Raw genomic sequence first — 56,879 nt, forward strand, 5'->3', positions numbered from 1 at the left:
GAACTCAGAAGTGAAACGCCGTAGCGCCGATGGTAGTGTGGGGTCTCCCCATGCGAGAGTAGGGAACTGCCAGGCATCCAAACGCGATAACCCTGACCTCACGGTCAGGGTTTTTTGCGTTTTAAGCCTGAAAAACGCGCTGCAAAGATCATTATTCAGCGCGTCGCGTCTTTTATGCCTTGCTCAGCCACTCTGCAATAAAATCGGTAATCTCTTCCGGACGATTCAGGTTCAGCAAAGGCACCTCTACTTCCAGGTGACTATCGCTGGCAACAGCAATAACGTGATCATCCAGCAAGGGCGAAACATCTTCTTTTACGCCTGCGCGCCACAGGATGATTTTCGGCACCGGCTCATCTTTAAATCCTTCAACCAGCACGACATCCACCAAAGCCGGGTCCATATGGCTGACCAGATAATGCAAATCGAGCGCAGCGCTCTGCGGCGTCTCGCACATTAGCGCCCAGCGCTGCGAGCTGGCGACAATAACCTGATTGGCGCCCGCTTTTCGCAGCAGGTAGCTGTCTTTACCCGGCGTATCGATCTCCATCTGATGATGCGTATGTTTTATCAGCCCAGGCCGGATGCCTCTCGCTTTCAGCTGCGGGATCATCTGCTGCAACAGCGTGGTTTTTCCGGTTCCGCTCCAGGCGGCAATAGCCAGTAAGGGCAGCGTCATTCAGCGTTCTCCTGGAGATCTTCAGGCGTATTGACGTTGCGAAAAGGGGCTTCATTCTGACTTACCTGCACCGCATGTCCACCCTGCTCACGTAAAAACTGCATCAGACGTCGCTCCCCGCGCTGCAGGTAATCAGCCAGCGGCTCAGCCAGGCTACGGTGCAATAACGCCAGCGCAGGGTGATCGCGCTCGGCCGAACGCGCCCAGACTGCTGGCGCCTTTTCTCTCTGTCGCCATAGCTGATCTACGTAATCTACGGGCACAAATGGCGTATCGCAGGAACAGAAGGCGACCCATTCCGTTTCTGCGGCGAGGAGGCTGCTCAGCATGCCTGCAAGCGGCCCTGGATAATCGGGCAGGGTATCAGGGATGACCGTACAGCCGCTCATCTGATACCGATCAAGGTTACGATTGGCGCTTATCATGACAATGTCAACTTGCGGCCTGAGCCGTTGAAGAACATGCTGATAAAGCGGGATGCCGTTAAACAGCACCAAACCTTTATCCTGACCGCCCATGCGACGCCCTTGTCCGCCGGCCAGAATAACGCCGGTTAATGCTGTCATGCCGATACCCCTGTTTAAAGGCTTATAACAAACCTGTTATGAGGAAAAATAGATGAAATATCATCGCCTGAATGAACTGCTTGAGCTGTTACGGCCTGCATGGCAGCAGGAACCCGATCTTAACCTTATGCAATTTTTACAAAAACTGGCGCAGGAGTCTGGTTTCAGTGGCCCATTAAGTGAATTAACCGATGACATATTGATTTACCATCTGAAAATGCGTGACGCAGACAAGTATGCGGAAATTCCGGGCCGACAAAAAGATTATGAAACGGATTTTAAAACCGCGCTGCTGCGCGCTCGCGGTGTGATTAAGGACGACAACTAATGCTATGCTTGCCGGCTCCTTGCAAAGACAGTAACGGGTAACATCATGGATGCCGCTTTTAACTTCCAGACGCTTAATCCTGACGCCATCCTTGATGCGCTGTGGGAGACAGGTCTTAGGGTTGAGTCTGGTTTAACGCCGCTCAACAGCTATGAAAATCGGGTTTATCAGTTCAGTGATGAAGACCGGCATCGCTACGTCGTGAAGTTTTACCGCCCGCAGCGCTGGAGCGCGGCACAAATTGAAGAAGAACATCGTTTCACGCACGATCTGCAAACTGACGAAGTGCCGGTTGCCGCACCCCTTGTTCTGCAGGGAAAAACGCTTCACACCCATGCCGGCTTCTTGTTCACCGTTTTTCCCAGCCTTGGCGGTCGTCAGTATGAAACGGACAATGATGAGCATCTGGAGTGGGTAGGCCGTTTTCTGGGGCGCATACATCAGACCGGACGCAAACAACGCTTTGAGCAGCGTCCTACTATGGATTTAGAGGAGTACCTGCATCAGCCGCGCGCTGAGCTGGCGAGCAACGCTCTGGTGCCCGCCTCTCTGAAGGTCGCTCTGTTACAGGCTGTCGATAAGCTTGGCGTCGCCTTGCAGCAGCGCTGGCATCACAGCTGGCAGCCGCTGCGTCTGCATGGCGATTGTCATCCGGGCAATATCCTGTGGCGCGACGGGCCGTTATTCGTCGATCTCGACGATGCGCGTAACGGGCCGGCAGTGCAGGATCTCTGGATGTTGATCAACGGCGATCGTCAGGAGCAGCGTATCCAGTGGGATATTTTGCTGGAGGCTTATACTGAATTCAGTGATTTTGATATTAATGAATTGTCACTGATTGAGCCTTTACGCGCTATGCGCATGGTTTATTATCTGGCCTGGGTTGCGCGCCGCTGGCAGGATCCAGCTTTCCCCCGTGCTTTTCCATGGATGACGGACGAGGATTTCTGGCGCAGACAGATTTCGCAATTTACCGAGCAGGAGAAGTTGTTGCAGGAACCGCCGCTACAGCTGACCCCGCAATTTTAAATAGAGAAGTCAGGAGAATTTTTCACAATGAAGAAAATATGGTTTGCACTGGTTGGTTTAGTGCTGGCGTTCAGCGCTTCTGCTGCCCAGTTTACCGATGGCCAGCAATACGTCAGCCTGCCGAAGCCTGTTGCTGGCGAACCGCAGGTGATGGAGTTCTTCTCCTTCTTTTGCCCGCACTGCTATCAGTTCGAGCGTATTTATCACATCAGCGATGCCGTGAAAAAGAATCTGCCCGCTGATACTAAAGTCGTTAAATATCACGTCGACTTCCTGGGCGGCGATTTCGGTCCGGTAGTCACCCACGCATGGGCGGTTGCGATGGCGCTGGGCGTCGAGGATAAAGTGACTGCGCCTATCTTCGATGGCATTCAGAAAACCCAAACCATCAGTGATGCAGATAGCCTGAAGGCGGCCTTTATTAACGCGGCAGGTATCTCTTCTCAGGAATATGATGCTGCCTGGAACAGCTTTGCCGTAAAAGCGCTGGTTGCGCAGCAGGAAAAAGCGGCGTCAGATGTCGATCTGCGTGGCGTACCGGCAATGTTCGTTAACGGTAAATATATGGTCAATAATGGCGGTCTCGACACCAGCTCTATGGATAACTTTGTCGCAGAATATGCCAACGTCGTGAAGTTCCTGGTCAGCCAGAAATAACCCGCGTACTTTACGTCTGAAAACGCCGACATTGTCGGCGTTTTTTTATGGCCGAAATTATTTAGCAAAATAGTCCATTCGCACCCTTCTAAATTTAATATCCACATAAGCCACTACCTGTGTAGAAAGGCTTACCCTGTCACGGTAATAAAATAATACATTGATTTTTCTGCAATTAATAAATATTGGCGGCATTTTATACCGCAGAGCCTAAAGCGTTATGATTTTTGCGCACAAAGTTATCCACAGAAAGATCCTTGCGATCCGCGCCGTAAAACCGTGAAAAAATCGTGGCGTAGACGCCCTGCGTTCAACATTCTGCTCAAGCTGTGGCATCCTTATAGTCCAATCCATGGCAACGAAGATTACACAGACTTATGGCGCAAATTGCAGAAAACCCCCTGATTCTGGTTGATGGCTCATCCTACCTTTACCGCGCTTACCATGCGTTTCCGCCGCTCACTAACAGCGCAGGAGAGCCTACCGGCGCGATGTATGGTGTGCTCAACATGCTGAAAAGTCTGCTGACGCAATACAATCCAAGCCACGTTGCCGTGGTATTTGATGCCAAAGGCAAAACTTTCAGGGATGAGTTATTCGAACACTACAAGTCACATCGCCCGCCAATGCCGGACGATCTGCGCGCGCAAACGGCGCCTTTGCACGAGATGGTAAAAGCGATGGGCTTGCCGCTGCTGGCGGTAAGCGGCGTTGAGGCGGACGACGTGATCGGTACGCTGGCGCTGCAGGCGGAGAAAGAGGGCCGCCCTGTGCTTATCAGCACCGGCGATAAGGATATGGCGCAGCTGGTCACGCCGAACATTACCTTAATCAATACCATGACCAACACCATTCTCGGCCCTGAAGAGGTAGAGCAGAAATATGGCGTGCCGCCAGCGCTGATCATCGATTTCCTGGCGATGATGGGCGACAGCTCGGATAACATTCCTGGCGTACCGGGCGTTGGGGAAAAAACCGCGCAGGCGCTGCTGCAGGGGTTAGGTGGCATGCGCTCTATTTACGATAACCTTGATAAGGTCGCCGAGCTCTCTTTCCGCGGCGCGAAAACCATGGCGGCGAAGCTGGAGCAGAACCGCGAAGTGGCATTCCTCTCTTATCAGCTTGCCACCATCAAAACCGACGTCGAGCTGGAGCTTACCTGCAGCGAACTGACGGTTGCCGAACCGGACGTCGCGGCTCTGCAGGAGCTGTTCGGTCGTTACGAGTTCAAACGCTGGCTGGCCGATCTGCAGGATGGCAAATGGCTACAGGGGAAAAAGAGCAATCTGAAAGCCCAGCAGGCGCTACCTGACGAAGGATCCGCGAAGCCAGAGGCGACCAGCGTGCTCGCTTCAGACGGCTACGTTACTATTCTCGATCAGGCGACCTTCGATGCCTGGCTGGAGAAGCTGAAACAGAGCGATCTCTTCGCGTTTGATCTGGAAACCGACTCGCTCGATACGCTCAGCGCCAATATCGTCGGTATCGCGCTGGCCGTCGCGCCGGGAGAGGCCGCCTATTTGCCGGTCGGCCACGATTATCTTGATGCACCGGATCAGCTGGATCGCCTTGAGGTGCTGGCGCAGCTCAAACCGATTCTGGAAGATAGCAAAGCCCTGAAAGTAGGCCAGAACCTGAAGTACGATCGCGGCGTCCTGAAAAATTACGACATCGAACTGGGCGGCATTAAGTTCGATACCATGCTGGAATCCTACATTCTTAACAGCGTGGTGGGTAAGCACGATATGGACAGCCTGTCGGCCCGCTGGCTGAATCATAAGACCGTGACTTTTGAAGAGATTGCCGGCAAGGGCAAAAACCAGCTGACTTTCAATCAAATCGCGCTGGAACAGGCGGCGCACTACGCGGCGGAAGATGCTGACGTCACGCTCCAGCTGCACCTGAAAATGTGGGCGGAGCTGGAGAAAGAGGCGGGTCCGAGGAAAATTTTCGAAGAGATTGAAATGCCGCTGGTGACGGTGATTTCACGCGTCGAGCGTAACGGCGTGCTGATCGATCAGGGCATTCTGGCGCAGCACTCAAAAGAGCTGACGCACAGGCTGGCGGAGCTGGAGCAGAAAGCGCATGAGCTGGCGGGCGAGCCTTTTAATCTTTCTTCCACTAAGCAGCTACAGACGATTCTGTTTGAAAAACAGGGCATCAAACCGACCAAAAAAACGCCTGGCGGCGCGCCTTCTACCAGCGAAGAGGTGCTGGCGGAACTGGCCCTCGATTACCCGCTGCCGAAAGTCATTCTTGAGCATCGCGGCCTGTCGAAGCTTAAATCGACCTATACCGACAAGCTGCCGCAGATGATCAACCCGCTGACCGGCCGCGTACATACCTCCTACCATCAGGCGGTAACCGCAACCGGGCGTCTCTCCTCTACCGATCCTAACCTGCAGAACATTCCTGTGCGCAATGATGAAGGGCGCCGCATCCGTCAGGCCTTTATCGCAGGGAAAGGTAACCGCATCGTGGCGGCGGACTACTCGCAGATTGAGCTGCGTATCATGGCGCACCTGTCGCAGGACAAAGGCCTGCTGGACGCTTTCGCCCACGGCGAAGATATTCACCGCGCCACTGCGGCAGAGGTATTTGGCGTTGCGCTCGACAAAGTGAGCGGCGAGCAGCGCCGCAGCGCGAAGGCAATTAACTTCGGCCTGATATATGGCATGAGCGCCTTCGGTCTGTCGCGTCAGCTTAATATCGGTGCGGGCGAAGCGAAAAGGTATATGGATCTCTACTTTGAACGCTATCCCGGCGTGCTGCGCTATATGGAAAACACGCGCCAGCTTGCAGCCAGCAAAGGCTATGTCGAAACCCTGGATGGACGCCGCCTCTGGCTGCCGGATATCAATTCCAGCAATGCTATTCGCCGTAAAGCCGCCGAGCGCGCGGCTATCAACGCGCCTATGCAGGGCACAGCGGCGGATATCATCAAGCGCGCGATGATTGCGGTCGACGACTGGCTGCAACAGCAAAACGATGACGCGGTAAGGATGATCATGCAGGTGCACGATGAACTGGTGTTCGAAGTGCAGAGCGATGCAGTCGAGTCCGCAAGCCAGCAGATCCGTAAGCTGATGGAGGGCAGTATGAAGCTTGATGTCCCGTTGCAGGTAGAGATCGGCGTCGGAGAAAACTGGGACGAGGCACACTGATTAATGTTGCTCAGGCCGGGGAAGGATACTGCTCTCCGGTCAGCTCGGCCTATAAGAAAATAGTCTGTTTAACCGATTCAGCCTGAAAGAGAAATTGGGCGTTTTCTAACTACTTATCGGTTAAGCATTTTTTTGGTAATTAAACTACAGTCAGAGGCTATTTTTGTGATGAACGCATGAAAAATCATGTCGTTTGATGAAAACTAACTACAAAAAAGCCTTTGTACGTCAGAAAAAATCAGGTAAAGTTCGAGGCGTAGGGTACAGAGGTAAGATGTTCTATCTTTCAGACCTTTTACTTCACGTAATCGGATTTGGCTGAATATTAGCCGCCCCAGTCATTATATGACTGGGGCGTTTTTTATTGGGCTTTGCTCAGCGCAGCGAGCGACATCACTCACTTTCTACGCGTCAGCCGACGTATCCTGCGCAGGCGCTAATTCGTTAAACCAGACATCCAGCTTCTGGCGCAGCTTATCGACGCCCATCTTTTTCAGAGAAGAGAACATCTCCACCTGCACGTCGCCCATAAAGGCCAGCGAGGCTTCGCGTACCATATTGAGCTGCGCTTTGCGCGCGCCAGAGGCGAGCTTATCTGCTTTCGTCAGCAGCACCAGTACCGGAATCTGGCTCTCTACCGCCCACTCAATCATCTGCTGGTCGAGATCTTTTAACGGGTGACGAATATCCATCAGCACCACCAGGCCTTTCAGCGCTTCGCGTTTTTGCAAATATTCACCAAGCGCGCGCTGCCATTTACGCTTCATCTCTTCCGGCACTTCGGCATAGCCGTAACCCGGCAAATCCACCAGGCGTTTGCCGTCGGCGACTTCAAACAGGTTGATCAGCTGCGTGCGCCCAGGGGTTTTACTGGTGCGCGCCAGGCTTTTTTGGTTGGTCAGCGTATTCAGCGCGCTGGATTTACCCGCGTTCGAACGCCCGGCAAAGGCGACCTCAATACCGGTATCGGCAGGTAAATGGCGGATATCGGGGGCGCTGAGGATAAAATGGGTAACGTGATAATTCAGTGCAGACAAAATTTAACTCCAGAGACGAATACGGGCATTGGCGCTGATTATACGCGTTATGGCGCAAAAGTGCCCGACAGCATCGGTCGTCAGAATTTTGTAAGACATTTGCCATAAATGTTGCCCGTTATAACCTGTTTTAATGAAAAATCTGAAAAATAAAAATATTAAAAATCATGTAATTAACAATATATGGCTGTTTAAATGCGCAAATCAGTCCGTGACTGGGTTGTGGCTTCTGCAGGTTGGTCTACATTATTGGGCAGTGCAGGGCAGCACCCATCAGGAAGATGTGCTCAGGAGCGTTGGGATGACCGCGAGCAGAGGAAGGGAAACGGTCAGGGATTACGGGCCGGAAAAGGACAGGGAGTAGCTCAGGAGTTGAGCAGGCGCGGGATCAACCGGGACGTTGCGAGCCAAAATGGATTAAAAATATGATTCCTTCTGCGGAAGGTGTGAAATAAGGCGACAGCTTCAGGCTGTCGCCTTTTTTCTTTGTCCGCTTTCTGCTAGATTTCGCCGCAATTCTGTACCTTCCGTTATCAGACGAGCTTGTGAAGAGGATACGTACTTTCAGGTACGCATCGCTGACAAAAAAGCCGCGTCAAGAGTGAGGGGTATATACTGATACTGATTAAAAACGTTGAGACCGAACATCATGAAGCAACCTGTACGCGGCGCGCCCGGTAAACCGGCAAGCAAAACAAAACGCAAATCGCGTGAAGAACTCAATCAGGTCGCGCGCGATCGCAAGCGCGACAAAAAGCATCGCGGCAATGCCTCGGGCAGCCGCGCCAATCCTGAAACCAGCGCGGGAAAATCTGGCCAGGGCAATAAAGCCAAAGACCCGCGTATCGGCAGTAAAAAACCGATTCCGCTGGTGGCGGATGGCGCAACGGTCAGCGCACCGGTAAAAAAAGCGGCGAAGCCGGTCGCGCCCAAAGTGCGCCTCAGTCCGGAAGAGGAGCTGGCGCAGCTGGAAAACAGCGAGCGTCTGGATGCGCTGCTGGATCGCATGGAAAATGGCGACACGCTGTCGGCGGAAGAGCAGGCATGGCTTGATGAAACCCTGGATCGCATTGACGAACTGATGGAGCAACTCGGCATCAACATGGATGACGAGGCGGAAGACGAGCAGGCCGAAGAAGATATGTATCGCCTGCTAAAAGGCAACTGAGTTTTTGATCGGCATGCGCTCCGGCGCATGCCGCGCCAGACAGGTAAATCGTTATGTTTTGGCCTGGATCAATTTTAGCGCTGCTGCTGACATGTTATCTCCTGCTGTTATTGGCTAAACTACGGCGCCTGTCGCGTCTGAAGTCACGTTTACGTCGGGTTCAGTCCCGCCCACCTTTCCTCTCTTCTGCATCGCGACCTTCTCTCAGACGTCACCGGAAGGAGTAAGCATGTCTTTGCAACCTGTCTCCTGGGATCAGCGGCTTATTGAAAAGTACAATTACGCTGGCCCGCGCTATACCTCTTATCCCACTGCGCTTGAGTTCAGCGACAGCTATGGCGAAACGGATTTTCAGCGCGCCGTGGCTCGTTATCCTGAGCGGCCGCTGTCGCTCTACGTTCATATCCCGTTCTGCCATAAGCTCTGCTACTTCTGCGGCTGCAATAAGATCGTGACGCGCCAGCTGCATAAGGCCGACCGCTATCTGGACGCGCTGGCGCAGGAGATCCACCATCGCGCGCCGCTGTTCCGCGATCGGCGCGTCACGCAGCTGCACTGGGGCGGCGGCACGCCGACCTTTCTCAACCGTGAGCAGCTATCCCGGCTGGTGACTTTGCTGAGAACAAACTTTAACCTGGCCCACGATCTTGAAATGTCGATTGAGGTCGATCCACGCGAAATCGAGCCTGACACAATCTCGCATCTGCGCCAGCTCGGCTTTAACCGGCTGAGCATGGGCGTGCAGGATTTCAATAAAGCGGTGCAGGAACGCGTTAATCGCGTACAGGATGAAGAGGCGATTTTTGCCCTCATGGCGCGCGCGCGTGAACAGGGCTTTCACTCCACCAGCATCGATCTTATCTACGGTTTGCCACTGCAAACGCCAGAGAGCTTCGCCTATACGCTACAGCGCGTGATTGCGCTTAATCCGGATCGGATGAGCGTGTTCAACTATGCGCACCTGCCCGCGCTGTTTGCGGCGCAGCGTAAAATCAAAGAGCAGGAGCTGCCGTCGGCGCAGCAGAAGCTGGAGATCCTGCAGCAGACCATCGCTACGCTGACCCGGCAGGGCTATGACTTTATCGGCATGGATCACTTTGCTAAGCCGCAGGATGAGCTGGCACAGGCGCAGCGAGCGGGACTGCTGCATCGCAATTTCCAGGGTTACACCACGCAGGGCGACAGCGATCTGCTGGGCCTCGGCGTTTCCGCCATCAGCATGATCGGCGACAGCTACGCGCAGAATGAGAAAGAGCTAAACCGCTGGTATGACGCGGTGGCGACGCGCGGAGAGGCGCTCTGGCGCGGCGTGGCGCTCAGCAGGGATGATTGCCTGCGTCGCGACGTTATCAAAAGGCTGATTTGTAACTTCTCGCTCGATTTCCGCGCCATCGAAGCGCAGTACGCGATTCGTTTCTGCGACTACTTTGCTGAAGATTTAGCGCTGTTACAGCCGCTGGCAGAGGATGGGCTGGTGGAGCGGCGCGCCAGCGGTTTGCAGGTCACTGGCGCAGGCCGTTTGCTGATCCGCAACATCTGTATGTGCTTTGACGTTTATCTGCGGCAGAAGGCGCGCCAGCAGCAGTTTTCACGCGTGATTTAAGGCGAGCATATGCCTGCGCGGATGACGAGGCGATGACAGAGATGCGCCCCGTCATCCGCTTGCAGCACTGCGATCAGTTAAACAGGTTGACCATAATGGCGCACAGTACGGCCGCGACAGCAGCCTGCGGCGAATGGCCGGCAGCGCTGCCGATAACGGCGACATTGTGCGAAATCATGTGAAGAAAGGATTCTAACATCGTTCATCTCCCGATAGCCGCCCGTATAATACTGAACGGCTTCGGTGTGTAAAGCGGGACAAGGCGAAAAAGCGTACAAAAAGTTGCCCGTTCGCCCGCGCCGTTACTCCATGCCCAGCTCTTTCAGTTTGCGAGTGAGGGTGTTGCGTCCCCAGCCCAGCAGTCGTGCCGCTTCCTGCTTGTGCCCTTGGGTATGGCGCAGCGCAGTCGTCAACAGCGTGCGCTCCATTTCCGGTTGCGCTTCAGAGAGCAGGTTTTGATGACCGGAACGCAGCGCGCGGTCAGCCCACTGCGCCAGCAGCGTCGCCCAGCTGTCCGGCAGCGACTGCATCGGGCTTTCCGGCGTGCTGGACTCGAACAGCTCAGGAGGCAGATCCTGAATCAGCACTTCCTGACCGGCCGCCATCACCGTCAACCAGCGGCAGGTATTCTCCAGCTGGCGCACATTGCCTGACCAGTGCAGACGCGTCAGCGCCGCTTCGGTTTCCGGATGAAGGATTTTCGCCTCAACGCCCAGTTCGCGCGCCGCCACCTGCAGGAAATAACGCGCCAGGCGGGGAATATCCTCACGGCGTTCACGCAGCGGCGGCAGATGAACGCGGATCACGTTCAGGCGATGGAAGAGATCCTCGCGAAACTTGCCTTCCTGCACCCGCAGCTCCAGATTCTGGTGCGTGGCCGCAATAATACGCACGTCGACTTTAACCGGCGCATAGCCGCCGACGCGGTAAAACTGCCCGTCGGCCAGTACGCGCAACAGACGCGTCTGGACATCGAGCGGCATATCACCGATCTCGTCCAGGAACAGCGTGCCGCCGTCCGCCTGCTCGAAACGGCCCTGACGAATCTGGTTTGCGCCGGTAAAGGCCCCTTTTTCATGGCCAAACAGCTCAGATTCGATCAGATCTTTCGGGATAGCCGCCATATTCAGCGCGATAAAAGGCGCTTTGGCGCGCGGGCTGTGACGATGAAGTGCATGTGCGACCAGCTCTTTACCGGTGCCTGATTCGCCGTTGATCAGCACGCTGATCGACGAGCGCGACAAACGCCCAATAATGCGGAAAACGTCCTGCATCGCCGGCGCTTCGCCGATGATATCGGTAGTCGGTCCGCTGACTGGCTGGTTGCGCGGCTGCTGCTGCTCCTGATAGTGACTGATAGCGCGCTCAACCAGCGCCACGGCTTCATCAATATCAAAGGGCTTCGGCAGATAATCGAACGCGCCTTGCTGATAAGCGCTTACCGCCGCATCCAGGTCGGAGTGCGCTGTCATAATGATGACCGGCAGCATCGGATGACGCTGTTTAATCTGTTTCAGCAGCGCCAGCCCATCCATGCCCGGCATGCGAATATCTGACAGTAAAACGTCTGGGGTTTTGGTCGAGAGCGCATCCAGCACTTCACTGGCGCTGTCGAACGTGGCACAGCTTAACCCGGCTCCAGTAAGCGCGCGTTCAAGCACCCAGCGGATGGAGCTATCGTCATCGACGATCCAGACTATCCCTCGTTGCATAGAAACCTCACTGGCGTATAGGCAGGTAAACCGAAAATTCGGTGTGTCCAGGCCAACTGTTAAATTCAATTTTTCCTGAATGCTGATCAATCAGGCTACGGGCGATAGAGAGACCGAGGCCGGTGCCGCCTTCGCGTCCGCTCACCATTGGGTAGAACAGCGTATCCTGCAGCTGGGCAGGAATGCCTGGGCCGTCATCCTCAACGTCGATGCGCGCCGCCAGCCGGTAGCGCGTGCCGTGAAGCGTGAGTTGAAAGGCGGTGCGGGTGCGTAAAATAATGGTGCCGCCATCTTTGCCCAGCGCCTGCAGCGCGTTGCGCACCACGTTCAGCAACACCTGCTCAATCTGATCGGGATCGTGTGGCAGTTCTGGCAGGCTGGGATCGTAATCGCGCACCAGCGCAATATTTTCCGGCAGCTCCATCGACACCAGATTCACCACGCGCTCCGCTACCTGATGAATACTCTGCGTAATATGCATGCCAGGCTGCTGCGGGCCGAGCAGTCGATCGACCAGGTTACGCAGACGATCGGCCTGCTCAATAATGACTTTGGTGTATTCGTTTAGCGACGGATCGGGTAGCGCGCGTGATAACAGCTGCGCCGCGCCGCGTAGTCCGCCGAGCGGATTTTTAATTTCATGCGCAAGTCCGCGCACCAGATCGCGCGCCGCGACCTGCTGCGCATGCTGAAGCTGCTCCTGGCTGAGGCGGCGCTGGTTATCCATCGGTGCCATCTCCAGCAGAATAAAGCTGTCCGGCAGCCGTTGCGCCGTCAGCGCCATCACATGCGCGCGGCCATCGACCACCAGGGTCACTTCGCTGTCGGTAAAGCCCTGGCCAGCCTCCAGACTCTCGCGCATTACTTCGATATTCAGCGAAAAGTAACCTGTCAGATCGGGCAACGGCGTGCCGAACAGTTTGCGTGAGCTTTGCGCCAGTAACTGCTGCGCCGCCGGATTGGCGTAGTGAATGACCAGTTCGTCGTCCACCAGCAGGATACTGTTTATCAGAGAGTTGAGAATTTGCCCCGCATCGGGCAGGGAGCCAGTTGCCATACAGCGTTCCTCTGCACTAATTCAGTGCATTATACTCTTCCGCGCCTGTTTCCAGACGGCTGAACGATGATTTCGCGGCGAAAAAAGCCCATCCGGAGATGGGCTAAAGTTTCCACGGCAACAAAAACCTTCTGCGCTTGCGCGTCGCCGCTGCGTTAGCAGCCTCGGAATCTTTCCTGTTGCCGCCTGGAGCGGCAACGCGACCTGTGCAGAATAAAGATTAAACGCTGTAGTACAGTTCGAACTCAACCGGGTGCGGCGTCATGCGAACGCGGTCGTTCTCAACTTTACGCAGTTCGATATAGGCATCGATGGCATCGTCGGTGAATACGCCGCCGCGGGTCAGGAACTCGCGATCTTCGTTCAGCGCGTTCAGCGCTTCTTCCAGCGAACCTGCAACTTTTGGAATCTCCGCTTCTTCTTCCGGCGGCAGATCGTACAGGTTTTTATCCATCGCATCGCCCGGGTGGATCTTATTGATCACGCCGTCGAGGCCAGCCATCAGCAGCGCGGTGAACGCCAGGTACGGGTTAGCAGCCGGATCCGGGAAGCGCGCTTCGATACGACGCGCTTTCGGGCTGGCAACAACCGGGATACGGATAGAGGCGGAGCGGTTACGGGCAGAGTAAGCCAGCATAACCGGCGCTTCATAACCAGGCACCAGACGCTTATAGGAGTTGGTGGTCGAGTTCGCCAGGGCGTTGATCGCTTTTGCGTGCTTAATGATACCGCCGATGTAGAACAGCGCGGTTTCAGACAGGCCGCCGTATTTGTCGCCTGCGAACAGGTTTACGCCGCCTTTAGAGAGCGACATATGGCAGTGCATGCCAGAACCGTTATCGCCGAACATCGGCTTCGGCATAAAGGTCGCGGTTTTGCCGTAAGCGTGTGCGACGTTATGCACGACATATTTATAGATCTGAATTTCGTCCGCTTTTTTGGTCATGGTGTTGAAGCGGGTTGCCACTTCGTTCTGACCTGCGGTCGCCACTTCGTGGTGGTGCGCTTCAACAACCAGGCCCATCTGTTCCATGGTCAGACACATGGCGGAGCGGATGTCCTGCGAAGAGTCGACCGGTGGAACCGGGAAATAGCCGCCTTTCAGGCCAGGACGGTGGCCTTTGTTGCCGCCTTCGTACTCTTTGCCGGTGTTCCAGGCCGCTTCGATATCATCGATAGCGACATGCGAGCCGGAGGTAGAAGAGCCGAAACGAATGTCGTCGAACAGGAAGAATTCCGGCTCCGGTCCAAAGAGTACGGTGTCGGCGATGCCGGAAGAGCGCAGATATTCTTCAGCGCGCTTGGCGATGGAACGCGGGTCGCGATCGTAGCCCTGCATTGTGCCTGGCTCGAGGATGTCACAACGGATGATCAGCGTCGGGTCTTCGAAGAACGGGTCCAGAACCGCAGTCGTTGCGTCCGGCATCAGCACCATGTCTGATTCGTTAATGCCTTTCCAGCCGCCGATAGAGGAGCCATCAAACATTTTGCCTTCTTCGAAAAAGTCAGCGTTAACCTGGTGAGCAGGGATAGTAACGTGCTGTTCTTTACCTTTGGTATCGGTAAAACGCAGGTCAACAAACTTAACTTCGTGCTCGTTCATCATCGAGAGAACGTGTTCAGCGGACATACTCAACTCTCCTGGAAAGGGTCATTATCATCGTGGTGAGTGGCAGCGTCGTCTGAATTCCAGTGTGTCTGACCGCCATTCCCAACCAGCCGATCTCGGCAAGCTCTGCAACTGTCGTGCAACTGCTGTTTTCGCTTAAAAAAGATAAAGCGAATTTTATGCCAACTTTTTTCAAAGCGACTAAATCGGGCCTGTGCGCACTCTTTTGTCGCCAGAGAGATGCACCAGCCTGACTTTTTTGCACCAAAAGCGTGCTTTACCAGCAAATTTAAGCACCAATATGGTGCAATATTCCAACTTAGTGCATTAAGTGCACCGCTGCCAGCGCAAATTTCCGTCAGTGCAATAAACTTCAGGTGAGAAGTGTGATCGTGTTCAGTATCCCGCTTAATCCGTGTACAATAGCGCGCTATTTCTAATGCCTGAGGCAAAGTTGTGATCGAAAATTTGCGTAACATCGCCATCATCGCGCACGTAGACCATGGTAAGACCACCCTGGTTGATAAACTGCTGCAACAGTCCGGTACCTTTGACGCGCGTACCGAAGCGACTGAGCGTGTGATGGACTCCAACGATTTGGAGAAAGAGCGTGGGATTACCATCCTCGCGAAAAACACCGCCATCAAATGGAATGACTACCGTATCAACATCGTTGATACCCCGGGACACGCCGACTTTGGCGGTGAGGTAGAGCGCGTCATGTCCATGGTGGATTCGGTGCTGTTGGTTGTCGATGCGATGGATGGCCCTATGCCGCAAACCCGCTTCGTGACCAAAAAAGCCTTTGCCCATGGTTTGAAGCCGATCGTTGTTATCAACAAGATTGACCGTCCGGGCGCGCGTCCTGACTGGGTTGTTGACCAGGTGTTTGACCTGTTCGTCAACCTGGACGCAACCGACGAGCAGCTTGATTTCCCGATTATTTACGCGTCTGCGCTGCAGGGCATCGCCGGTCTGGATCACACCGACATGGCTGAAGATATGACCCCGCTTTATCAGGCGATCGTTGAGCACGTTTCTCCGCCGCAGGTTGAAGTTGACGCGCCGCTGCAGATGCAGATTTCGCAGCTGGACTACAACAACTACCTGGGCGTGATCGGCATCGGCCGCATCAAGCGCGGTAAAATCAAGCCGAACCAGCAGGTTACTGTTGTCGACAGCGAAGGCAAAACGCGCAACGGTAAAGTTGGCAAAGTGCTGGGTCACCTGGGCCTGGAGCGTATCGATACTGACCTGGCGGAAGCGGGCGATATCGTGGCGATCACCGGTCTGGGCGAGCTGAACATCTCCGATACTATCTGCGATCCGCAGAATGTAGAGGCGCTGCCGGCGCTGAGCGTCGATGAGCCGACCGTAACCATGTTCTTCAACGTCAACACCTCGCCATTCTGCGGTCAGGAAGGCAAGTATGTGACCTCGCGTCAGATCCTTGAGCGCCTGAACAAAGAGCTGGTGCACAACGTTGCGCTGCGCGTTGAAGAGACTGAAGATGCGGACGCGTTCCGCGTATCCGGCCGTGGCGAACTGCACCTGTCGGTGCTGATCGAAAACATGCGTCGCGAAGGCTTCGAGCTGGCGGTATCCCGTCCGAAAGTTATCTTCCGTGAAATCGACGGCCGTAAACAAGAGCCGTTCGAGAACGTTACGCTGGATATCGAAGAGAACAATCAGGGCGCGGTTATGCAAGCCATGGGCGAGCGTAAAGGCGATCTGAAAAACATGGATCCGGATGGTAAAGGCCGCGTGCGTCTTGACTACGTTATCCCGAGCCGTGGTCTGATCGGCTTCCGTAACGAATTCATGACCATGACTTCAGGTACCGGTCTGCTTTACTCCACCTTCAGCCACTACGACGACATTCGTCCGGGCGAAGTGGGTCAGCGTCAGAACGGCGTGCTGATCTCTAACGGTCAGGGTAAAGCGGTAGCCTTCGCCCTGTTCGGTCTGCAGGATCGCGGCAAGCTGTTCCTGGGTCACGGCGCAGAAGTCTATGAAGGCCAGATCATCGGTATTCACAGCCGTTCTAACGACCTGACCGTTAACTGCCTGACCGGTAAGAAGCTGACCAACATGCGTGCTTCCGGTACGGATGAAGCGACTACCCTGGTGCCGCCGGTGAAGATGACCCTTGAGCAGGCCATCGAATTCATCGATGACGACGAGCTGGTAGAAGTGACGCCGCAGTCAGTCCGTATCCGTAAACGTCATCTGACCGAGAACGACCGCAAACGCGCGTCTCGCGGTCCGAAAGAGTAAGACGTTTCGCCTTGATAAAAAGCCCCGTTTACCGGGGCTTTTTTATTCCTGCCGCCATTCTGATTCTGTTTACCCTGCTGCATAGCCCAGCCCATACCCTGCACGCGTTAAGCCTGCATGCGCCAGCTTCCATAACGGATTTTTCTCCTGCCTGTTACCTGTTCAGTCCATGTTTTTGCCGCTAGAGTGAATGATCCAGGGAATCAGAGGAGTAACGACATGTTGTACATTTTTGATTTAGGCAATGTGATTGTTGATATCGATTTTAACCGTGTGCTGGGCGTCTGGAGTGACCTTGGCCGCGTACCGCTGGCGCTGTTGCAAAGCCGTTTCCAGATGGATGAGGCGTTTGAGCAGCACGAGCGCGGTGAAATTAGCGACGAGCATTTCGCCGCGAAGCTGTGCGAGCAGCTCGATATCGCGCTGAGCTACGAACAGTTCGTAGCGGGCTGGCAGGCGGTATTTATGGAGGCACGCGCCGAGACGCTGGCGCTGATGAACCAGCTGCGCGCCGACGGCCACCGCGTGGTGATCCTCTCCAACACCAACAGGCTGCATACGGAATTCTGGCCGACGCAGTATCCTGAGGTGCGAGCGGCGGCGGACGTGGTCTACCTGTCGCAGGAGTTAGGGATGCGCAAGCCTGAAGCGCGCATCTTTGAGCATGTGTTGCAGCAGGAGGGCTACCTTGCCGATCAGGCAATCTTCTTTGACGACAATGAGGCTAATATCGCGGCTGCCGAGGCGCTGGGCATCAGGAGCGTGCTGGTCACCGATAGCAAAACAGTGCCGACCTGGCTGGCAAGCCATCGCTGAATGATGACGTCGCGTCCCTTTATTTCGAACTGCCACGCCCTCTGGCTGTGGTTCAGGCTGCTGTGGAAACGTATTAACGAGGACAACATGACGACGCAGGCCGGAAACCTGGCCTTTGTCTCTTTGCTGGCGCTGGTACCGCTGATCGCTGTGGTATTCGCGCTTTTCTCTGCGTTTCCGGTCTTTTCTGAAGTCAGCGTTCAGCTGAAAAACTTCATTTTTACCAATTTTGTTCCGGCGACGGGCAATGTGGTGCAGCGCTATCTGGATCAGTTCGTCGCTAACGTACACCGTATGACGGCGCTCGGCGCGGTAGGACTGATTATCACTGCGCTGCTGCTGATGCATTCGGTCGATACGTCGCTCAACACAATCTGGCGCAGCCATAAGAAGCGTCCGCTGGTGTACTCCTTCGCTGTCTACTGGATGATCCTGACGCTGGGGCCGCTGCTGGCTGGTGCCAGCCTGGCGATCAGCTCTTATCTGCTGTCGCTGCGCTGGATAAGCGCCAGCGGCGTTTACGGCATCATCGATCAGGTGCTGCGGGTTTTCCCGCTGTTGCTCTCCTGGTTCGCGTTCTGGCTGCTGTACAGCATTGTGCCGACGCGCAGCGTGCCGTCGCGCGACGCCCTTATCGGCGCGCTGGTGGCGGGCGCGCTGTTTGAGCTGGGTAAAAAGGGCTTTGCCCTCTATGTTACGATGTTTCCCTCATACCAGTTGATTTATGGCGTGCTGGCGGTTATTCCAATCCTGTTTCTCTGGGTCTACTGGACCTGGTGTATTGTGTTGCTGGGCGCGGAAATCACCGTGACGCTGGGCGATTATCGCCAGTTAAAACAGCAGGAAGGCGAAAAAGAACGAGAGGTTGCATGATTGCGTTGATACAACGAGTACTCAGCGCCAGCGTAAGCGTAGAGCGTACGGTGGTCGGCGAAATCGGTCCCGGCCTGCTGGTGCTGTTGGGTGTGGAAAAAGAGGATGATGAGAAGCGCGCCGAAAGGCTGGCGGAAAAAGTGCTGGGCTACCGCATTTTCAGCGACGAGCAGGGAAAAATGAACCTCAACGTCCAGCAGGCTGGCGGCAGCGTGCTGGTGGTATCGCAGTTCACGCTGGCGGCGGACACGCAGAAAGGAATGCGTCCCTCTTTTTCACGCGGCGCGGCGCCCGATGAGGCGAACCGCCTGTATGAATATTTCAGCGACTGCTGTCGTCGCCAGGGCGTGACCACCGCCAACGGACGCTTCGCCGCCGATATGCAGGTCGCGCTGGTCAATGATGGTCCTGTTACCTTCTGGTTACAGGTGTGAGGCTGGTAGCCGAGCAGCACGGGATCGGCCATGCAGGCTCTGAACGAGAGAACCACTTTATGTATCATCTTCGGGTACCGCAAACTGCGGAAGAGCTGGATATGTACTACCAGTTCCGCTGGGAAATGCTACGCAAGCCGCTGCGCCAGCCTCAGGGGTCGGAGCGGGATGGCTGGGACGCGCTGGCGCACCATCAGATGGTGGTGGACGAGCATGGCCAGCCGGTGGCTGCCGGGCGGCTCTATATCAATGCCGACAACGAAGCGTCGATTCGCTTCCTCGCCGTACATCCCTCTGTCCAGGGCAAAGGGCTGGGCACGCTGGTGGCGATGACGCTGGAGTCGGTCGCTCGTCAGGAGGGCGTCAAGCGCGTCACCTGCGCCGCGCGTGAAGATGCGGTCGAATTCTTCGCCAAGCTGGGTTACATCAATCAGGGCGAGATCACTGCGCCGCAAACCACGCCGTTGCGCCACTTCCTGATGATCAAGCCGGTGGTGACGCTGGACGATATCCTGCATCGCGCCGACTGGTGTGGGCAATTACAGCAGGCCTGGTATGACAATATCCCGCTCAGCGAAAAGATGGGCGTGCGGATTTTGCAGTTCACCGGCCAGAAATTCATTACCACCATGCCGGAAACCGGCAACCAGAATCCGCACCATACGCTTTTTGCAGGTAGCCTCTTTTCGCTGGCGACCCTGACCGGCTGGGGGCTAATCTGGCTGCTGCTGCGCGAGCGACATCTTGGCGGCACCATTATTCTGGCCGATGCTCATATTCGCTACAGCAAACCGATCAGCGGGCGTCCGGGCGCGACTGCCGATATTGGCTCTATGAGCGGCGATCTCGACCGACTGGCGCGCGGCCGCAAAGCGCGCGTACGACTTGAGGTGGAGCTGTTCGGCAATGAGGAGTTGGGGGCAGTGTTTGAAGGCGTTTATATCGTCCTGCCCGCCGATCCCGACGAGCCGCTGGAAGAGGGCGGTTCCGGCGCGCGTATCAATTAAATAACAAGGGCCGAATCATCGGCCCTTTTTTCTGGCGGCGCGGCGTCTGCCTGGCCGCTGGCATAACCCTTTATCTTATCTCGCCCGCCTGCATCTGCTGCTGGATCTGCTGGGTATCGGTGCGCAGCGAGAGCGAGCCGTTCGCTGAAGGTTTTAGCGGCACGCCCGCCTTCAGCGAGGCGTTCAGCTGAAGCTGGAAGTTGCTGGGGCTGTTTACCGGCAAGGCGGGCCAGCCCCAGTTTTGCAGCACGCTGGCGGGAACCGCCTGGCCCTTCAGCGTCAGCGCGACCGGGCGATCCGGCTGCTGACCGACGCTGGCCGAGCCTTCCAGTAATCCGCTGCCGCTAAAGGCGCTCAGCTCCGTCACCTGAATCTGCCGGTCGTCGGCGTTCAGCGACAGAGAGGGATGACGCAGGTCAGTGCGGTTAAAGGTCGCTTCCGCCGCGTTGAGGCTCAGCTTGCCTGACCAGATCCCCCACTGATGCTGACGCGCCAGCAGCAGGTTTTCACCGCTGCCGTCCAGCGAGGTCATCTGGAACGGAAACGCCGGATTGATATCGATAATCAGATTGCGATTGGAGGTAAGGCGTTTGATCTCCAGCGTATCGAGCCATCCCGGCAGCGTCGCCTGCCAGCGATCGCGCCACGTCTCCGGCAGGGTGTACTCCAGCCCGGCAACCGCCAGATTATTCAGCGTCAGACGCTTATCGCTGCGGCTCCAGCTTCCGTCGGCGCGGATGACGCCGTTAGCCCAGCGCGAGCTGAACTGGGTAAGCGCAATGCCCTGCGGCGACAGATTGAGATTAAGAATCGGATCGTTCAGCTCGAAGCGGCCATTAATAAAGTTGCTGGCATTCAGCGACAGCGAACCGTCGTCGCTGCGCCAGTCGTCGCCTTGCCAGGTCACATTTTTTAATGTCAGGTCAAGGTCAGTGACTGCCCAGTCCGGGCCCTGAAGCCGGGCATCGGTCATATCCAGACGGTTGATAGTAACGGAGGGCAGCGCCTGAATCGGGCGCAGAAAATCGGTCAGGCCTTGGGTGGTTTGCAGACGAATATCGTTCAGGCGGAGCTGGCGGATCAGCCAGTTGCCCTGTGCGTCGCGCTCGGCGCTGCCGGTCATCGAACCGCGCGCCAGATCGGCGCCGACGTTGCTGAACAGCATACGGCCCTGCGTCACGCTGCCCTGAATCAAGACGTTAGCGCCTGAAACGTTGTTCAGCGTCATATCGGCAGCGCTCATTTGAAACTGCGCGTCGCTGCCCAGCATACTCTTCGCGGTGGGTTTCCAGGGCATAATGCCGCCGTTCACCTGAAGAGCCGAAAGCGGCAGCGCCGTAGCTGGACTGTCAATGCGCATATTATTCAACTGCAGACGACCGGCCTGGAAGGGCAGATTGTCGCCAGGCGTCAGGTTCGCCAGATTCACGATGCCGTCGCGCAGTTCGATACTGCCGAAATTCAGCGGGTCGCTGAACTGCAGCAGGGCGAGGCCGAGATCAACGCGTTTTGCCACGACCGCGGCTGGCTGGCCGTCATGGCCGAAGCTGAAGTTGTCGAGAATGATGTGCGAAGGCGAGGAGAAATTATGCTCGATCTTGCTGAGGGAGAGATGCCATGCGGTTTTATCGCTCACGTAACGACTGAACCAGCCCGCGCCCCATTGCGTTTGCAACAGAACGTAGATCACTACCAGGCTCAGCACCAGCAGCAACAGTACCGTAAGAAAAAACTTTCCAAGAAATTTCATTGCATCCATCCCGCCATCTTTCCGGTCAGTGCTTGTTATGCCTGAATTACCGTTGTAGCTCAACAGCCTGGATGTAAATCCGAATAAATAGCAGAGGCGGGCCGAGGCCCGCCGGAGAGGTTACTTTTCCTGCGGGAAGATCAGGTTCAGCACGATGGCGGTGATCCCGCCTGCGGCGATGCCGGAAGAGAGCAGCGTCTTCAGCCAGTCTGGCGCGAACTGCAGGATCAGCGGCTGTTGCGATACGCCCATTCCGACCGCCAGCGACAGCGCGATAATCATAATCGCGCGGCGGTTCAGCGGCTCGCGCGATACGATGCGCACGCCAGAGGCGGCAATGGTACCAAACATCACGATGGTCGCGCCGCCCAGCACCGGTTCCGGAATATGCTGCACAAAACCGCTAACCGCCGGGAACAGGCCAAGCAGGATCAGCATCAGCGCCACCACAAAACCCACGTAGCGGCTGGCGACGCCGGTAAGCTGGATAACACCGTTGTTCTGGCCGAAGCAGGAGTTCGGGAACGTATTGAACAGGGCGGAAACAAAGGAGTTCAGCCCGTTTGCCAGCACGCCGCCTTTCAGACGCTGCATATAGAGCGGGCCGCTTACCGGCTGTTCTGAGACGTCCGAAGTGGCGGTGATATCCCCGATGGTCTCCAGCGACGTCACCATAAATACCAGCATCAGCGGGATCAGCAGGTTCCAGTCAAAGCCCAGGCCGTAGTAGAGCGGCGTGGGTACCGACAGCAGCGGCTGGCTGACCGGCGCGGCGGCCTGCGGCAGCATATCCATCAGCCAGGCGGCGAAATAGCCGACGGCCATGGCGATAACCAGCGACGCGACGCGCAAATAGGCGTTGCGCTGCCGGTTGAGCACGATGATCACCGCCAGCACCACGCCCGCCAGCAGCAGGTTCTTCGGCGCGCCGAAGCTGTGATCGTTCATGGCCGCGAACCCGCCGCCAATCGAAGTCAGCCCGACCTGAATCAGCGACAGGCCGATAATCATCACGACGATGCCGGAGACCAGCGGAGTAATGATGCGGCGCGCCAGATGCAGCACGCGCGACAGCACCATTTCGGTACAGGACGCGACCATCAGCGTGCCGAACAACGCGGCCATCATAGTCGGCACGTCTGCGCCGCCGTTTTTCAGCGTCATGCCGCCCATAATTAAAGGCGTAACAAAGTTAAAGCTGGTGCCCTGAATCGACAGCAGACCAGAACCGACCGGACCCCAGGTTTTAATCTGCAACACGGAGGCGACGCCGGAGGCGAAAAGCGACATGCTGATAATATGCTGCGTATCCTGCGCAGGCAGGCCCAGCGCCTGACAGATAAGCAGAGCGGGGGTGATGACCGCCACGAACATCGCCAGCAGATGCTGGCCAGCAGCAAACAGCGTTTGCGGCAGCGGCGGACGATCTTCAAGACGATAAATCAGCTCGCTCTGACGCGGCGCTGTTGATTTATTCAGGGTGGCGTCTGGTTGCTTAACGGACATAAAGTGGCTTCCCAATCTGTGAAGAGGGGGATTTTAAACCGCTTATGGCTGAAAGCAATCGTTTGCCATTCTTTATCTTAAGCGCGCGGAGAGAGAAGGTTTAGCCAGTGGTAAAGAAGGCGGGTCAGACGTTGGTGTAGCGGGCGGTTTCCGGCAGCCAGCGCTCAATCAGCGCCTTGGCCTGTTCAGGATAATGCTGGTGGATATGGCGCGCCACGCGCTGCACCTCTGGCACCATCGCCTGATCGCGCAGCAGGTCCGCGACTTTGAACTCGGCGTTGCCGGTCTGGCGCGTACCCAGCAGCTCGCCTGGGCCGCGGATCTCCAGATCGTGCTGGGCAATAACAAAGCCGTCGTTGCTGTCGCGCAGCACCTGCAAACGCCGCTGCGCGGTTTTGCTCAGCGGCGCCTTGTAGAGCAGAACGCAGTGCGAGGCGACCGCGCCGCGCCCGACGCGTCCGCGCAGCTGATGCAGCTGCGCCAGCCCCAGGCGTTCCGGGTTTTCGATAATCATCAGGCTGGCGTTGGGGACGTCGACGCCAACCTCAATTACCGTCGTGGCTACCAGCAGCTGCATCTCATTGGCTTTAAAGGCCGCCATGACCGCCTGTTTTTCCGCCGGCTTCATGCGGCCATGCACCAGGCCGATATTCAGATCGGGCAGCGCGGCTTTTAGGGCTTCCCAGCTCGCTTCCGCCGCCTGTGCCTCCAGCAGCTCGGACTCTTCAATCAGCGTGCAGACCCAGTAAGCCTGGCGGCCCTCCTGGCAGGCATGCCGCACGCGGGCGATAATGTCGTCGCGGCGGCTGTCAGGGATCGCCACGGTGGTGACCGGCGTACGGCCTGGCGGCAGCTCGTCAATGGTCGAGGTATCGAGATCGGCGTAAGCGGTCATCGCCAGGGTACGCGGGATCGGCGTAGCGGTCATAATCAGCTGATGCGGGTGGAACCCCTGCTCTTCGCCTTTCTCCCACAGCGCCAGCCGCTGGTGAACACCGAAGCGGTGCTGCTCGTCGATTATCACCAGCGCCAGGCCTTTGAACTGCACCTGCTCCTGGAACAGGGCGTGCGTACCGACCACCATCGCCACCTGGCCGCTGGCGATCGCCTCCTGCTGCGCCTGACGCGCTTTGCCTTTCTGCTTGCCGGCCAGCCAGCCGACTTCAATCCCGAGCGGCGCGAACCAGCTGCGGAAGTTGTTCGCGTGCTGTTCTGCCAGCAGCTCGGTGGGTGCCATCAGCGCCACCTGCTTGCCGTGTGCTATGACATCCAGCGCCGCCAGCGCTGCGACCAGGGTTTTACCGGAGCCGACGTCGCCCTGTACCAGGCGCATCATCGGAAAATCGTTGGCCAGGTCGCGCTCTATTTCCTGCACCACGCGTTTTTGCGCGCCGGTCGGGGAGAAGGGCAGCGCCGCCAGCAGTTTGTCGCTCAGCGTATGACGCGGGGGCATCGGCAGCGCGTAATAGCGCTGCGCCCCGGCACGTACCGCCAGCATACTGAGATTGTGCGCCAGCAGCTCTTCCAGAATAAGACGACGCTGCGCCGGATGACGGCCGTGTTCCAGCTCGCTCAGACGCAGATCCGGCGGCGGACGATGCAGCGTGCGCAGCGCCTCCGGCAGGCTAATCAATCCCTGCGCCAGCTCCTGCGGCAGCAGTTCGGCGATCGGCACGCTTTCCAGCAGCGTTAACGCCTGATCGGTGAGGCTGCGCAGCGTGGCCTGACGAATGCCTTCGGTGGTGGGATAGACCGGCGTTAAGGTCTCTTCCAGAGTTACCGGACTCTGTTCGCCCTGTACGCGATATTCGGGGTGAATAATCTCTGGGCCGCGCTGGCCGCGCTTGATTTCGCCATAGGCGGTAACGCGGCGACCCGGCGCAAGGCTGTTCTTCATCCCTGCGTTGAAGTTGAAGAAACGCATGGTCAGGACGCCGCTGCCGTCGCTGATCTGACACACCAGCATACGGCGTCGGCCAAAAGTGACCTCAGACTGCAACACCTCGCCCTCTACCGTGGCCCAGATGCCGGGCAGCAGATCATTAATAGCGTAGAGCTGAGTGCGGTCTTCGTAGCGTAGCGGGAGATGGAGCAGCAGATCCTGAATGGTATGCAGGCCGAGCTTAGCCAGTTTCGCTGCCTGGCTGGCGCCGACGCCGGTCAGGGTACTGAGCGGAATGGCATCCAGCAGGCGGCCTTTCATTTCTTTTTCCCCGTCGCCTGCATTCTGGCCCACCACTCAGCGTCAGCTTCTACTTCGCCGCTGGCGTTGATATGGGGATAAGGCAGACCTTTCTGCTTCGCTACGCGCGCCAGCACCGGATAGCCGCCTTCGAACAGCAGGCGCTGCTGCTCATCTTCATCCAGCAGGCTGTGCTGACGCTGATAGAGCCCGGCATTCTGTCGCTGGCGCTGCGCTTCATAGAGGATCAGCGCGGACGCCACGGAAACGTTGAGCGACTGCACCATGCCGACCATCGGAATAATGATGTCGCAATCGGCCAGCGCCAGCGCTTCGGCGGTTATGCCGGTTTTTTCCTGACCCATCAGAATGCAGGTCGGGCGGGTATAATCTATTTCGCGAAAATCGACCGCTCTGGCCGACAGGTTAGTCGCCAGCACCTGCATGCCGCGATCTTTCAGATGCGTGACCGCTTCAGCGATATTGCGGTGGGTTTTTACCTTCACCCAGCTGTTGCTGCCGGCAGAAGCGGAGACCATGGTGCGCATTCGTTCGCTGGGCCAGACGGCGTGCACTTCATGAATGCCCACCGCATCCGCAGTGCGGATCACCGCCGAGACGTTGTGCGGCTTATGCACCTGTTCCATACAGACGGTGAGGTCGTGCTGGCGAAGCGCCAGCATCTCCTGAATACGAGCAAAGCGTTGGGCGTTCATGCGCTAATTACGGTTACGGTGGACTTTGATCACGTCCGGCATTACACGGATTTTACGCATAATGTTCGCCAGATGGACGCGATCGCGCGCGGTCAGGCGGATAAAGGCGCTGTAAACGCGGCCGTCGCGCTCTTCAGTATTGAGGCTCTGGATATTAGAGCCTGCGGTATTGATCGCCGCCGTCAGGTTCGCCAGCGCGCCCTGATGGTTGAACATGTCGACTTTGATTTCAGCCACGAATTCCTGATCGGTGACCTTATCCCACTCCACCGGCATAAACTTTTCCGGCTCTTTCTGGTAGCCGCGAATATTACGACAGGATTCGTGATGCACCACCAGCCCTTTGCCGGGACTGACGTGCGCTACAATGGGATCGCCAGGAATCGGACGACAGCATTTGGCGAAGGTGATCAAAACGCCGTCAGCGCCTTTAATAGGCAGCTTGCCGCGCTTGCTGCTGCTCGGCGGCGTCGCGCTGCTCGACTGCAGCAGGTTCTTCGCCACCACAACGCTCATGGCGTTGCCGAGGCCGATCTCCGCCAGCAGGTCGTCCAGCGACGTCAGCTTCATGCGATCCAGCTCCTGCTTGATATTCTCAGGCGGGATCTCGGCCAGCTTGCGGCTGCCGCCGAGCGCGTGGCTCAGCAGACGGCGTCCAAGATTGACGGAGTCTTCGCGCTTGAGATTCTTTAGCAGCTGACGAATTTTGGCGCGCGCTTTGGAGCTGACGACGAAGTTAAGCCAGGCGGCGTTAGGTCGTGCGCCCGGCGCAGTGATAATTTCTACCGTCTGGCCGCTGGCAAGCGGCTGCGACAGCGGATAGGGTTGCCGATCGACGCGCGCGCCGACGCAGGCGTGGCCGATATCGGTATGCACCGCATAGGCGAAATCGACCGGCGTCGCGCCAGCCGGCAGCTCGACGATGCGCCCTTCCGGCGTGAAGACGTAAATCTCGTCAGGAAAGAGATCGGACTTCACGCTCTCAATAAATTCAAAAGAACTGCCCGCGCTCTGCTGCAGCTCCAGCAGGCTTTGCAGCCAGCGTTGGGCGCGAATCTGCGCGGTAGTGCCGCTTTCGCCCGCCTGTTTATATGCCCAGTGCGCGGCGACCCCCATCTCAGCCATCTGATCCATATCTTCAGTACGGATCTGCACCTCGACCGGCACGCCGTGTGGCCCGATCATGGAGGTGTGCAGCGACTGATAGCCGTTGGCCTTGGGGATAGCGATATAATCTTTCATCCTGCCTGGACGCGGTTTGTACAGGCTGTGCATCTGACCGAGCACGCGATAGCAGGTATCCACATCCTTCACGATCACGCGGAAAGCGTAGATATCCATGATGGAGTGAAAGCGCTGCTCTTTCAGCGTCATTTTACGGTAGATAGAGTAGAGATGCTTTTCACGACCGCTGACGCGACAGGGGATGCCCGCTTCCTGCAGTCGTCCGTCGATCTCCGCCAGGATCTTCTGAATCATCTCTTTGCGGTTGCCGCGCGCCGCTTTTACTACCTCTTTAATCACGCGATAGCGATTAGGGTAGAGCGCCTCAAAACCCAGCTCTTCCAGCTCGGTTTTCAGGTGATGGATACCCAGGCGATGCGCCAGCGGACTGTAGATCTCCAGGGTTTCCAGCGCGATGCGGCGACGCTTGTCCGGACGCAGCGCGCCCAGCGTGCGCATATTGTGCGTGCGGTCGGCCAGCTTGATGAGAATGACGCGGATATCCTGCACCATCGCCATGATCATCTTGCGGAAGTTCTCTGCCTGCGCCTCTTTCTTGTCGCGGAAGGTCAGCTTATCCAGCTTGGATACGCCTTCCACCAGTTCCGCCACGCTTTTGCCGAACAGCTGCTCCATATCCTGATAGGTGGCTGGCGTGTCTTCGATCACGTCATGCAGCAGCGCGGCCATCAGCGTTTCATGGTCGAGCTTCATCTCCGCCAGGATACAGGCGACGGCAACAGGATGGGTAATGTAAGGCTCGCCGCTGGAGCGTGTCTGTCCCTCGTGAGCATCACGTGCGACAAGGTACGCTTGCTGGAGGCGCTTGATTTGCTCCTCCGGCAGGTATTTTTCAATCAGCTGATTGAGGCTTTCAAACAGATACAAGGTTGGCCTGCAGGTTGCTGTTAACGACGACCTTCAGCGATAGCGGTAACGGCTTGTAATTCAGCGGCTTCCTGCTCTTGCTGCTCCTGACGATCGCGAACGTCCAGGATCTGGTTAGTGATCAGGCCTTCTTCGATTTCGCGCAGGGCGATAACGGTGGCTTTATCGTTCTCTTCCGGAACCAGCGGATCTTTACCGCCTACCTGCATCTGACGTGCACGACGTGCAGCGACCAACACCAGGTCAAAACGGTTACCAATTTTTTCTACTGCGTCCTGAACGGTTACGCGTGCCATAGGTGTGCTACTCCACAGATGAAGAAATGACTGGGCATAATACTGAAACTGACTTCAGACTGCCAATAGTTTGCTGATTAAAGCATCGTGGCGCGCCTTCTGGCGCCCCATGCGCAGGCGTTCAGCGCGGATAATGGTCTTCAGATCCGACAGAGCCAGATCAAAATCATCATTGATAATTAAATAGTCGTATTCAGCGTAGTGGCTCATCTCAGAGACCGCCTGCGCCATGCGACGGGCAATCACCTCTTCGCTGTCCTGACCGCGGCCGCGCAGGCGACGATCCAGCTCGTCCTGCGAGGGCGGCAGAACGAAAATGCTGCGTGCGGCGGGCATTTTTGCGCGGATTTGCTGCGCGCCCTGCCAGTCGATATCCAGGAAAACATCGACGCCGGTAGAGAGAACCTGCTCAATCGCTTTACGCGACGTGCCGTAATAGTTGTCGAAGACTTTCGCATGTTCGAGGAAGGCGTCTTCCGCGATCATCGCTTCAAATTCATCTTTCGAGACGAAGTAATAGTGCTCGCCATGGACTTCGCCGGGACGCATGCCGCGGGTGGTATGAGAAACAGACACCTGCGTATCGTACAGCGGTTGTGTCTTCAGTAACGCCTGAATCAGGCTGGATTTACCCGCGCCGCTGGGGGCGGAAACAATAAAAAGCGTGCCTTGAGCCATGGTCTTCTTGAATTGAGTAAAGAGCGGAGTCGATTTCCTGCTCAGTATACACGGCTTAGCGCCGTAACGCAGCGTTTGCGCGTAACGCTGCGCTAAAACTTTTGCGGCGCGGCGCGCAGAAGCGGCTTTGCCAGGCCGCAAGCGTCTGCTTTTCCTGCGCAGCCAGTTCCGTTCTCTCGCTTTGCCTGTCGCCTTGTCGTTTCCTCGCCGCTTCAATAGGCGAAACGTTGAGGAGGCTCGCTATGAAAGAGACGTTACGCCTGCTGCTAAGTCTGTTACTGCTGGCTGTCGGTTCAGCCAACGCGCTTTGTCCGGTGTGGACGCCCGCACGCGCCGGGGATGAAATTGCCCGTCTGCAGCAGCAGCTGCAACGCTGGGATGACGCCTACTATCGCGACGGAAAGAGTCTGATCAGCGATGCGGATTACGACACGCTGTTGCAGCGCCTGAAAAGCTGGCAGCGCTGCTTCAGATCCGAGCAGGCGACTTATACCTCCCGCCTGCCAGCCAGCGGCAGAGTCGCGCATCCGGTGGCGCATACCGGCGTAAAAAAGCTGCGGGATAAGCTGGCGCTGGCGTACTGGATGCAGAATCGTCGGGATTTATGGGTACAACCGAAAATCGACGGCGTAGCGGTCACGCTGGTTTATGAGAGGGGAAAGCTGACGGCGCTAATTAGTCGCGGCGACGGCCTGCGCGGCGAGTCATGGCTGGCAAAAGCGGCTTATATTCCTGCCATCCCGCTACAGATTGAGAGCGATGCGCCGCGTGTGGTGCTGCAGGGCGAGCTGTTTCTGAAGATGACCGATCATCGTCAGGCGCGCGACGGCGGTAAAAATGCGCGGGCGCAGGTAGCGGGCGCGTTAATGAGCCAGACGCCTGGTCCGCTGCTGGCCGATATCGGCTTGTTTATCTGGGGCTGGCCGGATGGTCCCGCTGAGATGGCGGAACGTCTGCAACAGCTCGCTGCCTGGGGACTGGAGCTGGCGCAAACGTGGAGCAAACCTGTTCGTGATGAGGAAGAGGTCGCCCGCTGGCGGGATCGCTGGTTCAGCGCGCCGCTTCCCTTTGCCACAGACGGCGTGGTGGTACATCAGGCGATGCGGCCGGCCGGAAAAAGCTGGATGCCTGGCGAAGGCGACTGGGCGGTGGCGTGGAAATTCCAGCCGCCGGACGTAACCAGTGAAGTGCGGTCGGTTGATTTCAACACTGGCCGTACCGGAAATATCTCTGTAGTGCTTAATCTCCAGCCGGTCGCGCTCGACGACAAAATGGTACGACGGGTGAATATCGGTTCGCTGCGGCGCTGGCGGGAATGGGATGTTATTGCAGGCGATCAGGTCGTTATCAGCCTGGCGGGACAGGGTATTCCACGCCTGGAAAGAGTGATCTGGCGGGTAGGGGAGCGTGATTACCCACAATCGCCCGATCCTGAACAATTCACGCCGCTCAGTTGCCTGAGCATCACGCCTGCCTGCCGACAGCAGTTGCTGGCGCGACTAAGCTGGCTGAGTCAGAAATCGGTGCTGGATATCGCGGGCGTACAGCGCAGCACCTGGCTACGGCTGCTGGAGAGTAGCGCTATGGAGCATCTTTTTTCCTGGCTGACGCTGACGCCGGAACAGATTGCGCAGACGCCAGGCATTAGCCCGACGCGCGCGCAGCAGCTCTGGCATCGTTTCAACCTTACGCGACAGCAGCCGTTGCGCCGCTGGATCGGCGCGCTGGGTATACCGCTGCCGCGGCGAGCGCTTCACGCTTTGCCGGACGCGACCTGGGATGAGGTGCAGCAGCGCGACGTGCAGCGGTGGCAGGCGTTGCCTGGCGTCGGCACAACCCTGGCGCAGCGCATTTACGCCATGTTGCAGGATGCACGCATGCAAAAGCTGATCGCTTTTCTGCGGGAGCAGGGCATCCCGAACGGCGTCAGTGCTCCGGATGCGGGTAGTTAAAAACAGGCAGACCGAGCCGGAAGCGCAGCGCCAGCAGGCGCGCCAGAAAGCCGAACAGCAGAGTAATGATCACGACGGCCTCATGCGCCAGTGAGGTTTTCAGCAGCAGGATATAGATCCAGCCGGAAGCGAAGGCGATTCCGGCATAAAGCTCTTTCTGAAAGACGAGTGGGATACGGTTACAGAACATATCGCGCAGCACGCCGCCAAATACGCCGGTAATCACGGCGGCGATGGCGGCGATAATCATCGCATGGCCGCTGTCTAGCGCTACCTGCGCGCCGATAATCGAGAAGACCACCAGACCCAGCGCATCCAGCACCAGAAAAACTTTGCGCAGGTGCGTCATCAGCGGCGCAAGCCAGGTGGTAAGCACTGCCGCAGCGGCAACGATCATGATGTATTCCGGGTGTTTCACCCAGCCTAGCGGGTAATGGCCCAGCAAAATATCTCGCACCGAGCCGCCGCCTATCGCCGTCACTGAGGCGATGATAATGACGCCAAACAGATCCATTTTGCGTCGTCCGGCGGCAAGCGCGCCTGTCATGGCTTCCGCGGTAATGCCGATAATATAAAGGACGGTTAATAACATAGCTGGCTCCAGAGGGTGGGCGGCAAGGCTACGGGGTTAGAGGAATATCAGCTACTGAAAAATTCTCAGGCGATCGCTTCGTATCAGTTTAACTTATGCTGGCCTGAGGAAAAACGCCGACGTAGAGGGAAAGCGGGAAGCGCCGCTGCGGCAATAAAATAAGAAATGCGAATCGTAATTTCAGCGACTATTCGAGCGAAGCGGTTTTTCAGGGAATTAACAGGATGAGGTACGTCAGGCCCAGCTTTCGCAGGCAGGGAGATATTTACAGAGCAATAAAAATGCAGGGCGGATAAAAAGAAAAAAGCGTGCTGTCGCCAGCACGCGAATGCATCTCTTCAGATGCCCAGAGCCCACCATACAGACTTGTTTTTATTATTCAATTCTTGCACGAATGTGACTGTATTCTTTCAGGTTAAAGCGATATTCCGGCTGAAAACTTTCGCGACCATAATAGCAGTAGATCAGCATACGCACAGAGGCAATTGCCAGATAACCCCAGATGGCGCACAGTACAGACGGCGTTAGCCAGACGGTGAATAAGGTGACGCCTAAGCCAAAAAGCACTGATATAGTTTCAGTAAAGGCGATGCGGGTATATTGCTTTTCACGCTGTAAAATAGCGCGATAATGCTGCCCCTGAGGAATAATAATAAACACCACAGAGACCATTTCCAGCATAATAGCCATTTCAGGCTGCTGCAGATAGCTGCCAATAAGATCGCTGCCGATAAACAGTACAGCGAAAATAATCAGGCTCAGCAGCATATTGCCCCAGTAAAGCATTGACTGATCGCGAACCGACAAGCTGCCGCTGCGGATTAAGGCGTTAGAAAAGCCGCGATCGGCAAGGGTATCGATGATCAGCAGCCCGACAATAGCCACAGCTAGCAAGTTCAGCTCGTTAGCCTGCAGGATTTGCGCCAGTAAAGAGAGCTGGAGCACACCGATGCCAATAACCTTAATTGAAGAGAGAATAGACCACTTTGCACCAGTAAAGCTTCGTTCACGTATCGCCATGATATACTCGTTAGGTACAGGTACCGAATAAAGTGTTATGCGCGAAATAGCTGGCTATTCCGCCCAAATAATTAATGCCATTCGCCTGAGCGAAGTCCAGACGCAGTACGCCAGGCTTCACCTGTTATTATTGATTCAATGCGATGGATTTCAGATACGTAAATAATTTCCCCGTTATTTTTATTGTCCCGGGACAGGGCCGTCTTTTCTGTGCTTAACAGAAAAGCGGCCAGGTCCCGGGTAAATCCTTTTATTGTTTTATATTCTCCTGCCAGCATCCTGCCAGCGATCTCAACAAGTTCTTCTTCTGACAGCAGAGCCGTAGTTGAGCAATCCATTTTTAATTTCCTGATGTTGTTATTTTAAGTGTTGCTGTGTGTGTGGTTAATTTATACCTCGTTTTTTTTAATTTCACACCATCAGAAAAGTCCGATAAAGCCGCTACAGAAATAAATGGATTCACCCTTTGCATGAAATATTTTTAACTTCCGTTGTAAAGGTTTATTAATCGTTGTGCAGTAAAAAGGGAAAATGAGCGGAATAAAAAAAGCACACATGCAGAGAATGCACGTATTACAGGCATCACAGCGAAACGGCAGCAATGGCTGTCCAGGAATTTTCCCGGTTATCTGGCTTTAATGAAACTGTTGTGAGGGGCAGGAGCGGCTGATGAAAAAGGCGAAAACGCTTATGCATTTTCGCCGAACTTTTTTCACTTTTCTGAGCCGTAAGGCCCAGCAATGACTAAAGAGCGGGGGATTTTTCGCCTGATTTACTGAGTAAGCAGGCGGTTGAGACGCGCAAGATCGCCTCTTACCCATTCAATATCCTGAGAAAACTTCTCATCAGACATCAGCGGCTGACGATAAACCACTATCACAACCTCAGCGCCTTGTTCATTAGCTATCACGCGCATCGGCATATAGATCTCTTTACCAAAGCCGCTGTCTATCCAGTGATCCATCACGCCAAACGGATTATGTGGCGTAAAGCGAATCTTTACTGAACCTTCAGGTCCGCGGGCGCGCCAGTAACTCCCTTCCTGTTCCAGCGTGCTGCTGCTTAGTCCGGAAGCCCATTTCGCAAAATATTCCGGCTTCCAGATCGTTTCATACAAATCTAACCAGTTACGCGCAATGGTCTGACTGACAACCTGGGACGACAACATGCTACCTCCGGAACGTGGTTAAAAAGGCATTAAAGCATGTTGCGCGCAGAGGGAAAATCGCACACGGCGAGAAGTGTGGCGCAGACGGGGTTTCATCCGGCTGGCAGGCCTGGCGGCCTGCCGTAAAACAGTCAGAGAAAACGCCCGCGCGCGTCAATCGGCTGGGTCTCTGCGCGGCCATCGGCGTGACGCAGCACATAGCTGTCCGACTGCGCCATCACCGCGCAGCTGTGATTAGGGTAGATACGCAGCAGGGCGCCGACGCTGGGCGCGCTATCCTGCCAGGGGATAAACCCATGCTCCTCCGACAGCTTGCTGACTTCATAACAAACGCCCTTTTCATCAACGGCCACGCCGAACCCGCTGGCATTGGTGCCGTGAGGCCCTTTATCCGAACTCAGCATTTTGGAACCGGCATCGATAATGATGAAATGGCGATTTACCGCGACGACGCGGGCAATAACGCTGAGCGCCAGTTCGTCAACGCGGCTCAGGCCAAGACGACATGCAGTCAGATCGAGCAGGGCATAGTTTCCCGGTCGGATCTCATCGGTTCCGGCCGCTACTGGCGCGGCCAGCGCCGTAGGCGTGGCGCCAACGGAAACAGAACAACCGGCGAAGCCCGCTTCTCGCAGCTGGTTTTGCACATGCTGCATCAGCCGCGCTTCTTCCTGAGCGATCGCGGCAATGGCGTCGGGATTTCCTGCGCCATAGGCGTGCCCGGCGTGCGACACCAGGCCAGCGAAACGCAGCTGCGCCGCCTGAATAGCCTTCGCCAGTGCGGCCGCGTCGTTGCGATGCGGATCGATGCCGATACGATGCAGCCCGACATCCACCTTAATGGCTACCGCGATGTCGGCATCCGGCTGCCGGCGTTGCGCTTCAGCGATAGCGGCTACGCCATGCGGCGCATCGACAATCAGCGTCACTTTCGCCTGATGCTGCGCCGCCAGTTTCAGCAGGGCCGCTATGCTTTCGGCACGAATAACCGGATAAGCCAGCAAGATGTCGCGTTCGCCGCCGCGGATAAAGACTTCACCTTCGCTCGGTTTGGAAACGGTAATGCCGCACGCGCCCAGCGCGCGCTGACGACGAGCAATATAGAGGCTTTTATGCGTTTTGATATGAGGGCGCAGCGTGACGCCTGCGCGGCTGGCTTTCTCCTGCATCGCCTGCAGATTCTTTTCCAGCCTTTCGGCGTCGATCTCAATGTAGGGCGTAAGACGGTCGTCAGGCAGAGGACGCTGCCAGCGTTGATTCATATCCATACGAGGTTCCTGCACAAACGGATGAAACCCCATCATTCAGCAATCGGCGTCCGGATGCCAGCCGCACAATGCTAAAAACCGCACCATGATCGCTCATGATGCGGTGTGGATTAAACGTAGAGCGAGGCTTCGCCTGGCGGACGGGTTTTGAAGCGGCGATGCAGCCACAGATACTGCTCTGGCGCCCGCAGGATCTGGCTTTCGATAACTTTATTCATATAGGCGGCGGCAGCGGCTTCATCAGTATGAGGATAGTTTTCCAGTTCTGGATCAATGATCAGCTGGTAGCCGTAGTTATCTGGATTGCGGATCAGCGCGATGGTTAACATCGCCGGATTCGCGAGGCGCGACAGAACAAATGTACCGTTCGTGGTCGCTGCTTTCTCAACGGCGAACAGTGGGGCGAACACGCTGCCTTTCGGGCCATAATCCTGGTCCGGTGCAAACCAGACCGACTCGCCTTTTTTCAGCGCGTGAACCATACCGCGCAGATCGCGCCGATCGATCATCGCCTTATTGGATCGCATACGTCCTTTTGTCTGCGCCCACTCCATCGCCCGGTTGTTATGTGGGCGGTACATCGCCATCATCGGCTGACACAAACCGCTGATGCGGCCGCCCAGCTCCAGCGACATAAAGTGCACGCCAATTACCATTACGCCGCGCTTCTGTTCCATGGCGGACTGCAGGTGCTGCAGACCTGACACCTCAAACAGTTTTTTTACCGCGCGATCCGACCAGAACCAGGCAATGCCAGTTTCTGCCAGCGCCATACCCAGCGAAGCGAAGTTACCTGCGATCATGCGCTCAATGTCGGTTTCAGCAATGCCGGGAAAGCAGAGTTCGATATTGCGTCGCGTAATGCGCTCACGACGTTTTAGGAAATGACGAGAAAGCGTACCGGCATTAGCGCCAAGACGCATCAGAAGAGGATAAGGAAGCTGAACCAGCAGCCACAGAATGCCCAGACCTAGCCAGGTAACCCAGTAGCGTGGATGCAGCATGGAACGGCAAAAAGCTCCGGTCTTTTTCATAGCGCACCTTTATGTGATGAATGTATGTATCGCATAAAGAAGCACTTCCATAAGTTCCCCAGGCGCTACAGCTTGTAGTCAATCGGACCGGCACATTAGCAAAAAGTGCCGTTAAAGAAAGCGAAACAACAGAATCATATGGAGATGGATGTTTCATCGAATGAGGCATTAAAGCGAAAAGCGGCGAGGGGGATAATAAAAGACGCTGTATAAACAGCACGTTAAAAAATCAGCAAAATGACAGCGGGCAACAAACGCACTCTCCTGAAGAGTGGTCCGGAAATGAATTCTTATGGTTATTTACGCAGAATTTACGCAGGCCGACATAAAAAAACGGCGAAAAGCTCGCACGAGGCGAGCTATTTACCTTTACTGCATTGTTACTCGATATTCTGAATCTGCTCGCGCATTTGCTCAATAAGCACCTTCAGTTCAATCGCCGATGCGGTAACGTCTGCATTAATCGACTTCGAACCCAGGGTGTTCGACTCGCGGTTGAATTCCTGCATCATAAAGTCGAGACGGCGACCGACTGCCTCTTTTTTACCCAGGATGTTATAGGTCTCTTTAACATGGGCTTCAAGGCGATCCAGCTCTTCTGCGACGTCGATGCGCTGCGCCATCATCACCAGTTCCTGTTCGAGACGGTTGTTTTCCAGCTGGACTTCCGCTTCTTCCAGCTTCGCGACCAGGCGTTCGCGCTGCCATTTCAGGATCTCAGGCATCTGGGCGCGCACTTTCGCCACTTCCTGCTTCACGCCGTCGAGACGCTGTTCGATCATCGCCTTCAGCGCGGCGCCTTCGCTTTCGCGCGCTACGATAAAGTCATCCAGCGCGCCGTCCAGCGCGCTCAGCAGCTGGGCATTAATCGCATCCAGATCCTGTTCCTGCGCAGACATTACGCCAGGCCAGCGCAGAATTTCCATCGGGTTGATGGCGCCTTCGTCGCTCTGCATCTTCACCCAGTTGGCGGCCTGCACCAGCTGCTTCGCCAGGGTTTCGTTCAGCATCAGCTCGCCCTGCGCGCCGGGATCGGCGTCAAAGCGCAGGTTGCACTCGATTTTGCCACGCGTCAGGCGCTGACGAATACGTTCGCGAATAACCGGCTCCAGACTGCGAAACTGCTCCGGCAGACGGATATAGGTTTCAAGATAACGCTGGTTAACGGAGCGAAGTTCCCAGGCGGCGCTGCCCCAGGTGCCTTTGGCTTCACGGCGGGCGTAAGCGGTCATACTGCGGATCATAATCGGCTACTCTTTGTCAGAAATTATGCAGCAAGTATAGCGATACCCGCCGCGCGCTAACAGGCATAAGCGCAAGCGCGTGCGAATAACGAAACATTTCCGCTTTTGCGGACAGACACTTATGATGGCCGCTGATCGTTTTGATTAAGGATAACGCCAATGTTCCGCTCTGTTACCCTCTCCGTGGCGCTGGCCGCGTTGCTGGCCGGTTGCCAGGCGCCGCGCCCGCCTGCGCCGCCGACTAAACCTGTTGCCATATGCGCAGGCGGCGAAATGATGATGCAAACCACGCTGTGGTTCGGCCTCAGCAAACCGCAGGGCGGGATGGTAAGCCGCTCCGACTGGCAGCTTTTTCTGGATAAAGAGGTGACGCCGCGCTTCAAGGCGGGCCTGAGCGTTTACGACGCCAGCGGTCAATGGCTGGAGAAAAGCGGAAAGCTGGCGCGCGAGCCGAGCAAGGCGCTTATGCTTATTCATGGGGCGGAAAACGGCGTGAACGGCGATATCGAAGCGCTGCGCACGATTTACAAGCAGCGCTTCGGTCAGGAGTCTGTAATGCGCGTCGATGCGCCGGTATGCGTCGGATTTTGAGCAGAAACGGCGGCGGCAAGGCCGCCGCAGAGATCAGATAAACAGGCCGGCAAATGCCGCCGACAGCAGACTCACCAGCGTTGAGCCATAAACCAGCTTCCAGCCGAAACGGGACACCACATTGCCCTGCTGTTCATTCAGTCCTTTGATTGCCCCGGCCACGATGCCGATAGAGGCAACGTTGGCGAACGACACCAGGAACACGGAAAGAATGCCCAGACCGCGCGGCGTCATGCCTGCCGCTACCTTTTGCAGCTCAATCATCGCCACGAACTCATTCGCGACCAGCTTGGTCGCCATAATGCTGGCGGCCTGTAGCGCATCAGCGGCAGGGATGCCGATCAGCCAGGCAAAAGGATAGAAGACATAGCCAAGAACCTGCTGAAAACTGTAGCCGAACAGCGCGCTAAAGAGCGCATTAACCGCGGCTATCAGCGCGATAAAGCCGATCAGCATCGCCAGAATAATCATCGCAACCTTGAAACCCGCCAGAATGTACTCGCCGAGCATCTCAAAAAAACTTTGCTCTTCATGCAGCTTGTCGAGCTGAATTGCCTGCTCGTCCTGCGCTTTGCCGGGGTTGATAATGGAGAGGATAATAAAGGTGCTGAACATATTGAGCAGCAGCGCGGCGACCACATATTTAGGCGCGATCATCGTCATATAGGCGCCGACGATAGAGAGCGACACGGTGGACATCGCCGTGGCGGCCATGGTGTAGAGGCGCTTCGGCGGAATATCACCCAGAATGCCCTTATAGGCGATAAAGTTCTCTGACTGGCCAAGGATCAGGGTACTGACCGCATTGAATGACTCAAGCTTGCCCATGCCGTTTACCTTCGACAGCAGCGTGCCCACCAGCCGAATCAGCAGCGGCAAAATGCGCCAGTGCTGCAGGATGCCGATCAGCGCTGAGATAAATATGATAGGGCAGAGCACGCCGAGGAAGATAAAGGCCAGCCCTTGCTTGCTCATATTGCCAAACACGAAGTCGGTGCCCTGCGCGGCAAAGGTCAGCAGCTTCTCAAAAAAACCGCTGAAGGCGCTGACCGCCCCCTGCCCGCTGGCGGAGTGCAGGAAAAACCAGCCCAGCGCGGCTTCCACCACGATCAGCTGTACAATATAGCGCAGACGTATCTGTTTGCGGTCATGACTGACCAGCAGCGCAAGGGCGAAAATCACCGCCAGCGCCAGCAGGAAATGAAGAATTGAGGTCATACTTTTTATTTTCAGTGAGTGAGGAAGGCGCATTTAGCCACAGACCGTGAGGAAATTCATCTGCCGCTGTGAAATCCCGTCAGCAAGACAGGCGACGAGGAAGTCCGTATAATGCGCAGCCAATTCATTTCAGCCGGAGATTACCATGCGTCCAGCAGGCCGAAGCGCACAGCAGGTGCGTCCCGTCACCCTGACCCGAAACTACACCAAACATGCCGAGGGCTCAGTTTTGGTGGAGTTCGGCGAAACCAAAGTGCTTTGCACTGCTACCGTGGAAGAGAGCGTCCCGCGTTTCCTGAAAGGACAGGGACAGGGCTGGGTTACCGCTGAATATGGCATGCTGCCGCGTTCCACGCATAGCCGTATGGCGCGTGAGGCGGCAAAAGGCAAACAGGGCGGACGTACGCTGGAGATCCAGCGCCTGATTGCCCGCTCGCTGCGCGCGGCGGTCGATCTCAAAGCGCTGGGCGAATTTACCATCACGCTCGATTGTGACGTGATCCAGGCTGACGGCGGCACGCGTACCGCATCGATTACCGGTGCCTGCGTGGCGCTGGCCGATGCGCTGAATAAGCTGGTGGCGGACGGCAAGCTGAAAGCCAACCCGATGAAAGGGATGGTGGCGGCGATCTCCGTCGGCATCGTCGAGGGCGAAGCGCGCTGCGATCTGGAGTATGTGGAAGATTCTGCCGCCGAAACCGACATGAACGTCGTGATGCTGGAAGATGGCCGCATGATCGAAGTGCAGGGTACGGCGGAAGGCGAGCCGTTCAGCCATGAAGAACTGTTGTCGCTGCTCGCGCTGGCGCGCGGCGGCATTGAGGAACTGATTCAGGCGCAGAAAGCAGCGCTGAACAACTGATTTAACAGGCGACCAGAGAGTCGCCTTTTTTTTGTGAGAGGAGTGAGAGATGAAAGCCTGGCAGCGTCAGTTTATTGAATTCGCCCTGAACAAACAGGTGCTGAAGTTCGGCGAGTTTACCCTGAAGTCTGGCCGTAAAAGCCCCTACTTTTTCAATGCCGGCCTGTTTAACAGCGGTCGCGATCTGGCGCTGCTGGGCCGTTTCTATGCGCAGGCGCTGGTAGATGAGGGCGTTGACTTCGATCTGCTGTTCGGCCCCGCCTATAAAGGTATCCCCATCGCCACGACAACCGCCGTGGCGCTGGCTGACCACCATGACCGCGACGTGCCCTACTGCTTCAATCGCAAAGAAGCGAAAGATCACGGCGAAGGCGGCCTGCTGGTAGGCAGTCCTCTGGCGGGGCGCGTTATGCTGGTGGATGACGTAATCACCGCCGGCACTGCAATCCGTGAATCGATGGATATTATCAGCGCGCATAACGCCACGCTGGCAGGCGTGCTGATTTCTCTCGATCGGCAGGAGCGCGGGCGCGGTGATATTTCAGCGATTCAGGAAGTTGAGCGCGACTACAAATGTCAGGTCACCGCCATCATCACACTGGCAGATCTGATTAGCTATCTGGAAGAAAGGCCCGAAATGGCCGATCATCTGGCGAAAGTGCGCTCCTATCAGAAAGAGTACGGCATTTAACGCTGTGACATTCCCTTTCCCTGTTCGGGAAAGGGAATCCAGCCCGGCTAACGAGAGCAGCAGGCGAACTATACCAGCTGTGCGGCCAGCAGCGGCCAGCGAATATCAAAGTCGGCGGTAGGGCGAAAACGGAATTCTGAGCGTACATAACGCGACAGTATGCCTTCGCAAAAAGCGAGCAGCTGGCTCGCCAGCAGCGCCTCATCCGTTTCAAACCCTTCGCCTTCACGCATTCTGCGCTCGCGCATTACCTGACGCAGCTGTGCTTCAATACGTTCAAACAGCTGATTGATACGCCCTTGCAGGCGATCCTGCTCAAACATCAGCGCGTGGCCAGTCAGAATACGGGTCAGCCCCGGATTACGCTCACCAAAGCCAAGAATCAATTGCACGATAAGACGCAGACGCGCCATCGTCTCTTTTTCATCTTTCAGGATCAGATTGATGCGGGTAATCAGACTGTCTTCAATGAATTCAATCAGGCTGTCGAACATGCGCGTTTTGCTGGGAAAGTGGCGATAGAGCGCCGCTTCAGAAACGCCGACGTTTGCCGCCAGCTTGGCGGTGGTGATGCGCTGGCTACCGTCACTGGACTCCAGCATTTGCGCCAACGCCTGCAAAATTTCTTCGCGACGGTTCCGTTTGGCGAGTTTCTTTTCTGCCATGACCTTAAAAACCCCTGAAATTCACCTTAAGCAGGCACACCTTCCTGTCAGCCCTAAGCGCGAAACTTAAGGCTGATAAGAAATAAACAGATGGTTAAGCAAAAATGGGCGTTACTGGCGACCTGAATGGCCGAAACCGCCTTCCCCACGGGCGCTGGCGTCGAAATCTTCCACCAGGTTGAACTCCGCCTGAACCACCGGCACGAAGACCAGTTGCGCAAGGCGATCCCCTGGCTGCAGCGTAAAGCTCTGCTGGCCGCGGTTCCACACCGATACCATCAGCTGGCCCTGATAGTCGGAGTCGATCAGGCCGACCAGATTGCCCAGCACGATGCCGTGCTTATGGCCAAGACCGGAGCGTGGCAGGATAACCGCCGCCAGGCTGGGATCGCCGATGTGGATCGCAAGGCCGGTTGGCACCAGCGTGGTCATGCCGGGTGTGATTTCCAGCGCGCTGTCCAGGCAGGCGCGTAAATCAAGCCCGGCCGAGCCGGAGGTGGCATACGCAGGCAGCGGAAACTCCGCGCCCACGCGCGCATCAAGAATCTTTACGTCGATTTTTTTCATCATAAAGGCGGACAATCTCGTCTAATAAATGTTGGCCAAGGAGCGTCTTATCGCTGAGCGGCAAGCGTTTTTCTCCCTCCTGCCAAAAAAGGTGGAGCGCGTTAGTATCGCTGTTAAATCCCTGTCCGGCTTTCGCCACGTCGTTGGCGCAGATCAGGTCCAGATTTTTTCTTACCCGTTTTTGTCGTGCGTATTCTTCCACATTCTGGGTTTCAGCGGCAAATCCAACCACATAAGGTCGGCCCTGTTGCATCGCGGCGACGCCCGCCACGATATCCGGGTTTTTCACCAGCTGGAGCGTGACGGTATCATCTTCGCCGCCCTGTTTTTTCATCTTTTCCGCCGCAATGGTCGCGGCGCGATAGTCCGCTACGGCGGCGCTGGCGATAAAAATCTGCTGTTGCGCTGCTTCAGCCATCACGGCGGCTTCCATCTCCAGTGCCGTCGTGACGTCGATGCGTTTTACCGCAGGCGGCGTCGGCAGGTTTACCGGGCCGGTCACCAGCGTCACGCTGGCACCACGGCTGGCGGCGGCGGCGGCGATGGCGAAACCCATCTTGCCGGAGCTGTGGTTGCTGATGTAGCGCACCGGGTCGAGCGCTTCGCGCGTCGGACCGGCGGTAATCATAATGTTGAGATGTTGCAGATCGTTGACTGACGACGCCCACTGCGCCGCATGGTCGACAATGGCCAGCGGATCGAGCATGCGTCCTGGCCCCACATCGCCGCACGCCTGGCTGCCGCTATCGGGTCCCCAAATCAGCAGGCCGCGCGCCTCAAGCTGCTGCAGGTTATGCTGGGTGACGGCGGCGCGATACATCTGCTGGTTCATCGCCGGCACCACGGCGACCGGGGAAGCGGTAGCGAGGCAGGCGGTAGTCACCAGGTCGTTAGCCATGCCCGCGTTCAGGCGAGCGATAAGGTCAGCTGACGCCGGTGCCAGCACCACCAGATCCGCCCATTTCGCCAGTTCAATATGGCCCATCGCCGCTTCGGCAGCAGGATCGAGCAGGTCTTCGAATACTACATGGCCGGAAACGGCCTGCAGGCTGAGCGGCGTAATAAAGGCTTTAGCGGCGGGCGTCATCATCACGCGCACCTCAGCGCCGCGATCGCGCAGGCGGCGCACCAGCTCGGGCGTTTTATAGGCGGCAATGCCGCCGCTTACGCCAAGCAGAATTTTTTTTCCGGCTAATCCCATCATGCTGTAGGCCTCGTTTCGCTGGAAGCCGCGTCAGGCGCGGCTGGGTGGCAGGACTGTATCATAAAACCGCCCCCGCACCTTTTCACCTCTTGCGTTTACGAGCCGCCTCGTAAATTCGGCAGAGATTACTGGTTAAGTATACAGTATTTAACCATGATGTCGTCAACGGCAGGAGGCATTTATGGACAATATGACACCACGGGAAAAGTTGCGGCTGATGGGCGCAGAGGCGTTAAGCGACGTTGAGCTGCTGGCGATCTTTCTGCGAACGGGGACGGTTGGCGCGAATGTTATAACGCTGGCGCAGCAGATGCTGCAGCGGTTCGGCTCGCTTTATCACATCATGACCGCTGGGCCGGCGGAGTTTGACGAGATAAAAGGCGTCGGCGCGGCGAAGCTGGCGCAGCTGCATGCTATCGCTGAACTGGCGCGGCGCTTTTTCGCCAGCCAGATGGCGCGGGAAGATGTGATGGCGAACCCGCAGGTGACGCGACACTATCTGCAGGGCGTGCTGGCGCATCAAGAGCGGGAGATCTTTATGGCGCTGTTTCTTGATAATCAGCATCGCGTCTTGCAGGCGCAGAAGATATTTATGGGTTCCATCAACAGCGTCGAGGTGCATCCGCGTGAAATCGTGCGCGAGGCGCTGAAGCTTAACGCGGCGGCGATTATTCTGGCGCATAATCATCCTTCCGGAATGGCGGAGCCCAGCCGCGCCGATCGCCATATTACGCACAAAGTAAGCGCGGCCTGCGCCCTGCTTAATATACGTCTGCTCGATCATCTGGTGATTGGTCACGGCGAATATGTCTCTTTTGCGGAGCGTGGCTGGCTGTAAAAAGCCCCTCTTGCCAGGTGCAGATGGCGGGTTTTTGCACGATCTTCAGGGATCTTTATCTGTTCGGGACTTGAGCACTTGCGCTGAGCGGCGTATACTACGCCACCTTTGAGAATCTCGGGTTTGGCGTTTGGGCCAGCTTAGCGGGTTCACATGGAACTCGCCTGGCGGGCTATGAGCCTGACGAGGCGGCCAAGACCTAGTTTTTAAAGCTCGAGCTGATTTGATTTTTGGAGAATAGACATGTCACGAGTCTGCCAGGTAACTGGAAAGCGTCCGGTGACCGGTAACAACCGTTCCCACGCAATGAACGCGACGAAACGCCGTTTCCTTCCGAACCTGCACTCACACCGTTTCTGGGTTGAGAGCGAGAAGCGCTTCGTTACTCTGCGTGTATCTGCTAAAGGTATGCGTGTTATTGATAAAAAGGGCATCGATACGGTTCTGGCCGAAATCCGCGCCCGTGGTGAGAAGTACTAAGGAACTGAATCATGGCTAAAGGTATTCGTGAGAAGATCAAGCTGGTTTCCTCTGCTGGTACAGGTCACTTCTATACCACCACGAAGAACAAACGTACTAAACCTGAGAAGCTGGAACTGAAAAAGTTCGATCCGGTTGTACGTCAGCACGTGATCTACAAAGAAGCCAAAATTAAATAATTTTGGTGTTCTGTGAAAAACCCGGCTTCGGCCGGGTTTTTTGTTTTTGCCGCTTTTTGAGGAGAGAACATGCCGGAATTACCCGAGGTCGAAACCAGCCGACGCGGCATAGAACCGCATCTGGTGGGCGAAAAGATTTTACATGCGGTGGTGCGTAATTCGCGTCTGCGCTGGCCGGTGTCGCAGGAGATTCATGCGCTCAGCGACCAGCCTGTGCTGAGCGTGCAGCGCCGCGCCAAATATTTGCTGCTGGAGCTGCCCCACGGCTGGATCATCATCCATCTTGGCATGTCTGGCAGCCTGCGTGTGCTGCCGGAAGAGCAGCCCGCCGCGAAGCATGACCATGTCGATTTAGTGATGAGCAACGGCAAAGTGCTGCGCTACACCGATCCGCGCCGCTTTGGCGCCTGGCTGTGGAGCACCGATCCCGAAGGGAGCAACGTGCTGGCGCATCTGGGCCCTGAACCACTCAGCGATGCCTTTAGCGGCGACTATCTCTATGAGAAGTCGCGCGGCAAGCGTACGGCGGTAAAGCAGTGGCTAATGGATAATAAAGTGGTGGTCGGCGTCGGTAATATCTACGCCAGCGAATCGCTGTTCACGGCCGGGATCCTGCCCGATCGTCCGGCAATGAGCCTGAGCGATGAAGAGGCGCAGCGTCTGGCCGCGACCATTAAGGCCGTACTGCTGCGTTCCATCGAGCAGGGCGGTACGACGCTACGCGACTTCTTACAGAGCGACGGCAAGCCAGGCTATTTTGCTCAGGAACTGCAGGTTTATGGACGCGCTGGCGAACCCTGCCGCGCCTGCGGCACGCCGATTGCCAGCGGTAAGCATGGGCAGCGCAGCACCTTCTGGTGCCCCAACTGCCAGCGTTAATCAGGCCAGCTTCGCCAGCAGCGCCTGGAGCACATGCGGCGGCAGAAAGGCGCTCACGTCGCCGCCGTGGCGCGCCACCTCTTTTACCAGTGAAGAAGAGATAAAAGAGAAGCCTTCGGTGGGCATCAGGAACACGCTCTCCAGCGTCGGCAGCAAATGGCGATTCATATGGGCGAGCTGCATCTCATATTCAAAGTCAGACACCGCACGCAGGCCGCGCACCAGCACGTTGGCCTGCTGCGTTCGGGCGAAGTTCGCCATCAGATCGCTAAATCCTACTACCTCGACGTTTGGCAGATGCGCCACCATGCTGCGTGCCAAATCGACGCGCTCATCCAGGGTAAACATCGGCTTCTTGCTCGGGCTGGCGGCGACCGCCATAACTACCTGATTAAACATCTGCGCGGCGCGCGTCACGATATCAAGATGACCGAGCGTAACGGGATCGAAGGTTCCGGGATAAATCGCTTTAGTGCTCATAGACGACCTTTATCTGCGGCATGATTCAGCGCCCACAGCGCGGAATATTTATTGAAAGTGTACTGTGCGTTGACTACGGCCAGAATCCATCCCTGCTTGCCGTCGAGAAAGCCTGCGCGCAGCAGCAGCGTCTTCAAAAAAGCGCCCAGCGTATGGGTAAATATCGAGAAGAGGCCGCAGCGCTTGCCGCGCTGGTGACGCTCCTGCGCCCATGCGGCGGCGTAGGCCAGCTGCTTTTGCTGGAAAACAATCAGGTCGCGACAGGTCAGATGCTGCAGGTCGCCCTGCAGCCGGACAACCGGCGCACCCTGCGTTTCCAGCGATTCATGCACCAGGTTGTCGTTATAGGTCAGCGCGCGCGGATAGAGGCGCATCACGCGATCTGGATACCAGCCGCTGTGGCGCATAAAGCGGCCGAGAAAAAGGTTGCTGCGGTTCAGGCTGTATACGTTTGCCGAGGGCGGCTGCGTTAGTACCGCCTCAATACTGGCGCGCAGCGTCGGCGTAACGCGCTCGTCGGCATCGATCATCAGAATCATATCGCCGCTGGCATAGCGCTGCGCGCGCTGGCGCTGTTTGCCGAAGCCGGCCCACGCCTCGGCGTGATAGACCTTTGCGCCCGCCTGTTGGGCAATCTCGGCGGTCTCGTCGCTGCTGCCGGAGTCCAGCAGGATAATCTCATCCGCCCAGCTGACCGAGGCGAGACAGTCGGGCAGCAGCGCCGCTTCGTTTTTGGCAATCATTACCACAGAAAGACGTTGGCGAGCGGTCATCAGTGGGCCCGTGGCGGTAAATGAGGTTCGAGTAACTGTAGCAAACGCTGCAGTGCGCCCTGGTTCTGGTGCAGCACCTCAACCGCGTGACGGCCGTAGTAGAGTCGGTAATCCTCATCCTGCAGCAGATTGGTCACCTCTTTCTCCAGCGACACAATGTCAGTCACGGTAATCAGGCCCTGCGCCTGCTGCAGCTTGCTGCAGATATCTTTGAAGTTCCAGGTGTGCGGCCCCATCAGTACCGGAATGGCGTGCGCGGCAGGCTCCAGCGGATTATGTCCGCCGCGCTCTACCAGGCTGCCGCCGACAAAGGCGAGATCGGCGATACCGTAGAGCAGCATCAGCTCGCCCATGGTGTCGCCGATAACAACCTGCGTCGAGCCGGAGGGGATTTCGCCGCTGCTGCGCAGGATAAAGCTGAAGTTGCGTTTTTGCGTCAGATCGCGCGCGTCGCTGAAGCGCTCCGGATGGCGAGGCACCAGGATTAGCAGCAGATCGGGAAAGGTCTGCAGCAGACGGCGATGCGCATCGAGCACAATCGCCTCTTCCCCTTCATGGGTGCTGGTGGCGATCCAGACTGGACGGCGCGGCGCCCACTGACGACGCAGCGTAATTGCTCTGGCCGCCAGCTCAGGCGTGACGGAAATATCGAATTTCAGGCTGCCGGTAACCGCCAGCTGCGAGCGCTTCAGGCCCAGCGCCAGAAAGCGATCGCCATCTTCCGCATTCTGTGCGGCGATAAGGGTGATGCGCTGCAGCAGGTCGCGCATAAAGCCGCCCAGCTTGCGATAGCCCTTAGAAGAGCGTTCCGACAGCCGGGCATTGGCGATCACCAGCGGAATCTGACGCTGATGCAGAATGCGGATAATGTTGGGCCACAGCTCGGTTTCCATGATGATCACCAGACGCGGATTGACCGTGTCGAGGAAACGATTAATGGCGCCCGGCAGGTCGTAAGGCAGGTAAACGTGATGCACATCTTTGCCGAACGCCGACTGCGCCCGCTCAGAACCGGTCGGCGTCATGGTGGTGACGGTAATCGGCAGGGTGGGATAGCGATGACGCAGCGCGCGTACTAACGGAATCGCCGCCAGGGTTTCACCGACGGAAACCGAGTGCAGAACAATGCCGTCCGGCTCCACTTTTCCCGTGCAGTAGCCGTAGCGCTCAGCCCAGCGTTTACGGTACGCCGGCGCTTTACGACCGCGCAGCCAGAGGCGCAGCCAGATGAGCGGCTGAATGAGGTAGAGCAGAACGGTATAAAGGGTTGTCATAGTTATCGTTTCGACAGCCTGGCAGAAAAAATTTCACATAAATCAATCTATGTTATCAGAAAGCCTAAATACGCTCATCACTTTGTCAGCGACGCGACAGAACCTGCTGATAAAGCGAAGTCAGCGACTGCGCAAGACGCTGAGGTCCGTAAGGCTCAATTCTACGCCTTGCGGCTTCGCCTAAGCGCGAATCAGCTGAAAGCGCCGGTATCGCCATAATAGCCTGATTCAACGCCTTGATATCTAACGCATCGCAAACGAAGCCTTCCTGACCAGCGGTAATAAATTCCGCGCCGCCGCAGCCGGTGCTGGTAATCACCGGCAGGCCGCAGGCCATCGCTTCCAGCACCACATTGGGAAAGGGATCGTAGAGCGTCGGCAACAGCAGCCCGTCGGCGGCGTGGTAAAAAGGCTGCACATCCTGCTGCACGCCAACAAAGCGCAGTCGGTCAAGACAGTTCAGCTGATTCGCCAGCTGCTGATAGCGCGACAGCTGCTTGTCCTGTCCGACTACGATCAGATAGCGGTCGCTGTTCGCCAGCGCCTCAATCGCCGCCTTTAAACCTTTCCGCTCGAAGCCGGAGCCGACGTAGATGAGTACAGTGGCGTTGTCCGGCAGCTGCAGCTGCTGACGTGTCGCATGGCGGCTCGCCTCGCTGGCGGGCTGGAAACGCTGCGCATCAATAGCGTTATGGATAACGTGGATTTTCTCCGCGCTCAATGAAAAGCAGCGCAGGATGTCGCGCTTGACCATTTCGGAGTTGCAGATCACCGCTTTCAGAGAGGAAGCGTTAAACATCTCCGCTTCCGCTCGTAGCACATAGCGATGATAGGGGCTGAGCGCGGCGCTCATACGCTGCCACGGCGAGACGATGCGCGCCCGTTGCTCCAGCCAGACGCGATGCACGCCGTCGCCGGCGCGAAAAATATCGCAGCCCGCGATGCGCTCGTGGCTCTGAACAATATCGAACCGCTCTTTTTCCCAGCAGGCGCGCGCTGCGCGCGCAAAGCCGCGCTCGCGCGAAATACGGCCCAGCTTAGGCGGATTGCAGATATGCAGATGCCAGTCAGGATTGGGCGTGCCCTGCCAGCTGCGCGTGATGATATTGAGATCCAGCTGCTCGCTGCCAAGCGCTTCGAGCGCGCGTGAGATAAAACGTTCGGCACCACCGTCGGGACGGTATTTTTGCCGGACAATCGCCAGGCGTAATTTAGTCATGTAAGTACTTCCTTGCCGCCTCGACCACATCTTCAACCGGAATGGCGCTGAGATAACGCTGGCGGGTATTGGTATCGATGGCGTCAGGATCGGGCAGCGGGCCGTAATCGCCCGCCCAGATGACGTGGTTATGCTCGCCCCATGGTCGCCAGAACTGAAGCTTGGTCGGGCCGAACAGCGCGATGCAGGGCGTGTCGAGCGCGGCGGCCATATGCATCGGCGCGGAGTCCACGCCGATAAAAAGCCGGGCGCGGTCAATCAGCGCCGCCAGCTGCGGCAGCGTAAGCTGGCCCGCCAGCGATACCAGATTCGGCGTTGTGCAGAGCGCCTGGATGCGCGCGATCATCTCCATTTCATGCTTGTCGGGCGCGGCGGTCAGTACCACTTTGCGGTTCGCCTGCGCCAGCTGGTCGATAGTTGCGGCGACCTTCTCCTCTTCCCAGCACTTAAAATTCCAGCGCGAGGTAGGCTGTACGACGATAAAAGAGGCGTCAACGCCCTGTTCAGCCAGCAGCGCATCGACTTTTTGTCCATCAACGGCGCTGTAATGCATAGAGACGCGCGCGCCTTGCGGCGTAATGCCGAGCGGCGTCAGCGCCGTCATATTCTGCTCAACCGTATGAAGCTGATTATGGTTGCGGGTCGGGACCAGAGCGTTGTGACAGAGCCGCCAGAATGCGTTGTCGCGCTTATTGAAGGCAAAGCCGATACGCAGCGGCGCGCCGCTGAACAGGGTAATCAGCGCGCTGCGCCATTGGTCGGCGAGATTGATAACCACGTCATAATGACTGGCGCGAACGGCGGCAAGCAGATCGCGCTCGTGGCGCAGTTTGCGCCAGCTTCCTTCCTGCTTCCATTTGCGGTCGATAACGTGCAGCTGACGAATTGCCGGATGCGCTTCCAGCATCGGACGCGTCTCTTTGTAGAGCAGCACGTCGATATTGGCCTGGGGATAGCGCTGGCGTAGCGCGTTGATGACCGGCGTGGTAAGCAGCATATCGCCGTGGTGGCGCAGCTTGATTAGCAAAATATTGTGTGGGGTAACGTCTGCGTGAGTCGGGTTTGCCATACACAAATGCTCTTAATTTTCAGTGAGGCGATTGTAGGGCAAACCCTTCGGAGGTGAAACCTGCGGCGGCGGTTATTTGTCTCGCCAGCGCCAGAGTCGACTCAGCCACAGCAGCAGCTGATACCACTGTTTGATGCCGCGCGCATTGCGCAGCATACGTAGATGCGTTTTGCTGGTGAAAATATCGTTGATTATCGCCTGCTTCGCTGCGGGATCGGGCTCGCGGCGCACGCAGTGGCAGACGCTGAGCGCTTCGTGGGTAATTTGTGCATGAAAAGCCGGATAAATCGTCACGCTCTCTTTATAACGCGCGTTGATCTCCTCCAGCATGCGGGCGATCTTCAGATAGTGGCGCTGATACTCCACGTTGCGCTGACCGGTACGTTTACGGTTGCTGATTGAGGCATCGTGCAGGTAGTAGCGATAAAACACCTGCTCGGTATAACGGACGCGCTGCGCGTTCAACATAAACTCGGTGGTCCAGGGAATATCCTGATGATGCAAACCCGGCTCGAACCAGAGCTGTTTTTGCTCGATCAACGATCGGCGATAGATGCCCAGCCAGACCACATGCAGATAGCGTCGCGTTTTCAGCGCGGTATTAAGCCACTCCGCGCCGCCCAGCACCGGCGTGCTGCGCAGGCGATCCAGCGGAATTATCGGCCTGGTGCGCTGGTCGCGCTGAAAAAACCACTCGGCATTGCACTGCGCGGCGTCAAGATTGTCCTCTTCCGCCATTGCCACCAGGGTTTTATACATCTCTGGCTGCATGGTGTCGTCTGAGTCTGGAAAGGTGACATATTTGCCGCGCGCGATGCGCAGACCGGCGTTGCGCGCGCGCGACACGCCGCCGTTTTCCTGGTGAATAACGGTGACGTGGGGATGCTGTGCCGCATACGCTTCGGCGCGCGCGCCGGAATCGTCGGTGGAACCGTCGTTGACGATAATGATTTCCAGCGAGGTCAGCGTCTGTGCCAGCAGCGACTGCATAAAGGCATCGAACATCTCACCCGCGTTGTACATAGGGGAAATGATGCTGAGCAAAGGGAAATAATCAGGCTTTCCTGTCATATTGGCTGTTTGTTTTTCCGTCGCGCCAGCTGCTTATCCAGCCTGGCGGAAATAAAATCGTGAATATCGTTAAGCTTGCGCTGGTCCAGTTTATACAACTGTTCGGCTGGTTGATGGAACTGATAAAGCGCATCAAACACAAAGGAAGAGGGGGCAATGTGGTCAGGGCCAATTAACAGTACGTCGCCAAGCGGGCGCTGCTCCTCTACGCTACATGGGCCGTATATCAGAATAACAGGCACCTGCTGCGCATCGGCGATATAGACATTCCCGGAATCTGAAGCGACATAAAAATCCATTTCGCGGATGGCGGCCGGCAGGCTTTCCAGCGGCACTTTTCCCACCAGGTTAACAATATTTTCTCGCTCGCCGGTCACCTTAAAAAGCTCCTGCATCCGGGTCTGCTCATTGGGCGCGCCAAACGCATAAAAGGTACAGGGCAAATCATTTAGGCTGTCGAAAAGGGTTTTCCAGATGGCTGGAGGAATCGTTTTGGCCTGATTGCCGGCGGTGATGCTGAAGCCAATCTTTGCACCCTGGCCAGCAAAAATTTCTTTCGGCAGGGCGTCAGGTTGCCAGAGAGGACGGGTGGCGTGTCTGGGGTAGCTCTCTTTAGTAAAAGAGCGGTCAGCCAGTTTTAAATAGTTTTCTACCGTCAGCGTATTTTTTTCATGGCTGACGACGCCGCTGGCGGTCAGGTAGAACAGGTTTTGATAAGCTTTGCGCTTATAAGTGGTTAAAAACTGCTTATTGCTGGCATTACAGCAGGAGGCAATAAATAAATTCAGATTGTTGGGATGCAGAAGATAGATGTTGTCGTAGCGGTTGAGAAGCTGCCATACCAGCCTGAATTTCTTGAGCAGGCTGCTTCTGTAATCCTCAATATACCAGAGCGTTTCCAGCGTATCGTCACGCTCCGCCAGCGGCGCAACGCTGCGGCTTAGCAGCGCATCGCTTTTTTGCAGATGCGCCAGCAGCGGCGTGATATTAACGAAATCACCGATTTTCGCTGTCTGAATCACCAGATTTTTACCTTTTCGTGGATGCAGCAGCTTCATCACCCACTTTACCGGCAAAAAAAGCAGAAAAAGTATCACGTAATTCAAAATGTTTTCCCTTTATCCGGTCACGCCGAAAGGGAGACCTTCTTAGCTCATTAGTTGCGGAGCGGCAGATAATTCCTTATGTGGCGGCTGCGCAAGCTGCAGGTATTGTTCACAAATGACGGAGAGACTATAAATGCTTAGGTCGAGATGATGCAACTCGGGCGGGTAATGATAAATTTCATGCATTTTTTCCGCCAGAGAGGCGGCGTTCAAATCAGCGAGACCACGCGACAAGTCATTAGTCAGAATCGTTGCTGGTCCGCCCGGGCAGCGCGTGCTGACGACTGGCGTCTGGCAGATCAGCGCTTCCACCAGAACATTACCGAATCCTTCGCTGTCAGAGCTGACGACCAGCAGCCGGGCATGGCGTATCCAGGGATAAGGGTTTGCCTGGAATCCCTGAAAAATAACGCGCTCTGCAATACCCAGTTTTTCCGCCTGCTGGCGCAGCTGTGCCTCGCGCTCCGGACGTCCCTGACCCAACAGCACAAGCGGAGCCGCAATACCGCTTTGTGCATAAGCCTCAAGAAGCCGGTCATGACGTTTGGTTTCGTGGAAGCGGCCAACATGCAGGATAAAATCGGTGCCTGCAAGCGGGCAGGGTTTTGCCGCAAGCTGTTTGATTAGTTCAAAATCAAACGGGTTGGCGATAACGCGCGAGCGGCTGGGCCTGACGCCAATATTTTCAGTTAAATCTTCAAGCACATAAGGCGAGACGGCAATAAGCTGACGATTTTGATAAACATGACGGATTTTAAATCGCTTCAGCCAGAGTGAAAAACCTGATTTCCTGGCCAGATAGGACGCGGAAAAGACGCCATGCAGACAGTGCCATGTTTTTGTCTGATCCAGTACGCGTGAATGTTTAACGATGCGATCGGTTTTGTGGAGGTGTGAAAACACCAGATCGAAATCACCTTTTGTACTCTGTGACTTTTCAATTGCCTGATCGAGGAGCTGCGCACGGCGATGCGTTTCAGTAAGCTTGCGCCAGGGAAGTTTGCAGTTATCCTTAACGACCTGATAATCAACGCCATCCGGGATAGGGTAGTCGCATACGCTGCGCAAAGAGAAAAGGGAGACGCGATGTCCCTGATTAACCAGACCTTCCGCCAGTGTCAGGACGACTTTCTCAGCGCCTCCGCCGGGTAAGCCATCAATGATCATCAGTATGCGTTTCGACAAAATACCTACCTCAAATTGCCAGCCTTTACAGAGTTAAATAGAAGGCTGCTTCGACCTGGCAGAAAAAAGTGTGTAAACACTAATGTTGTTATGGTCCCAATCTTAAAGGAGCCATGCTGGGATATCCTACCCTTGTTTTATAAAACGTTAACGTAACAAGGCGAAAGAACTTACAGCTTAAATTATTTTAGTTTAACCAAACATGCTCTGCTGCAAATCAGAGTAAGAACTCTGCCATTAAATTTTTTGCCACTTGCGTCCTGCCTGCGTAACATAACAGCTTACTGCGCCACCTCGTTTTACGGATAAGCAATGGAAAAACCAGCTTTTTTAATTACGCTCGATACTGAGGGCGATAACCTCTGGCGCAACCGTAGCGGCCAGGTTACCACGCATAATGTTCGTTTTTTGCCGCGATTTCAGGCGTTATGTGAAAAGTATGGTTTTAAACCCACCTGGCTGACCAATTACGAGATGGCAAGCGATCCCGCCTATGTTGAGTTCGCCCGCGATATGCTGGCGCGTGGTCAGGGCGAAGTAGGAATGCACCTGCACGCCTGGCATAGCCCGCCAGCTTATGCTCTAACTGATGATGACTGGCGCTACCAGCCCTATCTGATTGAATATCCAGAGCAGATTTTGCGCGACAAAGTCGCCTTTATGACCGACCTGCTGGAAAAGACTTTTCAGACGAAGATGTGCAGCCATCGCGCTGGGCGCTGGGCATTTAACGAAATTTATGCGCAGGCGCTGGTGGATAACGGCTATCTCGTCGATTGTTCGGTTACGCCGCGCGTTGACTGGCGCGGATCCGCCGGAGCGCCGCAGGGTAATGGAGGCACTGATTATAGCCGCTTCCCCGATCGCGCCTATTTCCTTGACCAGAACGATATATCGCAACCTGGACAGTCAGGCTTATTAGAAGTGCCTATGAGCATCCAGTATCGACACGGCCCCCTTGCAACCCGACTGAAATCCGCCTGGGACAACCTGCGAGGCAAGCGGCGCGGCCCTTCCGTAAACTGGCTCAGACCCGTAGGCGGCAACCTGGCACAGATGAAACGGGTAGCAGAACAGTCACTGGCTCAGGGGTGCGATTACGTGGAATTTATGCTCCACTCGTCTGAATTCATGCCCGACGGCAGCCCGACCTTTAAAAATGAGGCGGATATTGAACGACTGTATGACGATCTTGAACAGCTCTTCAGCTGGCTGCAAAGTCGTACTCAGGGCATGACGCTGACAGAATTCGCCATTCAGAAAAAAGAGCAGCTACTCGCGTCGGCGTAAGGCCGACGCTGGCTTCTTTTTGCCGATGCGGCGCATGGCGGAAAAGAAGGTATCCAGGCCCGGATAGCGCATCTGCCAGTATTTTTTCGGCTTGCAGTAGCCTCGGCAAATCAAGGCGGCGGCTTTTAGCGATTTTCTGGTCTCAGGGGAATAGTAGTAGTAGCCATAGAGCGCCTTTGACATGCTTTTTACTTCGCTAAAGCAGTTCAACATCATGTCCGCCGCCAGCCTGCGGAAATCTGGCTCATTGCGCCGCGTTTCAGCCAGAGTTCGCATCTTTTCCAGCGCAAAAAGCATATCTCTGATATCGCTCTGGCGAATATTGCGCGTTATGCCGCCTCGGTTGTCACGATAGTAATACAAGGTATTATCCAGATGACAAATATGGCGGGTTTTAAAGTACTGGAAGGGTGTAAAAATCACATCCTCATAACGACGGCCATCTTCGAAGCGGTCGCCTTCCAGCAGGGTGCGCCGATAAATACGGTTCCACAAATGCCACATCGCGCGTTTAAACAGCGGATGTAAACAGGCGAGGCCTTGTCCCTGAATATCATAAACCTTTCGCTGCGCCGTTTCGCTTTGCGGCGCCACAGGCGGCGTCTCGTCAAAGCGGGCGTAATTGAAATCAATAAGATCGTCGCTACCTTCAAGCAGCACTGGCTTAATGACAGAGTAATAGTTGCTGCTTATCAGGTCATCGCCATCCAGGAAAGTAATAAACTCGCTGTTTGCATGACGTAACCCGACATTACGCGTTGTTGCAATGCCCTGATTTTCCTGCTGGATAAAAGTAATATGCTGGTGAGGATAACGCGCTAATAGCGTGGCAACCTGTTGTGCTGAGCTATCAGTAGAACCATCGTCGATGATAATAACCTGCATATCGTCATCAGCCTGAGTCAACAGTGAGGTCAGGCAGGGAACAATAAAGGCTGCATCGTTGTGAAAGGGAACGATGACGCTTAGCAGATAAACCTGTTCTGCCATTAGCTTCTGCCCTCAGAGAGATTATTCTGTTTCATTATCATCACGCTGAAAATAATTGCCAGGCAATACAGCAAGGTTCCTTCCGTACTAAAGAAAATTACATCGCTCAAACCATAAACGATGAGCGATACAGATAGAGAAAGAAGGGCTGAGTTACGCATCGGCCTGAAGGAACAGTAGATCAAACTCAGATAGAGGCCGATTAAAGAAATAACGCCGAAAAGGCCTTTTATAGAGAAGTTTTCCAGTAGCTCATTGTGCATGTGCACGGTCAGATAAATCCGTGCGCCATAGAGGCTGGGGTCTTGTTTAATCAGCGCTTCAGCCTTCTGCCCGCGTTCCTCGGCAGATTGACCCGCCAGGGCGCTGGCGCCGGTGTGGAAGGCAACAGTCTGCATACTGATACGAGAGATTAGCGAATTTTCTCCCTGCGTTTCATGCATCATGGCAATGTTTTCTTTGAAGTCATGAATGCGAGACTGGATTTTACTTTGAAAAGCCAGCGCACTAATCACCAGCAATACCGGTAGGGCGGTAAACAGAATGATTTTATGCTTACGCTGTATGACGTCCTTAGTAAACAATACCTGAATCAGGACCAGTATAGGGTAAGCCAGCATAGCTGCCCGCGTTCCGGTCAGAATGACAGTAGCGTACGTCACTATAAATAACAGAGCGAACAGCCATATTTTATGTCGCGTCCTGAACAGCAAA

General features: G+C 56.1%; 54 protein-coding genes and 1 pseudogene (1 of these 55 running past the window's edge). 20 read left to right on the forward strand and 35 right to left on the reverse strand.

Annotated elements, in window-relative coordinates; translation table 11 throughout:
- Positions 1-172: 172 nt before the first annotated feature.
- Together mobB and mobA are read right to left on the reverse strand one after the other, a co-directional pair.
- Positions 173-679 carry a molybdopterin-guanine dinucleotide biosynthesis protein MobB gene (gene mobB, locus MHZ89_RS18170; RefSeq protein ID WP_311784144.1) on the reverse strand — a complete coding sequence of 169 codons (507 nt, stop codon included), beginning with the start codon at positions 677-679 and terminating at the stop codon, positions 173-175.
- Positions 676-1,245, reverse strand: a complete 570-nt coding sequence (mobA, locus tag MHZ89_RS18175; protein WP_311784145.1) for a molybdenum cofactor guanylyltransferase MobA — start codon at positions 1,243-1,245, stop codon at positions 676-678. Before mobA ends, mobB begins: the two co-directional genes overlap by 4 nt.
- Before the next feature lie 52 nt (positions 1,246-1,297).
- Here mobA and MHZ89_RS18180 point away from each other — a divergent pair, with 52 nt between their 5' ends.
- The 4 genes from MHZ89_RS18180 to polA all read left to right on the forward strand — a co-directional run bounded on the left by MHZ89_RS18180 (position 1,298) and on the right by polA (position 6,423).
- A complete protein-coding gene (locus MHZ89_RS18180; protein WP_311784146.1) occupies positions 1,298-1,573 on the forward strand; it encodes a DUF1040 family protein in 276 nt (91 codons plus the stop codon).
- A gap of 42 nt (positions 1,574-1,615) precedes the next feature.
- Positions 1,616-2,602 (forward strand): serine/threonine protein kinase, encoded by a 987-nt coding sequence (locus tag MHZ89_RS18185; RefSeq protein ID WP_311784291.1) that lies wholly within the window; start codon positions 1,616-1,618, stop codon positions 2,600-2,602.
- 27 nt (positions 2,603-2,629) lie between these two features.
- Positions 2,630-3,259 carry a thiol:disulfide interchange protein DsbA gene (dsbA, locus tag MHZ89_RS18190; RefSeq protein WP_311784147.1) on the forward strand — a complete coding sequence of 210 codons (630 nt, stop codon included), beginning with the start codon at positions 2,630-2,632 and terminating at the stop codon, positions 3,257-3,259.
- Positions 3,260-3,636: 377 nt separating this feature from the next.
- Complete coding sequence (gene polA, locus MHZ89_RS18195) at positions 3,637-6,423, forward strand: DNA polymerase I (protein WP_311784148.1); 2,787 nt, start codon at positions 3,637-3,639, stop codon at positions 6,421-6,423.
- A 404-nt stretch (positions 6,424-6,827) separates the two neighbouring features.
- Here polA and yihA read toward each other — a convergent pair whose 3' ends face one another.
- Positions 6,828-7,460, reverse strand: coding sequence for a ribosome biogenesis GTP-binding protein YihA/YsxC (yihA, locus tag MHZ89_RS18200; protein ID WP_311784149.1), 633 nt, complete (start codon positions 7,458-7,460; stop codon positions 6,828-6,830).
- A gap of 649 nt (positions 7,461-8,109) precedes the next feature.
- Between yihA and yihI the strand changes: the two genes are divergently transcribed.
- Together yihI and hemN are read left to right on the forward strand one after the other, a co-directional pair.
- Complete coding sequence (gene yihI / locus MHZ89_RS18205; protein WP_311784150.1) at positions 8,110-8,628, forward strand: Der GTPase-activating protein YihI; 519 nt, start codon at positions 8,110-8,112, stop codon at positions 8,626-8,628.
- A 229-nt stretch (positions 8,629-8,857) separates the two neighbouring features.
- Positions 8,858-10,231: an oxygen-independent coproporphyrinogen III oxidase gene (gene hemN / locus MHZ89_RS18210; protein ID WP_311784151.1), complete on the forward strand. Its 1,374-nt coding sequence runs from the start codon at positions 8,858-8,860 to the stop codon at positions 10,229-10,231.
- A gap of 73 nt (positions 10,232-10,304) precedes the next feature.
- Here hemN and MHZ89_RS18215 read toward each other — a convergent pair whose 3' ends face one another.
- The 4 genes from MHZ89_RS18215 to glnA all read right to left on the reverse strand — a co-directional run bounded on the left by MHZ89_RS18215 (position 10,305) and on the right by glnA (position 14,630).
- On the reverse strand, positions 10,305-10,430 hold the full coding sequence (locus MHZ89_RS18215; protein ID WP_147402120.1) for a YshB family small membrane protein: 126 nt from the start codon (positions 10,428-10,430) through the stop codon (positions 10,305-10,307).
- A 103-nt stretch (positions 10,431-10,533) separates the two neighbouring features.
- Positions 10,534-11,943, reverse strand: coding sequence for a nitrogen regulation protein NR(I) (gene glnG / locus MHZ89_RS18220; protein WP_311784152.1), 1,410 nt, complete (start codon positions 11,941-11,943; stop codon positions 10,534-10,536).
- A gap of 7 nt (positions 11,944-11,950) precedes the next feature.
- On the reverse strand, positions 11,951-13,000 hold the full coding sequence (glnL, locus tag MHZ89_RS18225; RefSeq protein WP_311784153.1) for a nitrogen regulation protein NR(II): 1,050 nt from the start codon (positions 12,998-13,000) through the stop codon (positions 11,951-11,953).
- Between the two features lie 220 nt (positions 13,001-13,220).
- The gene (gene glnA, locus MHZ89_RS18230) at positions 13,221-14,630 is read right to left on the reverse strand and encodes a glutamate--ammonia ligase (RefSeq protein ID WP_311784154.1); all 1,410 of its coding nucleotides are present in this window, start codon (positions 14,628-14,630) and stop codon (positions 13,221-13,223) included.
- A 435-nt stretch (positions 14,631-15,065) separates the two neighbouring features.
- Here glnA and typA point away from each other — a divergent pair, with 435 nt between their 5' ends.
- The 5 genes from typA (at position 15,066) to fabY (ending at position 20,016) form a co-directional block, all read left to right on the forward strand.
- Positions 15,066-16,886, forward strand: coding sequence for a ribosome-dependent GTPase TypA (typA, locus tag MHZ89_RS18235; RefSeq protein ID WP_120458137.1), 1,821 nt, complete (start codon positions 15,066-15,068; stop codon positions 16,884-16,886).
- A gap of 219 nt (positions 16,887-17,105) precedes the next feature.
- Positions 17,106-17,702 (forward strand): glucose-1-phosphatase, encoded by a 597-nt coding sequence (yihX, locus tag MHZ89_RS18240; protein ID WP_311784155.1) that lies wholly within the window; start codon positions 17,106-17,108, stop codon positions 17,700-17,702.
- Positions 17,703-17,705: 3 nt separating this feature from the next.
- A complete protein-coding gene (locus tag MHZ89_RS18245) occupies positions 17,706-18,575 on the forward strand; it encodes a virulence factor BrkB family protein (RefSeq protein ID WP_311784292.1) in 870 nt (289 codons plus the stop codon).
- Positions 18,572-19,009: a D-aminoacyl-tRNA deacylase gene (dtd, locus tag MHZ89_RS18250; protein ID WP_311784156.1), complete on the forward strand. Its 438-nt coding sequence runs from the start codon at positions 18,572-18,574 to the stop codon at positions 19,007-19,009. Before MHZ89_RS18245 ends, dtd begins: the two co-directional genes overlap by 4 nt.
- A gap of 59 nt (positions 19,010-19,068) precedes the next feature.
- Positions 19,069-20,016 (forward strand): fatty acid biosynthesis protein FabY, encoded by a 948-nt coding sequence (gene fabY / locus MHZ89_RS18255; RefSeq protein ID WP_311784293.1) that lies wholly within the window; start codon positions 19,069-19,071, stop codon positions 20,014-20,016.
- A 70-nt stretch (positions 20,017-20,086) separates the two neighbouring features.
- On the opposite strand, the gene MHZ89_RS18260 is transcribed toward fabY, so the two are convergent.
- The 7 genes from MHZ89_RS18260 to gmk form a co-directional block, all read right to left on the reverse strand.
- Positions 20,087-21,766, reverse strand: coding sequence for an AsmA family protein (locus MHZ89_RS18260; protein WP_311784157.1), 1,680 nt, complete (start codon positions 21,764-21,766; stop codon positions 20,087-20,089).
- 120 nt (positions 21,767-21,886) lie between these two features.
- Positions 21,887-23,272, reverse strand: coding sequence for a uracil-xanthine permease family protein (locus MHZ89_RS18265; protein ID WP_311784158.1), 1,386 nt, complete (start codon positions 23,270-23,272; stop codon positions 21,887-21,889).
- 124 nt (positions 23,273-23,396) lie between these two features.
- Positions 23,397-25,475, reverse strand: coding sequence for an ATP-dependent DNA helicase RecG (gene recG / locus MHZ89_RS18270; protein WP_311784159.1), 2,079 nt, complete (start codon positions 25,473-25,475; stop codon positions 23,397-23,399).
- On the reverse strand, positions 25,472-26,170 hold the full coding sequence (gene trmH / locus MHZ89_RS18275; RefSeq protein ID WP_311784160.1) for a tRNA (guanosine(18)-2'-O)-methyltransferase TrmH: 699 nt from the start codon (positions 26,168-26,170) through the stop codon (positions 25,472-25,474). Before trmH ends, recG begins: the two co-directional genes overlap by 4 nt.
- Before the next feature lie 3 nt (positions 26,171-26,173).
- Complete coding sequence (gene spoT / locus MHZ89_RS18280; protein ID WP_311784161.1) at positions 26,174-28,282, reverse strand: bifunctional GTP diphosphokinase/guanosine-3',5'-bis pyrophosphate 3'-pyrophosphohydrolase; 2,109 nt, start codon at positions 28,280-28,282, stop codon at positions 26,174-26,176.
- Between the two features lie 20 nt (positions 28,283-28,302).
- A complete protein-coding gene (gene rpoZ / locus MHZ89_RS18285) occupies positions 28,303-28,578 on the reverse strand; it encodes a DNA-directed RNA polymerase subunit omega (protein WP_013511051.1) in 276 nt (91 codons plus the stop codon).
- Positions 28,579-28,632: 54 nt separating this feature from the next.
- Positions 28,633-29,256 (reverse strand): guanylate kinase, encoded by a 624-nt coding sequence (gene gmk / locus MHZ89_RS18290; RefSeq protein WP_103797571.1) that lies wholly within the window; start codon positions 29,254-29,256, stop codon positions 28,633-28,635.
- A gap of 242 nt (positions 29,257-29,498) precedes the next feature.
- On the opposite strand from gmk, the pseudogene ligB reads away from it, so the two are divergent.
- Positions 29,499-31,302: pseudogene (gene ligB / locus MHZ89_RS18295) on the forward strand (NAD-dependent DNA ligase LigB).
- Here the strand turns inward: ligB and MHZ89_RS18300 are convergent.
- From MHZ89_RS18300 to MHZ89_RS18330, 7 genes are all read right to left on the reverse strand, one after another.
- Positions 31,183-31,800 carry a trimeric intracellular cation channel family protein gene (locus MHZ89_RS18300; protein WP_033754272.1) on the reverse strand — a complete coding sequence of 206 codons (618 nt, stop codon included), beginning with the start codon at positions 31,798-31,800 and terminating at the stop codon, positions 31,183-31,185. The pseudogene ligB and the gene MHZ89_RS18300 sit on opposite strands and share 120 nt — an antisense overlap.
- A 375-nt stretch (positions 31,801-32,175) precedes the next feature.
- On the reverse strand, positions 32,176-32,820 hold the full coding sequence (locus MHZ89_RS18305; protein WP_311784162.1) for an oligosaccharide flippase family protein: 645 nt from the start codon (positions 32,818-32,820) through the stop codon (positions 32,176-32,178).
- Between the two features lie 71 nt (positions 32,821-32,891).
- A complete protein-coding gene (locus MHZ89_RS18310; protein WP_311784163.1) occupies positions 32,892-33,158 on the reverse strand; it encodes a hypothetical protein in 267 nt (88 codons plus the stop codon).
- A gap of 434 nt (positions 33,159-33,592) precedes the next feature.
- Positions 33,593-33,988: a polyketide cyclase gene (locus tag MHZ89_RS18315; RefSeq protein ID WP_311784164.1), complete on the reverse strand. Its 396-nt coding sequence runs from the start codon at positions 33,986-33,988 to the stop codon at positions 33,593-33,595.
- A gap of 131 nt (positions 33,989-34,119) precedes the next feature.
- Positions 34,120-35,256: an alanine racemase gene (locus MHZ89_RS18320; protein ID WP_311784165.1), complete on the reverse strand. Its 1,137-nt coding sequence runs from the start codon at positions 35,254-35,256 to the stop codon at positions 34,120-34,122.
- A 110-nt stretch (positions 35,257-35,366) separates the two neighbouring features.
- On the reverse strand, positions 35,367-36,290 hold the full coding sequence (gene lpxP / locus MHZ89_RS18325; protein WP_311784166.1) for a kdo(2)-lipid IV(A) palmitoleoyltransferase: 924 nt from the start codon (positions 36,288-36,290) through the stop codon (positions 35,367-35,369).
- A gap of 380 nt (positions 36,291-36,670) precedes the next feature.
- Positions 36,671-37,534 carry a YicC/YloC family endoribonuclease gene (locus MHZ89_RS18330; protein ID WP_311784167.1) on the reverse strand — a complete coding sequence of 288 codons (864 nt, stop codon included), beginning with the start codon at positions 37,532-37,534 and terminating at the stop codon, positions 36,671-36,673.
- A gap of 159 nt (positions 37,535-37,693) precedes the next feature.
- On the opposite strand from MHZ89_RS18330, the gene MHZ89_RS18335 reads away from it, so the two are divergent.
- The gene (locus MHZ89_RS18335; RefSeq protein ID WP_311784168.1) at positions 37,694-38,125 is read left to right on the forward strand and encodes a DUF3574 domain-containing protein; all 432 of its coding nucleotides are present in this window, start codon (positions 37,694-37,696) and stop codon (positions 38,123-38,125) included.
- Between the two features lie 33 nt (positions 38,126-38,158).
- Here the strand turns inward: MHZ89_RS18335 and MHZ89_RS18340 are convergent, their stop codons facing one another.
- Positions 38,159-39,343 carry a nucleoside transporter C-terminal domain-containing protein gene (locus tag MHZ89_RS18340; RefSeq protein WP_311784169.1) on the reverse strand — a complete coding sequence of 395 codons (1,185 nt, stop codon included), beginning with the start codon at positions 39,341-39,343 and terminating at the stop codon, positions 38,159-38,161.
- A 145-nt stretch (positions 39,344-39,488) separates the two neighbouring features.
- Here MHZ89_RS18340 and rph point away from each other — a divergent pair, with 145 nt between their 5' ends.
- Complete coding sequence (rph, locus tag MHZ89_RS18345) at positions 39,489-40,205, forward strand: ribonuclease PH (RefSeq protein ID WP_033754298.1); 717 nt, start codon at positions 39,489-39,491, stop codon at positions 40,203-40,205.
- Positions 40,206-40,254: 49 nt separating this feature from the next.
- Positions 40,255-40,896 (forward strand): orotate phosphoribosyltransferase, encoded by a 642-nt coding sequence (gene pyrE, locus MHZ89_RS18350; RefSeq protein ID WP_311784170.1) that lies wholly within the window; start codon positions 40,255-40,257, stop codon positions 40,894-40,896.
- A 68-nt stretch (positions 40,897-40,964) separates the two neighbouring features.
- Here pyrE and slmA read toward each other — a convergent pair whose 3' ends face one another.
- The 3 genes from slmA to coaBC all read right to left on the reverse strand — a co-directional run bounded on the left by slmA (position 40,965) and on the right by coaBC (position 43,332).
- Positions 40,965-41,561: a nucleoid occlusion factor SlmA gene (gene slmA / locus MHZ89_RS18355; protein WP_120458113.1), complete on the reverse strand. Its 597-nt coding sequence runs from the start codon at positions 41,559-41,561 to the stop codon at positions 40,965-40,967.
- 111 nt (positions 41,562-41,672) lie between these two features.
- Positions 41,673-42,131, reverse strand: a complete 459-nt coding sequence (gene dut, locus MHZ89_RS18360) for a dUTP diphosphatase (RefSeq protein ID WP_311784171.1) — start codon at positions 42,129-42,131, stop codon at positions 41,673-41,675.
- Positions 42,100-43,332 (reverse strand): bifunctional phosphopantothenoylcysteine decarboxylase/phosphopantothenate--cysteine ligase CoaBC, encoded by a 1,233-nt coding sequence (gene coaBC / locus MHZ89_RS18365; RefSeq protein ID WP_311784172.1) that lies wholly within the window; start codon positions 43,330-43,332, stop codon positions 42,100-42,102. Before coaBC ends, dut begins: the two co-directional genes overlap by 32 nt.
- Before the next feature lie 181 nt (positions 43,333-43,513).
- Between coaBC and radC the strand changes: the two genes are divergently transcribed.
- The 4 genes from radC to mutM all read left to right on the forward strand — a co-directional run bounded on the left by radC (position 43,514) and on the right by mutM (position 45,708).
- Positions 43,514-44,170 carry a RadC family protein gene (radC, locus tag MHZ89_RS18370; protein WP_311784173.1) on the forward strand — a complete coding sequence of 219 codons (657 nt, stop codon included), beginning with the start codon at positions 43,514-43,516 and terminating at the stop codon, positions 44,168-44,170.
- Between the two features lie 243 nt (positions 44,171-44,413).
- Positions 44,414-44,650, forward strand: a complete 237-nt coding sequence (gene rpmB / locus MHZ89_RS18375; protein WP_010616494.1) for a 50S ribosomal protein L28 — start codon at positions 44,414-44,416, stop codon at positions 44,648-44,650.
- A gap of 11 nt (positions 44,651-44,661) precedes the next feature.
- Positions 44,662-44,829 carry a 50S ribosomal protein L33 gene (gene rpmG, locus MHZ89_RS18380; RefSeq protein WP_001051798.1) on the forward strand — a complete coding sequence of 56 codons (168 nt, stop codon included), beginning with the start codon at positions 44,662-44,664 and terminating at the stop codon, positions 44,827-44,829.
- 69 nt (positions 44,830-44,898) lie between these two features.
- Complete coding sequence (mutM, locus tag MHZ89_RS18385; RefSeq protein ID WP_311784174.1) at positions 44,899-45,708, forward strand: bifunctional DNA-formamidopyrimidine glycosylase/DNA-(apurinic or apyrimidinic site) lyase; 810 nt, start codon at positions 44,899-44,901, stop codon at positions 45,706-45,708.
- Here the strand turns inward: mutM and coaD are convergent, their stop codons facing one another.
- From coaD to MHZ89_RS18425, 8 genes are all read right to left on the reverse strand, one after another.
- Entirely contained in the window at positions 45,709-46,188 is a 480-nt protein-coding gene (coaD, locus tag MHZ89_RS18390; RefSeq protein WP_311784175.1) for a pantetheine-phosphate adenylyltransferase, read from the reverse strand. It abuts the gene before it with no gap.
- Positions 46,185-46,961 (reverse strand): glycosyltransferase family 2 protein, encoded by a 777-nt coding sequence (locus MHZ89_RS18395; protein WP_311784176.1) that lies wholly within the window; start codon positions 46,959-46,961, stop codon positions 46,185-46,187. Before MHZ89_RS18395 ends, coaD begins: the two co-directional genes overlap by 4 nt.
- The gene (gene waaA, locus MHZ89_RS18400; RefSeq protein WP_311784177.1) at positions 46,961-48,235 is read right to left on the reverse strand and encodes a lipid IV(A) 3-deoxy-D-manno-octulosonic acid transferase; all 1,275 of its coding nucleotides are present in this window, start codon (positions 48,233-48,235) and stop codon (positions 46,961-46,963) included. The genes MHZ89_RS18395 and waaA overlap by 1 nt, the downstream gene beginning before the upstream one ends.
- Before the next feature lie 85 nt (positions 48,236-48,320).
- Positions 48,321-49,454, reverse strand: a complete 1,134-nt coding sequence (locus MHZ89_RS18405) for a glycosyltransferase family 4 protein (protein WP_311784178.1) — start codon at positions 49,452-49,454, stop codon at positions 48,321-48,323.
- The gene (rfaQ, locus tag MHZ89_RS18410) at positions 49,447-50,523 is read right to left on the reverse strand and encodes a putative lipopolysaccharide heptosyltransferase III (protein WP_311784179.1); all 1,077 of its coding nucleotides are present in this window, start codon (positions 50,521-50,523) and stop codon (positions 49,447-49,449) included. Before rfaQ ends, MHZ89_RS18405 begins: the two co-directional genes overlap by 8 nt.
- A gap of 72 nt (positions 50,524-50,595) precedes the next feature.
- On the reverse strand, positions 50,596-51,594 hold the full coding sequence (locus MHZ89_RS18415) for a glycosyltransferase (protein ID WP_311784180.1): 999 nt from the start codon (positions 51,592-51,594) through the stop codon (positions 50,596-50,598).
- A complete protein-coding gene (locus tag MHZ89_RS18420) occupies positions 51,591-52,700 on the reverse strand; it encodes a glycosyltransferase family 9 protein (protein WP_311784181.1) in 1,110 nt (369 codons plus the stop codon). Before MHZ89_RS18420 ends, MHZ89_RS18415 begins: the two co-directional genes overlap by 4 nt.
- A gap of 42 nt (positions 52,701-52,742) precedes the next feature.
- Entirely contained in the window at positions 52,743-53,867 is a 1,125-nt protein-coding gene (locus MHZ89_RS18425) for a glycosyltransferase (RefSeq protein ID WP_311784182.1), read from the reverse strand.
- 330 nt (positions 53,868-54,197) lie between these two features.
- Between MHZ89_RS18425 and MHZ89_RS18430 the strand changes: the two genes are divergently transcribed.
- On the forward strand, positions 54,198-55,175 hold the full coding sequence (locus MHZ89_RS18430; protein WP_311784183.1) for a polysaccharide deacetylase family protein: 978 nt from the start codon (positions 54,198-54,200) through the stop codon (positions 55,173-55,175).
- On the opposite strand, the gene MHZ89_RS18435 is transcribed toward MHZ89_RS18430, so the two are convergent.
- Both MHZ89_RS18435 and MHZ89_RS18440 read right to left on the reverse strand, forming a co-directional pair.
- Positions 55,158-56,165, reverse strand: coding sequence for a glycosyltransferase (locus MHZ89_RS18435; RefSeq protein WP_311784184.1), 1,008 nt, complete (start codon positions 56,163-56,165; stop codon positions 55,158-55,160). The two genes, MHZ89_RS18430 and MHZ89_RS18435, sit on opposite strands and share 18 nt — an antisense overlap.
- Positions 56,165-56,879 carry the 3' portion of an O-antigen ligase family protein gene (locus tag MHZ89_RS18440; RefSeq protein ID WP_311784185.1) on the reverse strand. 542 nt of this gene lie beyond the right edge of the window, so the window shows 715 of its 1,257 coding nt (coding positions 543-1,257); its start codon lies off the right edge, out of view; it ends in the stop codon at positions 56,165-56,167. The genes MHZ89_RS18435 and MHZ89_RS18440 overlap by 1 nt, the downstream gene beginning before the upstream one ends.

Source organism: Pantoea sp. ACRSB (genome assembly GCF_022346905.1).
Classification (GTDB): Bacteria; Pseudomonadota; Gammaproteobacteria; order Enterobacterales; family Enterobacteriaceae; genus Pantoea; species Pantoea piersonii.

Coding starts and splice junctions, on each gene's coding strand:
- MHZ89_RS18435 (WP_311784184.1), bottom strand. CDS start 56,165: ATGGCAGAACAGGTTTATCTGCTAAGCGTCATCGTTCCCTTTCACAAC.
- MHZ89_RS18180 (WP_311784146.1), top strand. CDS start 1,298: ATGAAATATCATCGCCTGAATGAACTGCTTGAGCTGTTACGGCCTGCA.
- coaD (WP_311784175.1), bottom strand. CDS start 46,188: ATGAGCACTAAAGCGATTTATCCCGGAACCTTCGATCCCGTTACGCTC.
- dtd (WP_311784156.1), top strand. CDS start 18,572: ATGATTGCGTTGATACAACGAGTACTCAGCGCCAGCGTAAGCGTAGAG.
- MHZ89_RS18335 (WP_311784168.1), top strand. CDS start 37,694: ATGTTCCGCTCTGTTACCCTCTCCGTGGCGCTGGCCGCGTTGCTGGCC.
- radC (WP_311784173.1), top strand. CDS start 43,514: ATGGACAATATGACACCACGGGAAAAGTTGCGGCTGATGGGCGCAGAG.
- dsbA (WP_311784147.1), top strand. CDS start 2,630: ATGAAGAAAATATGGTTTGCACTGGTTGGTTTAGTGCTGGCGTTCAGC.
- trmH (WP_311784160.1), bottom strand. CDS start 26,170: ATGAACGCCCAACGCTTTGCTCGTATTCAGGAGATGCTGGCGCTTCGC.
- MHZ89_RS18245 (WP_311784292.1), top strand. CDS start 17,706: ATGACGTCGCGTCCCTTTATTTCGAACTGCCACGCCCTCTGGCTGTGG.
- MHZ89_RS18260 (WP_311784157.1), bottom strand. CDS start 21,766: ATGAAATTTCTTGGAAAGTTTTTTCTTACGGTACTGTTGCTGCTGGTG.
- hemN (WP_311784151.1), top strand. CDS start 8,858: ATGTCTTTGCAACCTGTCTCCTGGGATCAGCGGCTTATTGAAAAGTAC.
- MHZ89_RS18330 (WP_311784167.1), bottom strand. CDS start 37,534: ATGATCCGCAGTATGACCGCTTACGCCCGCCGTGAAGCCAAAGGCACC.
- MHZ89_RS18300 (WP_033754272.1), bottom strand. CDS start 31,800: ATGTTATTAACCGTCCTTTATATTATCGGCATTACCGCGGAAGCCATG.
- rpmG (WP_001051798.1), top strand. CDS start 44,662: ATGGCTAAAGGTATTCGTGAGAAGATCAAGCTGGTTTCCTCTGCTGGT.
- glnG (WP_311784152.1), bottom strand. CDS start 11,943: ATGCAACGAGGGATAGTCTGGATCGTCGATGACGATAGCTCCATCCGC.
- slmA (WP_120458113.1), bottom strand. CDS start 41,561: ATGGCAGAAAAGAAACTCGCCAAACGGAACCGTCGCGAAGAAATTTTG.
- dut (WP_311784171.1), bottom strand. CDS start 42,131: ATGATGAAAAAAATCGACGTAAAGATTCTTGATGCGCGCGTGGGCGCG.
- rpoZ (WP_013511051.1), bottom strand. CDS start 28,578: ATGGCACGCGTAACCGTTCAGGACGCAGTAGAAAAAATTGGTAACCGT.
- MHZ89_RS18405 (WP_311784178.1), bottom strand. CDS start 49,454: ATGACTAAATTACGCCTGGCGATTGTCCGGCAAAAATACCGTCCCGAC.
- MHZ89_RS18395 (WP_311784176.1), bottom strand. CDS start 46,961: ATGACCGCTCGCCAACGTCTTTCTGTGGTAATGATTGCCAAAAACGAA.
- coaBC (WP_311784172.1), bottom strand. CDS start 43,332: ATGATGGGATTAGCCGGAAAAAAAATTCTGCTTGGCGTAAGCGGCGGC.
- mutM (WP_311784174.1), top strand. CDS start 44,899: ATGCCGGAATTACCCGAGGTCGAAACCAGCCGACGCGGCATAGAACCG.
- MHZ89_RS18310 (WP_311784163.1), bottom strand. CDS start 33,158: ATGGATTGCTCAACTACGGCTCTGCTGTCAGAAGAAGAACTTGTTGAG.
- MHZ89_RS18215 (WP_147402120.1), bottom strand. CDS start 10,430: ATGTTAGAATCCTTTCTTCACATGATTTCGCACAATGTCGCCGTTATC.
- waaA (WP_311784177.1), bottom strand. CDS start 48,235: ATGACAACCCTTTATACCGTTCTGCTCTACCTCATTCAGCCGCTCATC.
- rfaQ (WP_311784179.1), bottom strand. CDS start 50,523: ATGGCAAACCCGACTCACGCAGACGTTACCCCACACAATATTTTGCTA.
- glnL (WP_311784153.1), bottom strand. CDS start 13,000: ATGGCAACTGGCTCCCTGCCCGATGCGGGGCAAATTCTCAACTCTCTG.
- rpmB (WP_010616494.1), top strand. CDS start 44,414: ATGTCACGAGTCTGCCAGGTAACTGGAAAGCGTCCGGTGACCGGTAAC.
- pyrE (WP_311784170.1), top strand. CDS start 40,255: ATGAAAGCCTGGCAGCGTCAGTTTATTGAATTCGCCCTGAACAAACAG.
- rph (WP_033754298.1), top strand. CDS start 39,489: ATGCGTCCAGCAGGCCGAAGCGCACAGCAGGTGCGTCCCGTCACCCTG.
- MHZ89_RS18340 (WP_311784169.1), bottom strand. CDS start 39,343: ATGACCTCAATTCTTCATTTCCTGCTGGCGCTGGCGGTGATTTTCGCC.
- MHZ89_RS18425 (WP_311784182.1), bottom strand. CDS start 53,867: ATGATCATTGATGGCTTACCCGGCGGAGGCGCTGAGAAAGTCGTCCTG.
- mobB (WP_311784144.1), bottom strand. CDS start 679: ATGACGCTGCCCTTACTGGCTATTGCCGCCTGGAGCGGAACCGGAAAA.
- fabY (WP_311784293.1), top strand. CDS start 19,069: ATGTATCATCTTCGGGTACCGCAAACTGCGGAAGAGCTGGATATGTAC.
- gmk (WP_103797571.1), bottom strand. CDS start 29,256: ATGGCTCAAGGCACGCTTTTTATTGTTTCCGCCCCCAGCGGCGCGGGT.
- MHZ89_RS18430 (WP_311784183.1), top strand. CDS start 54,198: ATGGAAAAACCAGCTTTTTTAATTACGCTCGATACTGAGGGCGATAAC.
- polA (WP_311784148.1), top strand. CDS start 3,637: ATGGCGCAAATTGCAGAAAACCCCCTGATTCTGGTTGATGGCTCATCC.
- MHZ89_RS18315 (WP_311784164.1), bottom strand. CDS start 33,988: ATGTTGTCGTCCCAGGTTGTCAGTCAGACCATTGCGCGTAACTGGTTA.
- yihX (WP_311784155.1), top strand. CDS start 17,106: ATGTTGTACATTTTTGATTTAGGCAATGTGATTGTTGATATCGATTTT.
- yihI (WP_311784150.1), top strand. CDS start 8,110: ATGAAGCAACCTGTACGCGGCGCGCCCGGTAAACCGGCAAGCAAAACA.
- MHZ89_RS18265 (WP_311784158.1), bottom strand. CDS start 23,272: ATGTCCGTTAAGCAACCAGACGCCACCCTGAATAAATCAACAGCGCCG.
- glnA (WP_311784154.1), bottom strand. CDS start 14,630: ATGTCCGCTGAACACGTTCTCTCGATGATGAACGAGCACGAAGTTAAG.
- MHZ89_RS18305 (WP_311784162.1), bottom strand. CDS start 32,820: ATGGCGATACGTGAACGAAGCTTTACTGGTGCAAAGTGGTCTATTCTC.
- mobA (WP_311784145.1), bottom strand. CDS start 1,245: ATGACAGCATTAACCGGCGTTATTCTGGCCGGCGGACAAGGGCGTCGC.
- recG (WP_311784159.1), bottom strand. CDS start 25,475: ATGAAAGGCCGCCTGCTGGATGCCATTCCGCTCAGTACCCTGACCGGC.
- lpxP (WP_311784166.1), bottom strand. CDS start 36,290: ATGAAAAAGACCGGAGCTTTTTGCCGTTCCATGCTGCATCCACGCTAC.
- MHZ89_RS18320 (WP_311784165.1), bottom strand. CDS start 35,256: ATGGATATGAATCAACGCTGGCAGCGTCCTCTGCCTGACGACCGTCTT.
- MHZ89_RS18415 (WP_311784180.1), bottom strand. CDS start 51,594: ATGACAGGAAAGCCTGATTATTTCCCTTTGCTCAGCATCATTTCCCCT.